General features: G+C 63.0%; 50 protein-coding genes and 3 pseudogenes (1 of these 53 only partly in view). 23 read left to right on the top strand and 30 right to left on the bottom strand.

Going from position 1 to position 56408, the window contains the following annotated elements:
• Positions 1-458 precede the first annotated feature (458 nt).
• The 3 genes and pseudogenes from C7G61_RS44415 to C7G61_RS01985 form a co-directional block, all read right to left on the bottom strand.
• Positions 459-626 (bottom strand): hypothetical protein, encoded by a 168-nt coding sequence (locus C7G61_RS44415; RefSeq protein ID WP_190241623.1) that lies wholly within the window; start codon positions 624-626, stop codon positions 459-461.
• Positions 627-740: 114 nt separating this feature from the next.
• Positions 741-818, bottom strand: a pseudogene (locus C7G61_RS47805) (RadC family protein); the annotation flags it as partial.
• Positions 819-870: 52 nt separating this feature from the next.
• Positions 871-1872 carry a Bug family tripartite tricarboxylate transporter substrate binding protein gene (locus C7G61_RS01985; RefSeq protein ID WP_108512374.1) on the bottom strand — a complete coding sequence of 334 codons (1002 nt, stop codon included), beginning with the start codon at positions 1870-1872 and terminating at the stop codon, positions 871-873.
• A 183-nt stretch (positions 1873-2055) separates the two neighbouring features.
• Between C7G61_RS01985 and C7G61_RS01980 the strand changes: the two genes are divergently transcribed.
• Positions 2056-2895 carry a helix-turn-helix domain-containing protein gene (locus C7G61_RS01980; RefSeq protein ID WP_108512373.1) on the top strand — a complete coding sequence of 280 codons (840 nt, stop codon included), beginning with the start codon at positions 2056-2058 and terminating at the stop codon, positions 2893-2895.
• An 81-nt stretch (positions 2896-2976) separates the two neighbouring features.
• Here the strand turns inward: C7G61_RS01980 and C7G61_RS01975 are convergent.
• The 6 genes and pseudogenes from C7G61_RS01975 to C7G61_RS01950 form a co-directional block, all read right to left on the bottom strand.
• Positions 2977-3360, bottom strand: a pseudogene (locus C7G61_RS01975) (IS5 family transposase); the annotation flags it as partial.
• Between the two features lie 10 nt (positions 3361-3370).
• On the bottom strand, positions 3371-4117 hold the full coding sequence (locus C7G61_RS01970) for an SDR family NAD(P)-dependent oxidoreductase (RefSeq protein ID WP_108512372.1): 747 nt from the start codon (positions 4115-4117) through the stop codon (positions 3371-3373).
• A gap of 146 nt (positions 4118-4263) precedes the next feature.
• Positions 4264-5181, bottom strand: coding sequence for an MBL fold metallo-hydrolase (locus tag C7G61_RS01965; protein ID WP_057900729.1), 918 nt, complete (start codon positions 5179-5181; stop codon positions 4264-4266).
• 109 nt (positions 5182-5290) lie between these two features.
• Positions 5291-6496, bottom strand: coding sequence for an NAD(P)/FAD-dependent oxidoreductase (locus tag C7G61_RS01960; RefSeq protein WP_108512370.1), 1206 nt, complete (start codon positions 6494-6496; stop codon positions 5291-5293).
• 106 nt (positions 6497-6602) lie between these two features.
• Entirely contained in the window at positions 6603-6887 is a 285-nt protein-coding gene (locus C7G61_RS01955) for a hypothetical protein (RefSeq protein WP_108512369.1), read from the bottom strand.
• 32 nt (positions 6888-6919) lie between these two features.
• Entirely contained in the window at positions 6920-7750 is an 831-nt protein-coding gene (locus C7G61_RS01950) for an alpha/beta fold hydrolase (protein ID WP_108512368.1), read from the bottom strand.
• A 344-nt stretch (positions 7751-8094) separates the two neighbouring features.
• Here C7G61_RS01950 and C7G61_RS01945 point away from each other — a divergent pair, with 344 nt between their 5' ends.
• Positions 8095-9045, top strand: coding sequence for a helix-turn-helix transcriptional regulator (locus C7G61_RS01945; RefSeq protein WP_108512367.1), 951 nt, complete (start codon positions 8095-8097; stop codon positions 9043-9045).
• Between the two features lie 88 nt (positions 9046-9133).
• Here the strand turns inward: C7G61_RS01945 and radC are convergent, their stop codons facing one another.
• The 3 genes from radC to C7G61_RS01930 all read right to left on the bottom strand — a co-directional run bounded on the left by radC (position 9134) and on the right by C7G61_RS01930 (position 12202).
• A complete protein-coding gene (gene radC / locus C7G61_RS01940; protein ID WP_108512366.1) occupies positions 9134-9847 on the bottom strand; it encodes a RadC family protein in 714 nt (237 codons plus the stop codon).
• A 195-nt stretch (positions 9848-10042) separates the two neighbouring features.
• Entirely contained in the window at positions 10043-11002 is a 960-nt protein-coding gene (locus C7G61_RS01935; RefSeq protein WP_108512365.1) for an MBL fold metallo-hydrolase, read from the bottom strand.
• A 225-nt stretch (positions 11003-11227) separates the two neighbouring features.
• Positions 11228-12202 (bottom strand): SMP-30/gluconolactonase/LRE family protein, encoded by a 975-nt coding sequence (locus C7G61_RS01930; protein ID WP_338026031.1) that lies wholly within the window; start codon positions 12200-12202, stop codon positions 11228-11230.
• A gap of 88 nt (positions 12203-12290) precedes the next feature.
• Here C7G61_RS01930 and C7G61_RS01925 point away from each other — a divergent pair, with 88 nt between their 5' ends.
• Positions 12291-13409 (top strand): DUF6910 family protein, encoded by a 1119-nt coding sequence (locus C7G61_RS01925; RefSeq protein WP_244608095.1) that lies wholly within the window; start codon positions 12291-12293, stop codon positions 13407-13409.
• A 98-nt stretch (positions 13410-13507) separates the two neighbouring features.
• Here C7G61_RS01925 and map read toward each other — a convergent pair whose 3' ends face one another.
• The gene (map, locus tag C7G61_RS01920; RefSeq protein WP_108512364.1) at positions 13508-14332 is read right to left on the bottom strand and encodes a type I methionyl aminopeptidase; all 825 of its coding nucleotides are present in this window, start codon (positions 14330-14332) and stop codon (positions 13508-13510) included.
• A gap of 132 nt (positions 14333-14464) precedes the next feature.
• On the bottom strand, positions 14465-15778 hold the full coding sequence (locus tag C7G61_RS01915; RefSeq protein WP_108512363.1) for a mechanosensitive ion channel family protein: 1314 nt from the start codon (positions 15776-15778) through the stop codon (positions 14465-14467).
• A gap of 237 nt (positions 15779-16015) precedes the next feature.
• Between C7G61_RS01915 and C7G61_RS01910 the strand changes: the two genes are divergently transcribed.
• On the top strand, positions 16016-17809 hold the full coding sequence (locus tag C7G61_RS01910; protein WP_108512362.1) for a potassium/proton antiporter: 1794 nt from the start codon (positions 16016-16018) through the stop codon (positions 17807-17809).
• A gap of 56 nt (positions 17810-17865) precedes the next feature.
• Here the strand turns inward: C7G61_RS01910 and C7G61_RS01905 are convergent, their stop codons facing one another.
• Complete coding sequence (locus C7G61_RS01905) at positions 17866-18159, bottom strand: sulfur globule protein precursor (protein WP_108512361.1); 294 nt, start codon at positions 18157-18159, stop codon at positions 17866-17868.
• 652 nt (positions 18160-18811) lie between these two features.
• Here C7G61_RS01905 and C7G61_RS01900 point away from each other — a divergent pair.
• The 9 genes from C7G61_RS01900 (at position 18812) to C7G61_RS01860 (ending at position 28062) form a co-directional block, all read left to right on the top strand.
• The gene (locus tag C7G61_RS01900) at positions 18812-19405 is read left to right on the top strand and encodes a hypothetical protein (protein WP_338026030.1); all 594 of its coding nucleotides are present in this window, start codon (positions 18812-18814) and stop codon (positions 19403-19405) included.
• Between the two features lie 586 nt (positions 19406-19991).
• A complete protein-coding gene (locus C7G61_RS01895; RefSeq protein ID WP_108512801.1) occupies positions 19992-20357 on the top strand; it encodes an ArsR/SmtB family transcription factor in 366 nt (121 codons plus the stop codon).
• Positions 20332-20835 (top strand): SRPBCC family protein, encoded by a 504-nt coding sequence (locus tag C7G61_RS01890; protein WP_108512359.1) that lies wholly within the window; start codon positions 20332-20334, stop codon positions 20833-20835. The genes C7G61_RS01895 and C7G61_RS01890 overlap by 26 nt, the downstream gene beginning before the upstream one ends.
• A 478-nt stretch (positions 20836-21313) precedes the next feature.
• Complete coding sequence (locus tag C7G61_RS01885) at positions 21314-22243, top strand: glycine reductase (protein ID WP_108512358.1); 930 nt, start codon at positions 21314-21316, stop codon at positions 22241-22243.
• A 187-nt stretch (positions 22244-22430) separates the two neighbouring features.
• Positions 22431-23624, top strand: coding sequence for a CaiB/BaiF CoA transferase family protein (locus C7G61_RS01880; protein WP_108512357.1), 1194 nt, complete (start codon positions 22431-22433; stop codon positions 23622-23624).
• A gap of 135 nt (positions 23625-23759) precedes the next feature.
• On the top strand, positions 23760-25604 hold the full coding sequence (ilvD, locus tag C7G61_RS01875; protein ID WP_108512356.1) for a dihydroxy-acid dehydratase: 1845 nt from the start codon (positions 23760-23762) through the stop codon (positions 25602-25604).
• A 241-nt stretch (positions 25605-25845) separates the two neighbouring features.
• Positions 25846-26628, top strand: a complete 783-nt coding sequence (gene modA, locus C7G61_RS01870) for a molybdate ABC transporter substrate-binding protein (RefSeq protein WP_108512355.1) — start codon at positions 25846-25848, stop codon at positions 26626-26628.
• Between the two features lie 2 nt (positions 26629-26630).
• Entirely contained in the window at positions 26631-27299 is a 669-nt protein-coding gene (gene modB, locus C7G61_RS01865; RefSeq protein WP_108512354.1) for a molybdate ABC transporter permease subunit, read from the top strand.
• Complete coding sequence (locus tag C7G61_RS01860; protein WP_108512353.1) at positions 27292-28062, top strand: ABC transporter ATP-binding protein; 771 nt, start codon at positions 27292-27294, stop codon at positions 28060-28062. Before modB ends, C7G61_RS01860 begins: the two co-directional genes overlap by 8 nt.
• A 37-nt stretch (positions 28063-28099) precedes the next feature.
• Here the strand turns inward: C7G61_RS01860 and C7G61_RS01855 are convergent, their stop codons facing one another.
• The 4 genes from C7G61_RS01855 to C7G61_RS01840 all read right to left on the bottom strand — a co-directional run bounded on the left by C7G61_RS01855 (position 28100) and on the right by C7G61_RS01840 (position 31913).
• Positions 28100-28621, bottom strand: coding sequence for a Spy/CpxP family protein refolding chaperone (locus C7G61_RS01855; RefSeq protein ID WP_244608094.1), 522 nt, complete (start codon positions 28619-28621; stop codon positions 28100-28102).
• Positions 28622-28650: 29 nt separating this feature from the next.
• Positions 28651-29598 (bottom strand): penicillin-insensitive murein endopeptidase, encoded by a 948-nt coding sequence (gene mepA / locus C7G61_RS01850; protein ID WP_108512351.1) that lies wholly within the window; start codon positions 29596-29598, stop codon positions 28651-28653.
• 277 nt (positions 29599-29875) lie between these two features.
• Positions 29876-30682 (bottom strand): phytanoyl-CoA dioxygenase family protein, encoded by an 807-nt coding sequence (locus C7G61_RS01845; RefSeq protein WP_108512350.1) that lies wholly within the window; start codon positions 30680-30682, stop codon positions 29876-29878.
• 229 nt (positions 30683-30911) lie between these two features.
• Positions 30912-31913, bottom strand: a complete 1002-nt coding sequence (locus C7G61_RS01840) for a Bug family tripartite tricarboxylate transporter substrate binding protein (RefSeq protein WP_108512349.1) — start codon at positions 31911-31913, stop codon at positions 30912-30914.
• Positions 31914-32032: 119 nt separating this feature from the next.
• On the opposite strand from C7G61_RS01840, the gene C7G61_RS01835 reads away from it, so the two are divergent.
• Positions 32033-33217: an FAD-dependent monooxygenase gene (locus C7G61_RS01835; RefSeq protein WP_108512348.1), complete on the top strand. Its 1185-nt coding sequence runs from the start codon at positions 32033-32035 to the stop codon at positions 33215-33217.
• A 317-nt stretch (positions 33218-33534) separates the two neighbouring features.
• Positions 33535-35745, top strand: coding sequence for a putative bifunctional diguanylate cyclase/phosphodiesterase (locus C7G61_RS01830; RefSeq protein ID WP_108512800.1), 2211 nt, complete (start codon positions 33535-33537; stop codon positions 35743-35745).
• Positions 35746-35870: 125 nt separating this feature from the next.
• On the opposite strand, the gene C7G61_RS01825 is transcribed toward C7G61_RS01830, so the two are convergent.
• The 3 genes from C7G61_RS01825 to C7G61_RS01815 all read right to left on the bottom strand — a co-directional run bounded on the left by C7G61_RS01825 (position 35871) and on the right by C7G61_RS01815 (position 38828).
• The gene (locus C7G61_RS01825; RefSeq protein WP_108512347.1) at positions 35871-36323 is read right to left on the bottom strand and encodes a DUF1801 domain-containing protein; all 453 of its coding nucleotides are present in this window, start codon (positions 36321-36323) and stop codon (positions 35871-35873) included.
• On the bottom strand, positions 36320-37492 hold the full coding sequence (locus C7G61_RS01820) for an acyl-CoA dehydrogenase family protein (protein WP_108512799.1): 1173 nt from the start codon (positions 37490-37492) through the stop codon (positions 36320-36322). Before C7G61_RS01820 ends, C7G61_RS01825 begins: the two co-directional genes overlap by 4 nt.
• Positions 37493-37592: 100 nt before the next feature.
• Complete coding sequence (locus tag C7G61_RS01815; protein WP_108512346.1) at positions 37593-38828, bottom strand: MFS transporter; 1236 nt, start codon at positions 38826-38828, stop codon at positions 37593-37595.
• A 170-nt stretch (positions 38829-38998) separates the two neighbouring features.
• On the opposite strand from C7G61_RS01815, the gene C7G61_RS01810 reads away from it, so the two are divergent.
• Entirely contained in the window at positions 38999-40108 is a 1110-nt protein-coding gene (locus tag C7G61_RS01810; RefSeq protein WP_108512345.1) for a DUF2652 domain-containing protein, read from the top strand.
• Positions 40109-40129: 21 nt separating this feature from the next.
• Here C7G61_RS01810 and C7G61_RS01805 read toward each other — a convergent pair.
• Both C7G61_RS01805 and lepA read right to left on the bottom strand, forming a co-directional pair.
• Positions 40130-40252, bottom strand: a pseudogene (locus C7G61_RS01805) (hypothetical protein); the annotation flags it as partial.
• Positions 40253-40481: 229 nt separating this feature from the next.
• Positions 40482-42293 carry a translation elongation factor 4 gene (gene lepA, locus C7G61_RS01800; protein WP_108512343.1) on the bottom strand — a complete coding sequence of 604 codons (1812 nt, stop codon included), beginning with the start codon at positions 42291-42293 and terminating at the stop codon, positions 40482-40484.
• 115 nt (positions 42294-42408) lie between these two features.
• On the opposite strand from lepA, the gene C7G61_RS01795 reads away from it, so the two are divergent.
• The gene (locus C7G61_RS01795) at positions 42409-44007 is read left to right on the top strand and encodes a glycosyltransferase family 39 protein (RefSeq protein WP_108512342.1); all 1599 of its coding nucleotides are present in this window, start codon (positions 42409-42411) and stop codon (positions 44005-44007) included.
• A 34-nt stretch (positions 44008-44041) separates the two neighbouring features.
• Positions 44042-44839 carry an SDR family NAD(P)-dependent oxidoreductase gene (locus C7G61_RS01790; protein ID WP_108512341.1) on the top strand — a complete coding sequence of 266 codons (798 nt, stop codon included), beginning with the start codon at positions 44042-44044 and terminating at the stop codon, positions 44837-44839.
• A 70-nt stretch (positions 44840-44909) separates the two neighbouring features.
• Here C7G61_RS01790 and C7G61_RS01785 read toward each other — a convergent pair whose 3' ends face one another.
• The 5 genes from C7G61_RS01785 to C7G61_RS01765 form a co-directional block, all read right to left on the bottom strand.
• Positions 44910-45236 (bottom strand): HPr family phosphocarrier protein, encoded by a 327-nt coding sequence (locus C7G61_RS01785; protein ID WP_108512340.1) that lies wholly within the window; start codon positions 45234-45236, stop codon positions 44910-44912.
• Positions 45233-45634 carry a PTS sugar transporter subunit IIA gene (locus C7G61_RS01780; RefSeq protein WP_024339151.1) on the bottom strand — a complete coding sequence of 134 codons (402 nt, stop codon included), beginning with the start codon at positions 45632-45634 and terminating at the stop codon, positions 45233-45235. Before C7G61_RS01780 ends, C7G61_RS01785 begins: the two co-directional genes overlap by 4 nt.
• Before the next feature lie 132 nt (positions 45635-45766).
• A complete protein-coding gene (locus C7G61_RS01775; RefSeq protein WP_190241620.1) occupies positions 45767-46291 on the bottom strand; it encodes an HPr kinase/phosphorylase in 525 nt (174 codons plus the stop codon).
• Positions 46288-48105, bottom strand: coding sequence for a sensor histidine kinase (locus C7G61_RS01770; RefSeq protein ID WP_190241619.1), 1818 nt, complete (start codon positions 48103-48105; stop codon positions 46288-46290). Before C7G61_RS01770 ends, C7G61_RS01775 begins: the two co-directional genes overlap by 4 nt.
• 100 nt (positions 48106-48205) lie before the next feature.
• Positions 48206-48907, bottom strand: a complete 702-nt coding sequence (locus C7G61_RS01765; RefSeq protein ID WP_027541437.1) for a response regulator transcription factor — start codon at positions 48905-48907, stop codon at positions 48206-48208.
• A 218-nt stretch (positions 48908-49125) separates the two neighbouring features.
• Between C7G61_RS01765 and C7G61_RS01760 the strand changes: the two genes are divergently transcribed.
• From C7G61_RS01760 to C7G61_RS01750, 3 genes are all read left to right on the top strand, one after another.
• A complete protein-coding gene (locus C7G61_RS01760) occupies positions 49126-49860 on the top strand; it encodes a HugZ family pyridoxamine 5'-phosphate oxidase (protein ID WP_108512339.1) in 735 nt (244 codons plus the stop codon).
• 101 nt (positions 49861-49961) lie between these two features.
• Positions 49962-52562: a CHAT domain-containing tetratricopeptide repeat protein gene (locus tag C7G61_RS01755; RefSeq protein WP_108512338.1), complete on the top strand. Its 2601-nt coding sequence runs from the start codon at positions 49962-49964 to the stop codon at positions 52560-52562.
• 286 nt (positions 52563-52848) lie between these two features.
• The gene (locus tag C7G61_RS01750; RefSeq protein WP_108512337.1) at positions 52849-54465 is read left to right on the top strand and encodes a phosphoenolpyruvate carboxykinase; all 1617 of its coding nucleotides are present in this window, start codon (positions 52849-52851) and stop codon (positions 54463-54465) included.
• Positions 54466-54546: 81 nt separating this feature from the next.
• On the opposite strand, the gene C7G61_RS01745 is transcribed toward C7G61_RS01750, so the two are convergent.
• Positions 54547-55155, bottom strand: coding sequence for an RNA polymerase sigma factor (locus C7G61_RS01745; RefSeq protein WP_190241618.1), 609 nt, complete (start codon positions 55153-55155; stop codon positions 54547-54549).
• A 282-nt stretch (positions 55156-55437) separates the two neighbouring features.
• On the opposite strand from C7G61_RS01745, the gene C7G61_RS01740 reads away from it, so the two are divergent.
• Together C7G61_RS01740 and C7G61_RS01735 are read left to right on the top strand one after the other, a co-directional pair.
• Positions 55438-55953, top strand: a complete 516-nt coding sequence (locus C7G61_RS01740; protein WP_244608121.1) for a sigma-70 family RNA polymerase sigma factor — start codon at positions 55438-55440, stop codon at positions 55951-55953.
• Positions 55938-56408 carry the 5' portion of a cupin domain-containing protein gene (locus tag C7G61_RS01735; protein ID WP_108512334.1) on the top strand. The gene runs 84 nt beyond the window's last position, so the window shows 471 of its 555 coding nt (coding positions 1-471); it begins with the start codon at positions 55938-55940; its stop codon lies off the right edge, out of view. Before C7G61_RS01740 ends, C7G61_RS01735 begins: the two co-directional genes overlap by 16 nt.

Genomic DNA, 56408 nt, shown 5'->3' with positions numbered 1-56408 from the left:
TGCGAAAACCTGCCCGACGTTTGTCGGTTCCTCGACGCGACGACACGCGGCGCGGGATGTTCGACACGTGGATACTAGCGCAACTTCGCGTTGCGATCACCTGATTTTAGTATCGTCGGTCGCGGTTTCGTCGTGCGAGGTCTTACAGCGGCACGATGTTGATCGCCTCGCTGGGATAGGCGATCATTGAGCCCTAGCAGTACGCTGGATCAGCCGTATAGCAATTTGCCTATTTGGGCAAACATCCACTCCATTTGGCCCCGGTGCTGACTTGTTTCAACGGCTTCATGCCATCGCACCCGGCCAATAAAAGCACGATGGCGGTTCGACCGTGCCATCGCGCTTTAGAGCATGATCCGGAAAAGTGGCCCCCGGTTTTCCGAAAAGATCATGCTCAAATCAAAGAGATAGAGCGGGATGACGATTCGAAGAAAAGTCATCCCGCTCTAGTCGTCGAATCAATCGAACAGCACCTTGGTTCGCGCCTCGTTGCGGGCCAAACTGTTGATTTCAGCAAGCGCCATTGCGCTCCTCAGTTCCTCGAGCCAGTCCAGAAATTTGTCGACCAGATACTCCGGGCTCATCGAAAGAGCCGCGACCCTCATCCGCTCTGCTAGCTGATTCATCATCGATCCCCTCTCATTCGAATGAGCTACCCCCTCTCATCCGATGAACCACTCTCTCACGCGTTCGCCAAAGCGCGAAGCGGATAGTTAATAGATGGTAAATGTAGGCGATAGCTAGATCAGCTTCATCCCCTTCAAGCTCGCATGACCGTTCTTGCCGACGATGATGTGGTCATGCACGGAAATGCCGACTCCGCGGCTTTGCATCTGAGCATGGGTTTGGCCCTCGCCACCTGTTCGACAGTCACTCGGGGATCATCTTGACCCCCGCGTCCTTCACGACCTTGCTCCAGTGCGCGATCTGCGACTTGATGTGCGCGCCGAACTCGCCGGGCGTGCCGCCGGCGGGCTCCGCCGCGATCTTCGCGAACGCCTCGCGCACGCTCGCCTTCGCCAAGGCCTTGTTGATTGCCTCGTTCAGCAGGTTGATGATGGGGTCTGGTGTGCCGCTCTTCACCACGAAACCGACCCAGTCCTCGATAACGAGCTCCGGGAATCCCTCCTCGACGACGGTGGGAACGTTCTCGAGGGCTGCCATGCGCGTTGGCGCCGTGACGGCGAGCGCTCGGAGCTTGCCGGAGGCAATCAGGTCGAGAACAGGCAGCGGCGTGATGAACTGATAGTGGTTGGTGCCGTTGATGAGATCCCCGATCGCCTGCGGCAGGGCCCGGTAGGGGACGTGGGTCACGCGCACCCCGGTCTGAAGCCTGAACTGTTCGCCTGCGAGATGGGCTGGCGTGCCCATCCCGCCTGATGAGAATGTGAGTTTGTCGGGCTGGCTTTTCAGCAAGGCGACAAGCTCCGCCATCGACTTGGCGGATACCGACGGATTGGCAACCAGAACGTGATGCGCAGTCATGATCTTGATCACCGGCGCAAAATCGGTGTCGTGCCGAAAGGTTATGTTCGGCAGGAGTGCGGGAGATGCCGAGGCGCCTAGTGTGAAGGCCAGGATCGAATATCCATCCGCCGGCTGCTTGAGGACCTCGCCGGCTGCAAGCGTCGCCATGGGCCCTGGCTTGTTTTCGACGACAATCCGCCAGCCTTCGCTCCGCCCAAGCTCGTTCGCGACGATGCGCGTGATGATGTCCGGCGGCGAGCCCGCGCCGCTTCCGACGACGATGCGGATCATGCCGGACGGGTAGGATTGCGCGACCGCCGGTTGGGCCATCGCTCCCAGGCTCACCGCCAGCAGGAGGCGCCCCCACCAACGGATTCCACGAAATGTTTGCTGTGCCTGTGCCATTCTCACCCTCCTCGTGGATCCGCAGCATCGTGCTGCCTCGGATGTCCCGCTCGCGAAGGATCGGGCTCTGAAGGATCGGGCTCCGTTGTGTAAGAAACCATAGAAATCGGAGTCGATTCCGTCAGGCGGAACGCTGAATTCCGGGTTGCGGAAGGCTGGACTCCGCGGAGCGGAACGGGAAGAATGGCCGAGCTCGGCGAGCGAGGGGCATCGGCAATGCCGACGGTCGAAACAATCAGAGGATTGGAGCGAGGACTGCAAGTCCTTAGGTTCCTCCACTCGGAGCCGATTTCGTCCCTGCACGAGATCCACGCCGCAACGGCGATATCCAAGCCCAGTCTGCTGCGCATTCTGAACACGCTGGAGCGGGCAGGCATGGTCGCGCGGCGTCTGGCCGACGGTCGCTACCGGCTCAGCGTTTTCACGGACGTGGTGCGAAAGCAAGACAGGTACGATCGCGTTGCCGAGGCTGCGGCGCCCGTTCTGGCCCGCCTGTGTCGCAAGGTGAAGTGGCCGTCCGATCTGTTCGTGCCGGCTGGCGGCTGCATGGAAAGACGCGAGACGAATCTGCCGCACGCTCCGTTCGCGCTCCTGGGACTGCACAGCCAGGTTGGTGGAAGGGTGGGCTGGCTGATGACGGGCGTCGGGCGCGCTTATCTCGCGTGGTGTCCGGAGAAGGAACGGGAGGCAACTTTGCGCGCACTCCGGAAATCCAACAACCCGGAGGATTGGCTCGCGCGCGACCCGAGGAGGCTCGAGCGAGTTCTCAGTGAGGTGCGGCATCGGGGTTACGCCACACGTGACCCAAGCTATGTGGCGGGTCCACACGGAGGAACCCCGGTTGATGACGGGGCAGCCGCAATTGCCGTGGCGCTGTTCGATGGCAGGCGTGTTCATGGCTCGATCAATTTTCGCTGGATCAGGACAGCGTTCACGGTAGAGGACTTCGCCGGGCGTCACCTTGCCGATCTGCACAACGCCGCGCGCGAGATCGTGGGCTCTCTGCAGAGGCCGGCAAGGTAGCTAATCCCCAACGTCTATGGTTGACGGCGAGTCGGCTTGGGATTTAAGGGCGCCGTTCCCGACGCTTCCGGTGGACTCATTAGCCCGCAGCCAAATTCGGATTGATGCGAGTTTGACGAACGCCAGATAGTTGGCTGCGAGTTTGTCGTATCGGGCGGCAATACGCCGACATTGCTTGATCCTGTTGAAGAACCGTTCGATCAGGTTGCGCGCTCGATACAGATGCGGGCTGAAGCAGATCGGGTCTTTGCGATTTCGTTTCGGCGGAATGTTCGCCCATGCGCCCTGCCGGCGGGCAAGCTCCCTGGTCCAGTCGGCATCGTACCCGCGATCCGCGGGCAACATCGTTTGGGAAGCAAGCCGCTGAGGAGAACCGAACACAGCCGGTTGTCATGCGCCTCGCCCCCGCGTGAGGGCGAGATGCACCGGCAGGCCATTGGTGTCCACCACCGGGTGAATCTTGGCAGCGTGGAAACTAAGCCAGCCCCAAGCCGCCATCGACGGCGAGAACCTGGCCCGTCAGCCATTGCGAGGCGGGGCCCGCAAGCTGGACAATCCATTCCGCGACGTCGTCGGGAACGCCGCGCCGACCGAGTGGAATCCGTGCGCGCTCGTCTTCCTTGACGGCTTCTGCCTGTTCCGCAGATAGCCCCATCATCCCGGTCAAGGCGCCGGATTCCGTGGGCCCGGCCGCGACCGCATTCACCCTTATTCCGAGCGGCGCGAGTTCGAGCGCCCAGCAGCGGGTCAGGTGTTCCAGCGCCGCCTTGCTGGCGGCGTAGTGGGATAGTCCCGCCGCCGGCCGGTGACCGAAGGTCGAGGAGATGTTGATGATGGTGCCCTGCGTCGCCTTCAGGTGAGGAAGGGCGGCGCGGGCCAGCAGGCTCGGACCGAGCACATTGACGGAAAAGATGTCTGTGATCCGATCGGCTGTCGCATCCGATAACGGAAGGATGGCGCCCGCGCCGGCGTTGTTGACGAGCGCATCCACTCGGCCCCACTTGTCGACCGCCGTGGCGATGGTCCGCCTGGCGTCTTCAGCAGAGGCGGTATTCGCAACGATGCCCGCGATATTCTTATGCTCCGCCACCGTTTGCTCGAGGGGGCCGGCGCGGCGGCCGGTGATGAGCACCTTGTCGCCCTGGTTGGCAAAACGGAGCGCTGCCGCCCGACCGATGCCAGAGCTGCCGCCCGTTATGATCATGACCTTTTCGTTCTGCATGTTCGTTCGACTCATCTGTAAAGTTGGAAGTTGGTCAAAGCAGGCATTAAGCGACCGCTTCGGTTTCAGCGGCTCAGTGGTTGCGAGGTATTGAACCAGGGCGCGAACTCATACGCGCCCTGGTTCGGCCTTAACCCAACGAGCGGTCAGTAGTCCCAGAAGACCGGTACGAAACGGAAGGCGTCGCCGTCGGCCGCCACCCGTCCGATGGACGGGAACGGCAGGTGAGTGGCCACCAGCATCTCGCCGCTCTTAGCCAGCTCCCGCAAAAGACGGACCCGAACGCGCGCCGCCTCTTCGGGGTCGTGTTCGAAACCGTTGTGCCAGTCGGGCTGCTCGAACCCGACGGTAAACACGGCGTCGCCGGCGAACGTCAGCCCGTCGCCGCCGGACGCCACGCGGACCACGCTGTGCCCGGGGGTGTGACCGCCGGTGCGACGGGCGACCACGCCCGGCGCAATCTCGTGCTCCTCATCGAACGTCCGCAGGTTGCTCCCGTACTCGCTCACGAACCGCTTGGCGGCCGACCGAAGCGCATCCGGGAAACCCTGCGGCATGGAGGTGTGGGAGAAATCGGGCGACTCCCAGAACTTGACCTCGGCGGCCGCCACGTGGATCCGCAGGTCTTTACGCAGTCGCTCCTTCACCCCCTCGACGAGCAGCCCGCCAATGTGGTCCATGTGCATGTGGGTCAGCACAAGATCGGTCACGGACCCAAGATCGATGCCGGCGGCCTCCAGTCGCTTGATCAACTGGCCGGCCCGCGGCAAGTTCAAGTCCGGATCGGACCCCAGTCCAGCGTCAATGAGGATGGTCTTGCCGCCGCTACGCACCACGACCACGTTCAGCGCCCAGTCGAACGCGTCCTGCGGCAAGAACATGTCTTTCAGCCAGGCCGCGCGGTCGGCCGGGTCGGCGTTGTGTCCCAACATTTGGGTTGGGAGCGGCAGCACCCCATCGCTAACTACCAGCACGTCAATGTCGCCGACCTTCAGCGCGTAGCGCGACGGAACGAGCTCTTCGGGTCCTGATGTAACGGGGTATGAGGTATTGTGCAGGTTCATGTTCGTCTCCTGTTTCATGGTAAAGGCGCCTGGTTGGTCTTGGTTCTGGCTGGTCTTGGTTGAGCAGGCCGCGCAGCCAGGGGAGCGCTGCCGCCATCGCTTGGGGTGTCTAGAGGTTGGTCACGCGCTCCGGATCGGCCGACGCGAGCGCCGCGGCGCGCTCGGCGCGGGGCGGGTAGATCCAGACAGTATTGATCTCCTGCTTGGTCTTCTTGGCGACGTCGCCGACCATCTCGACCTTGCGCTCCCAGCCGCGCGTGAACAGAGCGCCGGCTTCGCCGAGGTCGAGGCAGGTGACGTAGGCCTTCTGGTGATACGGCCTGGTCGAAACGCCCAGGAGTTCGGCGGCGGCATTGTTGCCGGCAAAGGCGCCCATCCGCGTGGCGTGCTGGCACGACATCAGCGCGTAGTTGCCTTCGTCGTCGCATGCGGCCCGCGCAGCATCGCCGGTTGCGAAGACGCCGGCAACACCCGGCACGCGCAGATCGCGATCCACCAGCAGCCGGCCGAAATTGTCGCGCTCGGTGGGAATCTGCGCCGTCAACGGCGCGGCGCGAATGCCGGCCGCCCAGACCACTGTCTCGGCTTCGATGTGTTCGCCGGTCGACAGGGTGACGCCGGATTTGTCGAGCGAGGCGATGCCGGCCCCGAGTCGGGTCTCTACGCCGAGCTTGCGCAATGCTTCCTCGATTATTGGGCGAGGGCCTTCGCCCATGTCGGGAGCGATCGCACTGTTGCGGTCGACGATGATCACGCGCGTCTTGGCGTCCTTGCCAAGGATTTCGCGCAAGCGCGCAGGCAGCTCGGTTGCTGCCTCGATGCCGGTGAAGCCGCCGCCGGCGACGACGACCGTATCGCGTCCATTGATGGCCGGCCGGTCGGCCAGGCTGTGTAGATGCTTGTCGAGCGCGATTGCGTCATCGAGCGAGTCAACACTGAAGCCGTGATCGGCAAGGCCCGGAATGTTGGGGCGGAACAGGCGGCTGCCGGTGGCCACCACGAGACGGTCGTAGGACAGAGTCTTTCGCGGGCCCTTTGGAGTCGTGATCTGCACCGTTCGAGCATCGGTGTTGATCGTCTCGGCGCTGCCCTGAATGTAGTCGACATCGATCGCCTTGAGGACGTCAAGCAGCGGCGCGGTCAGGGTTTCCGGCCTCGGCTCATAGAGCCGCGGGCGGACCACCAGCGTCGGCTCCGGTGCGATCAGTACGATTTCGAGATCGTCAGGCGAAACGCCGTGAATGTCGCGCAGGCGAGCGGAGGAAAGGGCGGCGTACATGCCGGCGAAGCCGGCGCCGATAATGGCTAGTCGCATGGGTTTGCTCCTTGGTTTGCACTTGTCGAAAGTCTGTGCGCTACCGCCGCTGCTCCGTTGAGGGCAGCGTTCGACGGCGCTACGAGAGGTGAAGTGAATGCTGGTCTTAAGGCGCGATGCAGTGTGACAGCGAACTCAGCGGCCAGCCGTATCGAGAAGCAGCCGGCGCAGACGCCTTCGGACTCCAATCCTGGTAGGGAAGGCCGGAGCCAGCCCTGGTCATCATCGAAACCAGCGGGTGCGGCGTTTGCATGAAGTGCGGCGCGACTTCCACCTCCTCGCCCGCCGCGGAAGTGAAGCGAACGGCCAGAGAGAGGCCGTAGAAGACGGCAGGGGCAACGACCCTGCGTCGCGATTTGATTGCAAGGCTGGCGAGGCTCTTCCAGGTCATATTTGTCTCCCGCTGTTCCTGATCGGCGCCGACTAGGCCGAGATGAAGGAAAGAATGTCGGCGTTGATGACGTCGGCATGTGTCGTGCACAGGCCGTGCGGCAGAAGATCGTAGATTTTTAGTGTGCTGTGCTTCAGTAGCTTTGCCGACAGGGGCGCGGAGTCGTCGACGGGTACGATCTGATCGTCACCGCCATGCAGGACGAGCGTGGGCTGGGTGATGCATTTCAGGTCCTCGCTGAAGTCCGTTTCCGAGAAAGCCTTGATGCCATCATAGTGGGCCTTGGCGCTGCCCATCATGCTTTGGCGCCACCAATTCCAGATGACGGCCTGCGATGCTTCTGCGCCCGGGCGGTTATAGCCATAGAATGGACCGCTCGCGAAGTCGCTGTAGAACTGCGCCCTGTTGGCAGCGAGCTGCTGGCGTAGGCCGTCGAACACTTCGATGGGCAAGCCACCTGGATTGGCCTCCGTCTTCAACATCAGCGGCGGCACCGCACCGATCAGGACCAGCTTCGCCACGCGATTTCTGCCATGGCGTGCAACGTAGCGCGTGGCCTCGCCGCCGCCCGTGGAATGACCGATGTGAATGGCATTCCGAAGATCAAGGTGCTCTACGACGGCCGCGACATCGGCTGCGTAGTGATCCATATCGTGGCCGTCACTCACCTGCATCGAACGGCCATGACCCCGGCGATCATGGGCGATCACACGGTAACCCTTGCTGACGAAGAAGAGCATCTGGTTATCCCAGTCGTCGGCGGTCAGTGGCCAGCCGTGGTGAAAAACGATCGGCTGGGCGGATTTCGGCCCCCAGTCCTTATAGAAAATCTGGACGCCATCGTTGGTGGTGACGGAGGTCATAGGATCGGTCCCTTGAGTTCGTGTGTCGCCCTCTCAGCGTGGGCACGACGATCTCTAGCGAACCTGGCGTGCCGCTGCCCCAGAGCGATTGCCGTCGCTATAGAGCGATTGCTGCTAACGCCTGCGCCTCCGCCAATCGCTCGGGGTTCGCAAATTCTGCGGATAGCTCGGCCAATTATGTGTTCTTCCGCTACACCGTGGCGGATGGATCACACTTCCGTCAGATGGTTTACGTGAGGAGTTTGCTGAGGTAGATTCCGCCATCAGATCAGCGACCGCCCCACCTACTTGCTCGCGCCTTCGCGGCGAGGGCTCCATCGCCACCGCAGCTTTGGTTTTGGATCATGAGTAAGCCGATCCTGCGCGATCCGTTGCAGGAGCACCCGTCAGCCGCATCTGAGGCCCGTCAGAGCGGCGTGTCCGTTGCCGAGGGGCGTCCCGATGCGGAGATGGCACGCGTGCTCGGGACCACACCATCTCACATAGCTTTGGATTCCTCCGGTGGCGGCATCGCCCACTGGAAACATGACCCATTGCACGACGTCGTCGCGCCAATGGCCCATCACGTCATCATGGCTTACAACGGTATGATGCAGCGCATGGAGCGGCGGTCAGGAAGATCGGTTGCGATTGGAACGTTTCGTCGCGGGGCTGTGATAATCATTCCGGAAGGATCAAGCTCCCGATGGGATATTCCGAAACCTGTTGATGTCGTTCAGCTCTATCTTCCGCACACAACGCTTGAGCGCGTTGCCCGCGAGGCCGATACGGCCACACCAATCGATCTCCTGGAGCGAACGGCGCATCCCGATCCCATTACATCCCGATTGCTCCTGAGCGCGGCCGATGTCCTGGAGGGCAATGGGGCCCTGGATACGCTGTTCAGGCAGCAGCTGACAGACCTCCTAGCCACGCGCCTCCTGGCTGCGCACACTGGCTTACCAACGGTGTCCCAGCCGACCATGGGTGGGCTGTCGCCGAAGGTCCTGGTCCGCGCCATCGAACGCCTACGTTCGAACAGCGAAGCGGACGTCTCGCTCGCGGCTCTCGCTTCAGAGGCCGGCCTGTCGCGCTTCCACTTCTGTCGCGCCTTCAAGGAGAGCACCGGGCTTTCGCCGCATGCCTGGCTGCGCCAGCACCGCCTCGAGCAGGCCATGAACATGCTGCGCGACACCGACGAGTCGGTCGTCTCGGTCGCCGCGGCGCTTGGCTATGCCTCCCAGACGGCCTTCGCCGCGGCGTTCAGGAAGCTCACCGGTGAAACGCCGAGCTATTGGCGACGGCGCATGCGTTAACAGCAATGCTCCGCGCAGGACGTCATGGGCTATCGGGGCACGGCGGACCTCACAAGCCGCCCGTCCGGCAGATTTATGGGTTCACGGCCTAGATCAGCTTCAGCCCCTTCAAACTCGAATGACCGTTCTTGCCGACGATGATGTGGTCGTGCACGGAAATGCCGAGCGGGGTGGCGATCTGGACGATCGCCTTGGTCATATGGATATCGGCCTGCGAGGGCGTCGGATCGCCGGAGGGGTGGTTGTGGACCAGGATCAGCGCGGTCGCCGACAGTTCGAGCGCGCGCTTGATCACCTCGCGCGGATAGACCGGGGTGTGGTCGACGGTGCCGGTCTGCTGAATTTCATCCGCGATCAACTGGTTGCGTTTGTCGAGGAACAGCAGGCGAAACTGCTCCTTGTCGGCGAACGCCATGCCGGTCCGGCAGTATTCGATCACGTCGTTCCAGGACGATAGCGCGATCTTGCGCTTGATCTCGCCCTTTGCCACCCGGCTCGCCGCCGCGGCGAGCAGCTTGATCTGGTGGATCGAGGCCTCGCCGATGCCATCGATCTCGCGCAGGCGGGCGACCGGCGCATGAATGACTTCGGCGAACGAGCCGAATTTTTTCAACAGCGCTTTCGCCAGCGGCTTGGTGTCGCGCCGGGGCAAAGCGGGAAACAGCGCCATCTCCAGCAATTCATAGTCGCTCAGCGCCTCCGGCCCGGCACTGTAAAACCGCTCGCGCAGCCGTTCACGGTGGCCGTGATAATGCGGCGTCTCGGTGGGTTGATCTGGTGTATCACTGGTCTTGGCGGGCATCGGCACTAACAATTGCCGTGCTGGTCAGCTTTTGCAACTCTGAAGTGTCAGGCCAGAGCATGATCCGGAAAAGTGGACACCGGTTTTTCCGAAAAGATCATGCTCAAACAAAAAGATAGAGCGTTCGATTTCGGATAGAGGAAAAGGCGCCGCGCGAAGCACGGCGCCTTCGGTAGTTTCAAACCGGCCGCGCTATCAGGCCTTCACGGCTGCGAACGCATAGCCGTTGCCGTCCTTCGACAGCGTGCCGACGTTCGGGAAACCGAAATGATAGCCGGCGATCATGCCCTTTTCGGCAATGACGCGATCGAAGAACGCGCGCCGCGTGGCTTCCGCCTTCGGGCCATCCGTGTCGAACATCGAGAACCAGCCGGGATTCTTGACGAACAACTGATGGATACCGGTGACGTCGCTCTGGATGAACAGCTGCTGCCCACCCGATGCTACCAGGAAGGACATGTGGCCGACGGTGTGGCCGGGCGTGGCAATGGCGCGCACGCCGGGGACCAGTTCGGCGCCGTCGGCATATTGCTTGATGTTCTTCCAGGTCGGGAAGGTGGACTGAATGCGCCGCACATTGCCGCGGGCAGCCTCCGGGAGCTTCTCCACCAGCGCCGGGTCGTTCCAGAACTTGTATTCCACCTCGGGCATCAGGATTTCCGCATTCGGAAACACCTGCGCATTGGTCTCTTTCACCCACAGGCCCGAGATGTGATCGGGGTGGAAATGCGAGATCACCACCGTGGAGACGGCCGCCGGGTCGAGGCCGGCCGCCTTCATGTTGTCGGCGAGCTTGCCGACCGTCGGCGGGCCGTTGCCGCCGAAGCCGGTGTCGAACAGCACGACCTTGCCGCCGGTCCGGATCGCGGTGACCGTGAACGGGTTATCGAACTTGTCCGGGCCGATCCCGCTGGCGGTCAAAGCCTTCTTGACGTCGTCGAGCGAGGCGTTCTTGACGAAGCCGTCAGCCAGAACCCGCTCGATGCTGCCGTCATGCAGGCTGAAGACCTCGATGTCGCCGACCTTGTATTTGAGGCTGTCCGCGGCGCGCTGCGCATGCGCCGCGCCGATGAATGAAACCGGTCCCTTGAGGCCGAAAACGAGCGCTGCCCCCGTGCTCCCGAGGACCAGATCGCGACGTGAAATCTCGAACATTGCCCTTGCTCCCTTTTGTTGATCCTTAAGCCCGCCTGGCCCTTCTGTTCCGAAGGGCTCACGCTACATGCTACCCCGCACAACCCAGGATATTCCGGTGCGATTCCGGCTCAATGACAGGCGGGCGGCGGGAGTTTCGTAGCCCGGATGGAGCGAAGCGCAATCCGGGGCCGGCCTGTCCACGTGTTGGATCCCCGGGTTACGCTGCGCTCCACCCGGGCTACGCTAGCGGCGGCTGTCCGCGTCTCGGCACCTACCGGGCACTTGCAGGCATGGCTCGCGGCCAGGGCGGTCGACGCGGAACGCCTCGATGAAGCGGCCTTCCTTCTGGGTCACGAATACGGTTTTGCCGTCAGGACCGCCAAAGGTGAGGTTGGTCGGCTGTTTTCCGTTCAGGGGCACCTCGCGCTGGAGCGATCCATCGGCGCCGATGATGGCGATTTTACCGGCCGAAAGCCGCGCGAGATAAATCCGGCCGTCGACGTCGGTACGCAGGCCGTCGACCTCGAAATCCGCAAAACCCCTGACCAGCCGCGGGTCGAGCAATTTGTTGCCGTCGAGGCGATAGGCCCATACCTGCCGCGAATTCGACTCGCTGACGTAAAGCGTCGCGCCGTCCGGGCTCAGATCGATCCCGTTGGTCACGCCGAGGCGCCTTGTGCTGGACATCACTTCGCCGCGACCCTTGCCGTCCGCGCCGCGGGTAATGCGCCAGATCTGGCCGCCCGCGGGCGATGCAAATTGCGGGTCGCTGGCATAGAGCGTACCGTCCGCCGCGATCGCCAGGTCGTTTGGCTGATTGAACCGATCGGAATGAAAATAGACCTGCGGCGTGGTTTCGCCGCGTTCAATGACCCAGACATTGTGCTTCTTGAAATCAGCGACGTACATCCGCCCGCCGCGATCGAAACGAATGCCGTTACCGATGCTGCCCACAGGAAGCAATGCGAAGAGCTGGGATTGCGAGGCGCCCGCCGCGACCTTGCCGATACTGCCGCTCTGTTGAAAATTGACAACGTAGAGGTTGCCGGATGCGTCGACCGCGGGACCTTCGATGCCGGGAGTATACTCGCCCTGCGGCGTGATCCTCTTGCTTACGAACAGGGGGTCCTCGGCCGCGTTGCCTTGGCCTGCGAAGAAAGCGGCGCATGCGATGAGGTAGGTCGCAACAAGTTTCGCTCCCCGTTCTATCGTCGTCACCGTCAGCTCCCTGTTGCAACGAATTGTGACGGATGCAATGATGGGTTGCAGTGCATTTTATCGGCACGCTTGTCTTGAGGAAAGAGAAATGCGTTCGGTACGTTTCGCCCTCGTCACCATGGGCTTGCTGGGCTGCATTGGTGGCAGCTCTGAGGCGCAACAGACCTCGTCCATCCCTCTCAAGCGAATAACGATCCGGGGTGACTTTGCGGTCAGTGAAGGCGCGGCCGCGACCGACATCAGCGGGATGGCTTGCCTGCCGGAAGGCACGCCGCGAAAGTGCCTGCTGGTCAACGACGAGAACAAGAACGCGCAGTTCGCCACGATCCAGGACGATCGCATGGTCGTCGGAGACCCTGTGCCGTTGATCGGCAGCGCGCCGGACTCACGGACGTTCGGACGCCCACCGGATGAGACCTGCGAGAAAGCGGATGATTTTAGGGATCTGGACGGTGAAGGGGTCGCTTATGCCGAGCCCTATTTTTACGTCGTCGGTTCGCACGGATGCGGACGCTCCAGAGGCAAGTTCCGGCTGTCTTCCTTTATCCTCGCGCGGGTGCGGGTCGATCGGCAGGGACAACCGGTCGATCGCGCCGGCAGGCCGCTGGCGCGCGAAAACTTCGCGCAAGCGGTTGAGACCACCTATCGCGTCTCGGATCTGTTGCAACGCGCCGGCAAGGCGGCGGCATTTTTCGGCAAGGATCTGGAATCCGCTGACGGATTGAACATCGAAGGCGTCGCGGTGCAGGGCGACACGATCTGGTTCGGCTTGCGGGGACCTGTGCGCAAGAACAAAACCGCTTATCTGGTATCCGGCGATATCGCCGACCTGTTCAAGGCCGGAAATAAACGAAGCAAAGCCAAGCCCGAAGTCGTTCCGATCGATCTTGATGGGCTGGGAATCCGCGACCTCGCGCCATTGCCCGACAAGCGTCTGCTCGTCGTCGCCGGCGCGGCCCATGGGCCGGAAGTCCCGTTCAAGCTCTTTGTCGTCGATCCGGCCAAAGACAAGGTGACGCGGATCGGGCCGCTCGCGGCGGTGACAGGGCAAGTCGACGGCGAGATGAAAACAGGCAAGGCCGAGGGCGTGACGGTTCTCGATATGACGGGGGACAAGGCGCAGATTGTGATCTTGTTCGACAGCCTTCCGAACGGCGCGCCGCACCTGGCCAATGTTTCGATTCCCGCGCGCAACAAGCCGCGATGAGTTTGCTCGCGCGGCCCTGCCTGCGAACCCGTGCGGTTACCAATAACTGAATCGTCCGGGGTGGAGCCAGGCTCCGGTCCAATTATGCCGGAGCCCAACTATGCCGGAGTCAGCGGCTTCTCGCCGTTGCGTTGCGACAGCGTGAAGATTTCGACGCCGGTCGCGGTCACGCCGACCGAATGCTCGAACTGTGCCGACAGCGAACGGTCGCGCGTCACCGCGGTCCAGCCGTCGGACAGGATTTTTACATGCGGCTTGCCGAGATTGATCATCGGCTCGATGGTGAAGAACATGCCGGGCTTCAGCATCACGCCCTCGCCGGGCCGGCCGATATGGATGATGTTCGGCTCGTCATGGAACATGCGTCCCAGCCCATGGCCGCAGAAATCGCGCACCACGCTCATGCCCTGCGGCTCGACGAAACTCTGGATGGCGTGGCCGATGTCGCCGGTGGTGGCGCCGGGCTTCACCGCGGCGATGCCGCGCATCATGGCCTCATAGGTGACCTCGATCAGCCGCTCGGCCTTGCGGGCGATCGGGCCGATCACATACATGCGGCTGGAATCGCCGTACCAGCCTTCGACGATGAAGGTGACGTCGACATTGACGATGTCGCCTTCCTTCAGCGCGCGGTCGCCGGGCATGCCGTGGCAGACCACGTGATTGATCGAGGTGCAGGTCGAATAGCGGTAGCCGCGGTACATCAGTGTCGCCGGATAGGCGCCATGGTTGAAGGCGAAGTCGCGGACGAATTCGTCGATCCGGGAGGTCGGGACGCCCGCCTTGACGATGTCGGTGAGTTCGTCGAGGCATTTTGCGACCAGCGCGCCCGCCTTGCGCATGCCGGCGAATCCGCTCGCGCCATGCAGTTTGATCTGGCCGGTTTTTCGCAAGGAGGTGTCAGACGCTTCAATATAGCTCATGGGGCGGTCATGCTTCGGAGGAACGGGAACGATTGGTTTAATGGGCTAATTTAGTGATCGGAGCGGTCTGCGGCAAGTCGAGGTTAAGGTGCCGGAGACTCTAAAAAGACTTGCATCAAAAAAGACTTGCATCTAGCCGGAAACTTCCACCACCTGCTCGACCGGCAGCGCACCGCGGACGCGGATTTCGCGGACCGGATAGGGAACACGGATCCCCTCGCGCTTGAAGGCGTCCCACAGCGCCAGCATCACCTCGCTCTTTACGTTGTCCATGCCATCAGGGTCGGCGATCCAGAAGGTCAGCGAAAACTTCATGCCGGCCTCGGCGAATTCGGTCAGGATGCAATTCGGCGGCTTGTTCTTGATGGCGCGCGGGGCGGCCGCCGCGATCTCGATCGCCAGCTTGCAGACGAGGCGGGGATCGGCGTCGTAATTGGTGCTGAACAGCACCTTCACCAGCGTGTTCTTGTCGGTATAGGTCCAGTTCACGACCTTCTGCGTCACCAGATCCTCGTTCGGGATCAGGAACTCGCGGCCGTCGCCGGCGGCGACCGAGATGTAGCGTGTCTTCATCGCGCTGATCCGGCCCGAGCTGTCGCCGATGGTGACGAGATCGCCGGGTTTCACCGATTTGTCCGCCAGCAGGATGATCCCTGAGATGAAATTGGCGACGATCTTCTGCAGGCCGATACCGATACCGACGCCGACCGCGCCGGAAAACACCGCCAGCGCCGAAAGGTTGATGCCGACGGCGCCGAGCGCGACGATGACGGCGACCGTCAGCAGTCCCATCCGGATCATCTTGACCAGCAGCACCTGGATGGACGGGGTGAGGTCGGCGGAGCGGTTGATCCGGCTTTCAATGAAATTGCTGGCGATGTTGGTCAGCCATAGCGCCAGGATCAGGAGCGCGCCGAGCTTGATCAGCACCAGCGGCGTCAGCCGCAAGCCGCCGAGAACGATCGAGACGGAATCCGAATCCAGCAACTGCAGCGTCGGCTCGAGCTGGCCGATGACACTGAGAGCTGCCACCAGCCAGGCCGACAGCGACACCAGCCTGACGATGAACTCGTTGCGAATGACCGACGTCACCAGCCGGATCACGAGCCAGGCCACCGCAAGCTTGGCGGAAACCGCCAGCAAATAGCTGCGGCTCGGCCAGGTCGAGTGGACCATCACGAAGCGCTCCACGATCACCAGGATGGCGAACACGACGGTGGAGGTGCTGCCGACCAGAACGTGGGCGAACCGGCGCAGCGCTACCGGCCAACGCATCACAAGCGAGGTCATGTCGACGCGGGCGCGAATGGATGCCTCGCTAGCCCAGGCAATGCCGCCGGCGGTGAGGATCAGGCCAAATTGCAGATAGAACCAGGGCGAGGTGACCTCGGCGCCGAGCGAGCGCGCGCTGGCGTGCAAGAACTCGATGATCTCTTTCAGGTCCATCGGCCAAATCTCGTTTGGGCTGTCCGGCCCGCCGGACAAAGTTGATTCGCGAATAGCAGGCAGATTCTCACAAGCGCCGAGCGGATGCCATCGGCACAGCAGGCGCGGGGGCAGGTCAGGCCCCTAAAATCGGGCACATTGCCGCTAGCGCAGAAATGGGTTGGCGTTCAACTGTGGCAACGATAAGGATGCAATTGCAAGTATTTGCCAGGATTGTTGAGGTTACTGCGGAGGTTCATGGCTTCTCTCGACTCGGTCAGCATCGCCATCTTTCTGGGCGCCGTTCTGGTGATGGCGGGCATCCTGTCGAGCCTGCTCGCGCTGCGCTTCGGGGCGCCGCTGCTGCTGGTGTTCCTCCTGATCGGCATGCTGGCCGGCGATTCCGGGCCGGGCCAGCTCTCCTTCGATGACGTCCGCACCACCTACCTGGTGGGATCGGTGGCGCTGGCGCTGATCCTGTTCGACGGCGGCCTGCGAACCAGGTTTCAAAGCATCCGTACTGTGCTGGCGCCATCGATGGTGCTGGCAACCGTCGGCGTACTGGTCACCGCGCTGGTTGCCGCGCCGGCCGCCAAATACGCGCTCGATCTGAACTGGACCGAGGCGCTGCTGGTCGGCGCCGTGGTGGCGTCCACCGATGCCGCGGCGGTGTTCCTGCTCGTTCACACCCAGGGCCTGCGCCTGCGCCCCCGTGTCGGCGCAACCCTGGAAGCCGAATCCGGTACCAACGACCCGTTCGCGATCTTTCTCACCCTGATGCTGGTCGAATTCATTTCGCTCGGTGAAAGCTCGCCTGCGCATGTTGTGCTGGAGCTTGTGCGCGAAGGCGTGCTCGGCGCCATCGTCGGCGTGATCGGTGGCCGTCTGGTGGTGGTGGCGCTCAATCGCATGGCGCTGCCGCAAGGCCTGCACGCGCCCTTTGTCACGACTGCTGCGCTTGTGATCTTCGGCGTGGCGCAGATCTCGCACGCCTCCGGATTTCTCGCGGTCTATCTCGCCGGCATCATCATCGGCAACCGGCCGACGCGCGCGCATAATTCGGTGGTGACGTTTCTCGACGCCGCGACCTGGCTGGCGCAGATCGTGATGTTCGTTCTGCTGGGCCTGCTGGCGTCGCCGCAGCGCCTTCTCGACAGCGTGGGCCCCTCCGTGATCGTGGCGCTGGTGCTGATGCTGGTGGCGCGGCCGCTCGCGGTGCTGCTGTGCCTCATGCCATTCCGGTTCAACTGGCGCGAAAAGGTCTTCATCGCATGGACCGGCCTGCGCGGGGCGGTCGCGATCTTTCTCGCCTCGATCCCGATGCTGGTCGGGCTGTCGAAAGCCTATCTCTATTTCGACGTCGCCTTTGTCGTAGTCGTCATCTCGCTGCTGCTGCAGGGCTGGACGCTGGCGCCGGCGGCGCGGTGGCTGCACGTGGCGCTGCCGCGCGTCGACCGCGGTCCGCGGCGCGTCGAGCTCGATCTGCCGGGCCAGCTCGAACAGCAACTGGTCGGCTATCCGGTACGGCCGAAGAGTCTCTACTTCCGGCGTGGCCTGCTGCCATCCTGGTCGAAGCCGACACTGGTGATCCGCGACGAGCGGATTCTCTCGCCTGTCGAGGCCGATCCGGTCGCGGCCGGCGACTACCTCTATCTGCTGGCGCCGCCGGAAAAAGCCGAAGCGCTGGATCGCTTCTTCGTCGACATGGCGCCGAGCTCGGCGCCCGACCCGCATCTGCTCGGCGACTTCATGGTATCGGGCGAACACACGCTCGGCGAACTGGCCGAGATCTACGGCGTCGCCGTCGGGGAAGAACAGGCGAAACTGACGCTATCGGATTACTTCGACATTCATCTCGACCATGCGCCGAAGGAAGGCGCTGAGCTGGTGCTGGATCCCATTGTGCTGGTCGCACGCAGCATCGGTGGCGGGCGGGTCAACGTGGTCGGCCTGCGGCTGCCCGAGGATGAGGAAAAGGCCGTGCCGCTGACGCGCCGGCAGGCGTTCAGGCGCAAGCTGGCGGAGATATGGGCGTCGGTAGCGGGGGTTTGAATGAGGAAAGGCCCCAGCCGTCGGCCGAGGCCTTTCCATTCATGTGCTATGCGCCATCAATAGATGTCGGGAGCGCAGACGTTCACAGTGCGCGGACCATACTTGGTGAAGATAGTCTTGTAGCAGCTTCCGCCGACATAGAATGACGGCCCGAAGTGGCGATGGCCCCAGTGACCGTGATGGCCATGATGACCATGGCCGTGATGCATACCGTGACCGTGGCCACCATGCCCACCATGACCACCGTGTCCGCCATGACCACCGTGCCCGCCGCCGGCCGACGCCGGCGCAACCGCAGCCGTGGTCAGAGCGAGAGCCGCGACAGCAGCGAGGGAAATCTTGCGAAACATTCGTGTTCTCCATTCCAGGCGTGATTGCCTGACATGCCTGTAAGACGCGCCCGATAAGGAGAAAGTTCGAGGGATTTTTATGAACCGGCGTTCACGTGTGACCTACAGCACGTAGCAAGCGTTCGAGGTTTGCGGACGCCGGCCCCGTGCGCGCTGCCCCACCGTCATGGGGCCGGCATCCGAAAACCTTCACAATAAGCGACATACCGGCAAGGAAACGTTTTGAGTGGATGTAAACTAGTTCACATACCGCAAAGCGCCACCGCAGTATCCTTTGATCCGATGTCGCGTCGGTTCCGCATCCGTTTTGAAAACGGCGCGCTGTTCTCAACCTGGTCGTTCGAGAACTCAGATTGCAGTGAGACCCAAACGCTTATTCTTGAATAACAGGCTTGCCCTGCCGCGAACCAGCGGGCGGATCATACTGAAGCAACTGTCGGATTGCATTGGCACGCGCTATAACATGCGCAAGTAGGTCGCTATGGACCGAACTGCTGGCAAGGAAAGCGGTTACCACGCCATACCGCATTGTTCTATACGAGGACAAAGTGGCGGTATTCTCCTTGTTGCGATGCTCTGCACCGCGTGCATCGTCCTCTTCGCGAGCGAAGCCAGTGCTCAATGCACGGCGCGAGACGTCCTGCAGAACCACTTGACGCTCAGGAAAGCTCCCTCAGCCAATACTCCGCCGATTCTAGTCAAATCCGCCTTCGCTGTTCCGGTGTGGAGAACGATTACAGTAGGGACGTTTGCAAATTCGTTTGCTCTCCTTAACGCGCTGGATGCAGCAGGCTGCAGCATCGGAGGCTTGGCCGAGGAAATTCTCGCTCGACCGGCTTTTACCGTCGGCACTGCGAAAGCAAGCGTGGAGCTTTTTGCGGTGTCGGCGGCCGAACTCGGCTTTCAGACCGGTACTGCGCGGCTGGCGGACATTTATGCGCGGGCTCAACAATTGGGTTTCGGACTTGCGGCAGCAGAGGTCGCTCCGCAACTCAGGCTCCAATTTTTTGACCAGCCGATGGGCGAATTTCTCATCGCAATGGAGCCGATCAAAACGTGGAAGGGCGAGCCTGTCATTCTAACCTTGGCTAATGGCGGAGCGGGATTAGTCCTCATCGGCCGAGATGGCAGCGCCGACGCAGGAATACCCGTGACGTCCCGCTTCTTGTTCGTGCGGTCCAATGAAGCGGCATTGGCGAAGGTGGTCGGCGGGGTCGATGAGGCCGCAGCGCTCGGTCATCGCTGAGTTTCCGAAACAGAACGCGTCCGGGCGAGCAGTTCCCAGCATAAGTCGCCAAATACCAAAGCGTGCAACCGAGCGTCCACCGACGGCGGAAAAGGAGCAGCGATGATGGAATCAATTCCGCGCAAGCCACTCCGAGCGGCTTATCATTGCAGCTTGGCGCTGTTGGGTCTGACGTGTTTGCTTGGCACGGCCGATGCTCGTCCGATGCGGTTGCCATCGGAGCGATTTCCCGGTCCCTGGCTGGAGGTTACGCAAGAGATCAGGGACGTCCTCACTCTAAACAAAGTCTCTGCCTGCAGTCAGGCCGCGGGACGCGAATCGTCGCGCAACCCCGGCGAATACCTCTTGTACTGCACATCGGACGAGAAGCTTTGGACAAGCTGGCGCGTACAGCCCGCGGCGCGCACCGTTCGAGGCCCGGGCAGGCTCTTTCTAGATATCGCACCGCCGGACGGATATTAGGCTTTATCAGGCGGCCGCTGTGTCGAGCGCGGTCTGCACCTGCTCGCTGTGCTCACTATCCATTAGTTAGCCGTATGGCTAACTTTTATTGACACACGTTTGTGTCTCCACTATAGTTAGCTTTATGGCTAACAAATCAATGCAACTCGACCACGTTTTCGGGGCCCTGTCCGACGCGACCCGTCGTGCGATCGTCATGCGACTATGTGATGGCGAGGCATCCGTCGGAGAGCTGGCGAAGCCGTTCGAAATGGCGCTGCCGAGCCTGATGAAACACATCCGCATTCTAGAGAGCAGCGGCCTCGTTGCGTCCGAGAAGACCGGTCGCGTCAGGATGTGCTCATTGCAGACGAAAGCTCTCGCAACCGTCGAGGTTTGGTTGGCGGCCCAAAGGGAGATCTGGGAGCAACGACTGGATCGACTGGAAATGTACGTTGAGAAACTGAAGAAAGAGGAAAACTCTAATGCCCGCAAACGCAAGTCAAAATGAAACGCCCCTGTCCACTTGGGCGCTCGATCGAGAGATCGTCCTCTCGCGCGTGATCAACGCGCCACGAGAGTTGGTTTTCTCCGCCTGGGTTGATCCGCGCCATCTCCCCCAATGGTTTGGTCCGGCTGGTTTTAGGGTCGAGACAAAGTCAATGGATATTCGCGTCAACGGCGAATGGCGGTTCGATATGATCGCTCCCGACGGCAAGCGATATACGAATCGGATGCAATTCCGGCGCATCGAGAGGCCGCACCTGATCGAGATCGATCATGGCGCCGACAAAGACAACGATCCTGGCATATTCCGCACCACCATCACGTTCGATGAGCAGAGCGATGGCAAGACCGTCATCACTTTGCGGCAGTTGCATCCGACGAAGGCTCAGCGCGACGCGGGGATCGGATTCGGCGCGGTCGAATTCGGTTATCAGACCCTTGAGAAACTGGCGCAGCACGTCGAACGCAGTAACGCTGCTTAACGAATACGAACAAATCTGGTACGCGTTGTCCGCTTCCGGTGGGCCGGACGACAGTCGCTATGGGATTTGCGGTGAACAATGCACTTAACTCGCAGCAAGTTTGGTGCACTGTCATTCCAGCAGCGTCGGGAATTTCAGTCCGGTCACCCTAGACCGAGTTAGCTTCGTTCTTCAGCTTTCTTCACCTCGCCCCGCTTGCGGGGAGAGGTCGAAATTTGCGCGAAGCGCGAATTTCGGGTGAGGGGGTACAGGTCTATCGATTGGCGTCGTGCGTGTGGAGAGACCCCTCACCCCAACCCTCTAAGAGCGAGCTTCGCTCGTCTCGACCCCGCGAAGAGCGGGGCGAGGGAGAAGAGACCACAGCGCTGGTCGCAGGTTCTGAGCGACTATTTCGACGGTTGAGCAATCAGCGGACTATCTCTAGTCTGGTCGCAGGCCGACCAGCGGCCGCCCGGTGGAAACGCAAGGAGACACAACAATGTCCAGCCCCCTCGACGACCAGCTCGGCTTCGCGCCCGACTACGATGCCGCGATTCCCTATATGCAGCGGACCCGCGATTATTATGCGGCGATCGGCTACACCACGCCCTATCGCTGGGCGCACTATATCGATGCGCCGTTCCAGCCGCTGAAAAAGCCGCTCGCGCAATCGCGCGTGACCATCATCACCACTGCCGCGAAGTATGATCCCACCAAGGGCGATCAGGGGCCCGGCGCGGCCTACAACGGCAGCGCCAAGTTCTACCAGGTCTATGACGGCGACACCGCCAAGCAGCACGATTTGCGGATCTCGCACATCGGCTACGACCGCAAGCACACCACGGCCACCGACAGCGGCACCTGGTTTCCGCTGCCGCAACTCCTGAAGGCGGCGGCCGCCGGGCGGATCGGTGAGGTCACGCCGCGCTTCTTCGGTGCGCCGACCAATCGCAGCCACCGCGTCACCATCGATGTCGACGCGCCGGATATTCTCGCCCGCTGCCAGGCCGACAAGGTCGATGTCGCTGTCATCGTCCCGAACTGTCCGGTCTGCCACCAGACGTCAGCCCTGGTGGCGCGTCATCTTGAGGCCAATGGCATTGCCACCGTCGTCATGGGCTGCGCCAAGGACATCGTCGAATACGCGGCTGCGCCGCGCTTCCTGTTCTCGGATTTTCCGCTCGGCAACTCCGCCGGCAAGCCGCAGGATGTGGAGTCTCAAGCGCTAACGCTCGAACTGGCGCTGCGCCTCCTGGAGTCCGCGGCAGGCTCCCGCACCACAATGCAGTCGCCGCTGCGCTGGAGCGAGGATGCCTCCTGGAAACTCGACTACAACAACATCGCGCAGATGAGCCCGGAAGAGCTGGCGCGGCGCCGCGCCGAGTTCGACAAGCAGAAAGAGATCGCGCGCGGCAACCGGGCGGCTTGAGGCGGGCTGGCACTACTTCCCTTCTCCCCTTGTGGGAGAAGGTGGCGCGGACGCAGTCCGCGTCGGATGAGGGGTATCTCACAGCGCACTCGGCACTCGCGGAGAGAAACCCCTCACCCGTCTTCGCTTCGCGAAGCCACCCTCTCCCACAAGGGGAGAGGGAAGAAAGAAGCAGGAGGGCGTCCATTTGACTCGACCGTTCGAAGGCGTGAAGATTCTCGACTTCACGCAGGTGCTGGCTGGCCCTTATGCGAGCTACCAGCTCGCGCTGCTCGGCGCCGACGTCATCAAGGTGGAGCGGCGCGAAGGCGAGGACATGCGCCGCACGCCGCTGAGCCGCGAATGGGCCGAGCGCGGGCTAGCGCCGGGCTGGCAGGCGATCAACGGCAACAAGCGCAGCCTCACCTTGGATTTGCAGAAGCCGGAGGCGATCGCCATCGTCAAGCAGCTCGTAACCCAAGCCGACGTGGTGATGGAGAACTTTCGCCCCGGCGTGATGGACAAGCTCGGCATCGGCTACGCCGCGCTTTCGGCGATCAATCCGCGGCTGATCTATTGCGCCATCTCGGGCTTCGGCCAGACCGGCCCGGAACGGCTGGGCGCCGGCTATGACGGCAAGATCCAGGCTCTCTCAGGCATCATGTCCATCACCGGCCACGTCGAGACCGGGCCGACGCGCGCGGGCTTTGCGATCTGCGACGTCCTGTCAGGCTCCACCGCTGCCTTCGGCGTATCGAGCGCGCTGTTCCAGCGCACCCATACCGGTAAGGGGCAAATGGTCGATGTCTCCATGCTGGAGGCGACGCTGGCGTTCCTGTCCGGGCAGGTCGCAGACTACTCGGTTGCCGGCCATCGCCAGCAGCTCTCCGGCAACCAGGCGGTGAGCCGCCGGCCCACCGCCAACCTGTTCAAGGCCGGCGACGGCTATCTGCTGTTGGCCGTCAACAGCGAAAAGCAATACATCGCATTGATGACTGCGCTTGGCCGTGCCGATGCGCTGGAAGATCCCCGCTTCGTCGACTGGTTCGCCCGCCAGGAGAACGAGAAGGCGTTGCGCGCCGTCATCGAGGAGGCGCTCTCGAAAAAGGACCCGCGCGAGTGGGAAAAGATCCTGGAGGCCGCGGGCGCGCCCTGTGCCAGCATCTGGAAGGTCGAGGAAGTCATCGATCACCCGCAGATCGCCGCGCGCGGCGCCATTCAGGAGATCGATACGCCCTATGGACGCCTGCGCTTTGCCGGCAGCGGGTTCCAGCTCGCCCATGGCGGCGGCCGCCTCGACCGCATGGCGCCCGCGCTCAGCGCCCACACCGAGGAGGTGCTGGCCTCGCTCGGCTATGACGCGGAGGCGATCGCGGAACTGCGCGCACGCGAGGTCGTCTAGCGGTGGCGGGGCAGGGGCATCTGCACCCTGTCCCGTTTTGGGTGGGCTCGCGCATGGCGACCTTGCGCCAAGGCGCTTTTATCGAGAGAGCTCACCGTCTAAAAGACGCCTTTCCCGCTTCCCAAAGGACAGATCATGCCCGCCTACCGCTCCCGAACCACGACCCACGGCCGCAACATGGCGGGCGCCCGCGGCCTCTGGCGCGCCACCGGCATGAAGAACGAGGACTTTGGCAAGCCGATCATTGCCGTGGTCAATTCCTTCACCCAGTTCGTGCCCGGCCACGTGCACCTGAAGGATCTCGGCCAGCTCGTCGCGCGCGAAATCGAAACGGCCGGCGGCGTCGCCAAGGAATTCAACACCATCGCGGTCGATGACGGCATCGCCATGGGCCATGACGGCATGCTCTACAGCCTGCCGTCGCGCGAGATCATCGCCGACAGCGTCGAGTACATGGTCAACGCGCATTGCGCCGACGCCATGGTATGCATCTCGAACTGCGACAAGATCACGCCCGGCATGCTGATGGCCGCATTGCGGATCAACATCCCGACCGTGTTCGTCTCGGGCGGCCCGATGGAGTCGGGCAAGGTCAACATCAAGGGCAAGCTCCGCGCGGTCGACCTGATCGACGCCATGGTCGCCGCCGCCGACAGCAATGTCAGCGACGCCGATGTGGAAGTGATCGAGCGCTCGGCCTGTCCGACCTGCGGCTCGTGCTCGGGCATGTTCACGGCCAATTCAATGAACTGCCTCACCGAGGCGCTGGGCCTCGCGCTGCCGGGCAATGGCTCGGTGCTGGCGACGCATGCCGACCGCAAGGGCTTGTTCGTCGAGGCCGGGCATCTGATCGTCGATCTGGCGCGGCGCTACTACGAGCAGGACGACGAGACTGCGCTGCCGCGCAACATCGCAAACTTCAAGGCATTCGAGAACGCGATGACGCTCGACATCGCCATGGGCGGCTCGACCAACACCGTGCTGCATCTGCTGGCGGCAGCCTATGAAGGGCAGGTGCCGTTCACGATGCAGGATATCGACCGCCTGTCGCGGCGGGTGCCGGTGCTATGCAAGGTGGCGCCGTCGGTGCCGGACGTGCACATGGAGGACGTTCACCGCGCCGGCGGCATCATGGCCATCCTCGGCGAGCTCGACCGCGCCGGCCTGCTCAACCGCGGCCTGCCGATGGTTCACAGCAAGTCGCTGGAAGATGCGCTGAGCCGCTGGGATATCAAGCAGACCAGGAGTGAGAGCGTCCGCAAATTCTTCATGGCCGCGCCCGGCAATGTGCCCACGCAGGTGGCGTTCAGCCAGGAGCGCCGGTTCGAAGAGCTCGATACCGACCGCGCCACAGGCTGCGTCCGCGACGCCGAGCATGCCTATTCGAAAGACGGCGGCCTCGCAGTGCTGTCAGGCAATCTCGCGCTCGATGGCTGCATCGTGAAGACCGCGGGCGTCGATGAGAGCATTTTGAAGTTCGAGGGACCGGCACGGGTGTTCGAAAGTCAGGACGCCGCAGTCGAAGGAATTCTCGGCAACAAGATCAAGGCCGGCGATGTCGTCGTGGTCCGCTATGAAGGCCCGCGCGGTGGCCCCGGCATGCAGGAGATGCTCTATCCGACCAGCTACCTCAAATCGAAGGGCCTTGGAAAAGTCTGTGCACTGGTCACCGATGGCCGCTTCTCCGGCGGCTCGTCAGGCCTGTCGATCGGGCATCTCTCGCCGGAAGCCGCCGAAGGCGGGTTGATCGGCCTGGTGGAAGAGGGCGACCTTATCAAGATCGACATCCCCGCGCGTTCGATCAGCCTCGTGGTCGATGACGGCACGCTGGCAAAGCGCCGCGAAGCCATGCTGGCCCGCGGCGCGGAGGCGTGGAAGCCCGCCAAGAAGCGCAGCCGCAAGGTGACGATGGCGCTCAAGGCCTACGCGGCGCTGACCACCAGTGCGGCCCGCGGCGCGGTGCGCGTCGTTCCAGAATGAGCATGGCTGTGCTCGCTGCGTGTTGGCCCGCTGGGCCAGCACCTTGACGCCAATCATGAGGTCGCGGAGCGAGCGGTACTCAAACCGATCAACTTGTCTCTCGCACTTCCGTTTTTATGTGCTAGGATTGCCGCATCCGCACGGTGAGCCGTAAGCCGCCGTGCTGCCTCGTTACGATGGCAACGAGCGCGCTCAATCCCCGTCGAGTGACTTGCTACGCGCTCTTGCGCAGGGAGCCATCATGCCTCACTTCCTTTCACGCCTTCTGATGATCCTGTTTGGGACGATTGCCGTCAGCGGAGTTCACGCGCAAGAGACCCCAACAATCGCTGCCGCGTCGGACCTCAAGTTTGCACTTGAGGAGGTCGCCGCCAAATTCAAAGCCGAGACTCACCAGGAGGTGCGACTCAACTTTGGTTCATCGGGCAACTTCACGCGACAGTTGCAACAGGGTGCGCCATTCGAAATGTTTATGTCGGCTGACGAAGGTTTTGTTTTTCAGCTCGCCGACGCAGGCAAGACAATGGATCGTGGCACCCTCTACGCAGAGGGCCGCATTGTGCTCTTCGTTCCGAGGGGCTCTCCCGTCAGGGCAGACGGCCAGCTCGATGACGTTCGCGCAGCAATCGTAGACGGTCGCATGCAGAAATTTGCAATTGCTAATCCCGAGCACGCTCCCTACGGCCGCGCCGCCGAACAGGCGTTGAGAAACCGAGGTCTGTGGGATGTGATCAAGCCAAAGCTCGTGTTGGGCGAGAACGTTTCACAAGCCGCACAGTTCGCGACGTCGGGGGCATCGCAAGGCGGCATCTTCGCCTATTCGCTCGCACTTGCGCCGGCTGTCAGCTCGCTCGGCTCATTTGTTCTAATTCCTGCCGAATGGCATCAGCCGTTGCGACAGCGGATGGTCTTGATGAACAACGCGACCCCTGTAGCCAAGGAATTTTATCGCTACGTCCAGATGCCAGCAGCCCGTGTAATATTCCGCAAGTTTGGGTTCATCCTGCCCGGTGAAGCGTCCTAGATATGGATTGGTCGGCCCTTGCTGTATCGCTCAAACTGGGAGCTTTGACGGTGCTCGTCCTTCTGCCGTTGGGGATCGTCTGCGGCCGGGCACTCGCCTTCAATCGATTCCAGGGCAAGGGTTTTGTTGAGGCATTGTTGGCGTTGCCGCTGGTCTTGCCGCCGACCGTTCTTGGCTACTATCTGTTGGTGGCCTTTGGCGGTAATTCTCCCTTGGGACAGCTCTGGCAAGGCATCAGCGGTCATCCGCTCGCATTCAGCTTCGAAGGCCTGTTACTTGCTTCGTTGATCGCAAACATTCCCTTCGTCGTGCAGCCTATGCAACGAGGGTTCGAGGCTATTGCGGTCGAGATACGAGAAGCCGCCGCCTGTTCGGGGCTTTCGCCATGGCGAGTATTTCTCACGATCGATCTTCCGCTGGCTTGGCCGGGAATCGTGACCGGTATGGTGCTCGCATTCGCCCATACGCTCGGGGAGTTCGGAGTAGTGCTCATGGTCGGGGGCAATATCACGGGCGAGACCAGAACTGTTGCGGTTGCCATCTACGATCGAGTTCAGGCATTCGATAACAACTCAGCGGGTATCATGTCGGTGTTGCTGCTTGCGCTCTCGTTACTTGCGCTTTCGCTCACTTACTTTCTATCTGCTCGGATCGGACGTCGCTATGCGTGACAGCGGATTGCAAGTTCGGTTGCGTCAGGAGGGGCCGATCCCCCTTGATGTAGAGTTCTCTTGTGCGCCAAATCAGCTACTCGCCTTGGTGGGGCCGTCGGGGGCCGGCAAGACCACAGTTCTTCGTTCAATCGCCGGTCTCTACAAGCCTCGCGAGGGACGTGTTAGTTGCCAAGGCAATGTTTGGTTTGATGCTGCGAACGGCGTGCATGTCCAGCCGCACGAGCGTCCGGTTGGTTTGGTGTTTCAGGGCTACGCCCTGTTCCCGCATATGACCGTGCTTCGAAATGTGGCTACCGCGCTGGGACGGAGCCCGAAGGCGGAGCGAGACGCGAGAGCGCAAGACCTGCTGTCTCTTGTGCACCTTAAAGGATTCGATGAGCGATATCCCGCTTCGTTGTCTGGAGGAGAACAGCAGCGCGTGGCCGTTGCTCGCGCACTGGCACGTAGTCCTGCAGTGTTGCTTATGGACGAGCCCTTCTCCGCTGTTGATCGTCGCACCCGACGCAAGCTTCGCGACGAACTCGCGGAGCTACGAAAGGTCATGCAAATCCCGATCGTTATGGTCACACATGACCTGGATGAAGCGGCAGCCTTGGCGGATCGAATGTGCGTCATCGACAAGGGCGAAACCCTGCAAGTCGGGACGCCCGCAGAACTGATGAAAGCCCCCGCGAACCAACGAGTAGTTGAGGCGCTAGACCTTTCAGATCAGGCGGTGGAGCGAATCATTACTCGCTCGACTGGATCGCAGTCGAGGTAAAGGTGGCTCAGGCACAGGTTTTGAAGCCGCTGGCCTGTCAATGGTGATGCTGACGCTTGTGACCCCCGCCGTAACCGCGCAATTCCGCATACTTCGTCATCTGCGCCGGCGTCAAAATGCTTCCGGTCGACAAATGATACTTCAAATGGGTCTCGCGCAGTATCCCCTGCGTCGCCGCAACGGCCGCCGTGGACGCCTTCAGGCTTTCCGGCGTGACGGTTCGGCTTGCAAACTGCCTGTCCAGCTCGGCCTCCTGTTCGATCAGCTTCGAGCCCAGCGGCATCGCCTCGTCCTTCATCGCATCGAACAGGCGTTGCATGCTGGCGCGTTGATCGGCCGTAAGGTTGAGCTTGTCGGCAAGTTCAAGGACGTGTGACGGACCCGGATAGCCGTTCAGCTCGGCGGCGAGCGCCAGACCCATGCCGCGGCCGGCGTTGAGGTCTGCGATCTGCTGATCGGAAAGCGCCTTGATCGAACGGCCTTGCATCCCGGCATATGGAGTTTGTGCGTGTACGCTGGTGACGAAGGCAATCGAAGCAATCAGGGGCCAAATCTTCATCATCATTCTCCTGCAGAGTTGATTTGTGGTCAGGGCTTTGCGTCCGGCGCGTGCAATACGGTTTTGCAGACCGGCGGCAGCTCAGCCATCGTCATCGGCGGCTTCGGCTTCGGCGGCACCTTGGGCGGCTTCGGATGCAGCACCGCATCGCTGAACCAGTAGGCGAGATCGCCGGTGCTGCAGCCTTCGCCGTCGTTCGGTTCCGGCTGGCTTTCGCATTCGCCGGCGCCGGGCGGGCATCTCATGCGGATGTGGAAGTGATAGTCATGGCCGTACATCGGCCGCACCTTGTGCAGCCAGTATCGATCGCCTTTGGCCTCGCGGCACAGCGCCTTCTTGATCGCGGCATTGACGAAGATGCGTTGCACACTGGGCTCCAGCGCGGCGGCGCGGATCACCGCAAGATGCGTCGGCGTCCAGGCGTGCGGATCGATGTCGAGCCGGTCGGCGCGCACCATCATCACGGCCGACATCTCCTCGCGCTCGTTGCGCGACAATTGTCGGCCCGGCATCGGCGTCAGCCAGATGTCGGCGTCGAGCCCGACCTGATGGCTGGCGTGTCCGGTAAACATCGGCCCGCCGCGCGGCTGCGACATGTCGCCGACCAGTATGCCCGGCCAGCCGGCATCCTTGCGCGCTCTTGCGGCGAGCCGCTTGACCAGCGCGACCAGGTCGGGATGGCCCCAGTAGCGATTGCGCGATAGCCGCATCACCTGCCAATTGTCGCCGTTGATCGGCAACCCTTCCGCGCCCGCGATGCAGCCATGGGCATAGAACCCGTGCACCCGCGTCGGCATCGCCGCCGGCAGCATCTTGCGGCCGAACAGCTCCTTGGCGGCGATGTTGGGATCGTTCGGGTTGGCCAGCGGCGGCAGCGGTTTTGGATGGACCGTGCCCTTGTCCTGCGCCCATGCGCTCGCGACGCTAGCGGCGATCATCAAGGTCAGAAGGGGGATCAGAATCAGGCGAGGTGTCATCGGATCACTCTATTCACGAAAAACGTAGCATGAAATTGGCAATGGGAGACAGGCGCTGCAACCGCTATTGCGGCGTTGTTTGCCCTGTTCCGGCGCACCGGTTCGCGCAACACGCGCATCGGGATCAACTAGAGCATGATCCGGAAAAGTGGGTACCGGTTTTCCCTCGCGACAAACGCGGAACGCGTTTGCGCGGAGATCATGCGCAAATCAAAGAGATAGAGTGGGGACACCCCCTCGTTGGTGACCCCGCTCCAGCTTCCATTTCCGGCTCTTGTTATCCGCGCGCTCGCAAGGCTAGCCGGATGGCCCGCTCAACCGGCGAATAATCGCCGTCCGCTCGATCGAGCCTGAACGGCTGAGACGGGTGCAGCGGCGGCTGCGCCATGAAACGCGGCGCGGATCCCCGGTGCATTTGCGCGGCGTGAACGAGGAACGGGTGGCACAGATAGACCGTGCCGGCATCGCCGGTCGCCTGCATCTCGGGCCGGCCGCTTCCCATTTCGTCCAGCCTGAAATGCGACATGCCGGCCTCGCCCGCCGGTTCGAGAAAGCGCGCCATGTCCAGATGCGAGCCCGGCCTTATTCGGGTGGGCGCGTCGGCTTCCCCCACATCGGAGAACAGGAACAGCATCAGCAGCGCACGTCCGCGCGACGTCACATTGACCCGCCATGCGGAGTAATCATTGCTGTCGATGGGTTTGTCTTCGCCGGGGAAGCTCAGATCGACATGCCAGCCGGCGTCGCCGGGATCGTGCGGACTCGGAAATCGCACGGGGAAGGTGCCGAGGTCGGCTCGCGGCCACCAGCGTCCCTTTCCGACGAACTGGTCGAAGGCCGTATGAAGCAGCGGGCTGTTGACGGCTTTCCTGAAGGGGTCGTCGCTGTAATAGCCGAGGTGGACCACCGGCCGCGTCCAGGTTGCGGGGTCGTCGGGGTCGCAGGGCAGATCGCGCCACAGGGTGGCGCGACCCTGCTCGGCAAGCTCGCGCGGAAAGGCGCGATCGATCCGGACGAAGCCGTCTTGAATGAATTGCTCGATCTGCGCGTCGCTGAGCGCGCGCGCTGGTTTGCTGGTAGGCATGAGAATCCTCTTAATCGCTGGGCAAACGACCGTGGCCTGCGCGAAGCAGGAGCGGCCGGGCTATTTCTGTCGGAAACTTCCGCCCGCCTGAGCGGGCAACGCGGTCAGCGCGCGGGAAAGAAGACAGAAGCGATATGGGAGGTACGGATCATCATGGCATGCATAATCTAGCACGTGCACGGCGGCGTTCAACCGGCACGCGGCGGATCGAGATCAACTAAGGCCGCGACTACTGCAGCTCGATATTGGCCGACTTGATCACCGCCGCCCATCGGTCGACTTCCTCGCGCATGTATTTGGACGATTTGTCGACCGAGCCGCCAAAAATGACGGCGGACAGCTTCTTGAGTTGTTCCTGCACCGCGGGCTGGCGTAACGCCTCGTTCACATCGGCATTGATCTTGTCGACGATGTTTTTCGGAGTCTTGGGCGGCGCCACGATGCCGTACCAGGCGACCGCTTCAAAACCCGGAAGCGTTTCGGCCATCGTCGGCACATTCGGTAGCGCCGGCAGACGATCGGATGAGGCCACCGCGAGCAGTTTCAGCTTGCCGGCCTGAACCAGCGCCAGTGAGACGCCGAGATTGTCGAACATGACGTCGACGTCGCCGGCGACGAGACCCTGCAGCGCCGGCGCCGAACCGCGATACGGAATGTGCCGCAACGTCACCTTTGCCATCAGCTGAAACAGCTCCGAGCTCAGATGCGAGGTCGTGCCGTTGCCTTGCGTGGCGCAGATGGTCTTGTCGGAATTGCCCTTCAGGTATTCGATCAACTCGGGCACGCTCGATGCCTTGATGCTGTCCGGATTGACGATCAGCGCATTTGGCACCTGGGCCATGACGATGACAGGCTCGAACTTCGTCGGATCGTAGCCGAGCTTGGGATACAAATTGTGATTGATCACGAGCGGCGGCGGCGCTGACGAGAGCAGGGTGTAGCCGTCGGGCGCCGAATGGTAGACCTGTTCGGCGCCGATGTTTCCGGCGGCGCCGGTGCGGTTCTCGATGACCACGGGCTGGCTCCATTTGCGTGACAGCCAGTCGGCGACGATCCGTGGAATCGCGTCGGCCGTTCCTCCGGCCGGAAACGGAACGACGATTTTTACGGGACGGTCCGGGTAATCACCAGCCAGCGCCGGTGTGTGACCAGGTGCGGAGAAGGCCAGAAGCAGCGTCAGTATCGTCAATTTACGGCGGACGGGAAGCAAAGCTGGTGTAAGGCCGCGCATTCCAAACTCCTCCCGCTGCCGTTTTGCTCCGTCCAGCCTGAGCCGTCGGCGCTTGGTGTTTGCAGCAAGGAAGGATAGCTTGAACGAGCAAGCTTCCGAAGCATTTTTTGCGTGGGACGATGACGCAGCCGCGGCTCACTGTTGTGATCATTGGAGGCGGAATTGGCGGGCTCTTCGCCGCGAACGCGCTGATCGCCCGCGGCTTCGATGTTTCCGTCTATGAGCAGGCACCCGCGCTCGGCGAGGTCGGAGCAGGGGTCTTTCTGACGCCGAATAGCGTGCGGCAATTGCAGCGCGTGGGTCTTGGACCTCAGGTGGAACGACGGGGCGCCAGGGTCGGCCACGGTTCTCACTATTTTCGCCACGACGGCGCGCCGATAGCCCCGGTCCAGGTGACGGATTCTGCCGGCTGGAACGCCACCTTCGGCATGCATCGCGCCGACCTCGTCGAGATGCTGTCGGGCGCATTGCCATCAGGCGTGGTGCGCACCGGACATCGCGGCACGGGCTTTGAGCAGGCCGGCGAGGTCGCGCGTGTGTCATTCGCCAACGGTGCGGTGGCCGAAGGCGATGTCGTCATCGCGGCCGATGGCATTCACTCCGAACTCCGGCCCTATGCCGCCCCGCCGTCGCGGCCGGTCTTCCACGGGTCCGTCGCCTATCGCGGCGTGCTGCCGCATGCGCGCATTCCGCACTGGCCGACCGATTGCTGGCAGATGTGGCTCGGCAAGGGAAAACATTTCCTCAGCTTTCCGGTGCGATCGGGCGAACTCATCAACTATGTCGGCTTCGTGCCGGCCGATGCGGAAATGAAGGAATCCTGGTCGGCGCCCGGAGATCCCGATGTGCTGCGCCGCGAGTTTTGGGGATGGGACCCGCGCATCGCAACCCTGCTGAGCCAGGTTGAAACGACATTCCGATGGGCGCTGTACGACCGCGAGCCGCTGCCGAGTTGGACGCGTGGCCGCTTGACGCTGCTCGGCGACGCCGCGCACCCGATGCTGCCGCATCTCGGCCAGGGCGCCAACCAGTCGATCGAGGACGGCATGGCGCTGGCGACAATTCTGGCGCTGACCTCGCGCGCCGGCGTACCGGCGGCGCTGCTTGCGTATGAGCGGCTGCGACGCGAGCGCGTGGCGGCGGTTCAGCGCGGTGCGCGCGAGAACGGCATGCGCTACGACTCCTCCTATGCCGATCTTGGCGTTCGCGATGCCGAGATATCGGCGCATGCGGCGTTTCGCAGGCGGCTTTACGATCACGACGTCGTGCCCGAAGCGCAAGCCGCGGCGGCTGCTTTGGGTTGAACGGGCGTTATGCCGCCACCGCTCTTAACCGCGCGATAACCCTGTCGATCGTTGACATATACTCATGCGCACGCACGGCGTTTCGCGCATTCCTTGTGCATCGGGGATGGCGTCGCACGCATGCCGCGCGAGCGCGACGATTTTGCCCTGTTAACTTGCGATTTTCGTCAAAAGCGATACACGCAGAGCGTGCGTCCGCCTTTCCGGCGGGCAATGAATGCGGGCGCGCATAAGCCCTTTATGCGGCAAGAGATACCTTTTTTTCAGACACTTTTCTGCAAACATCACCCGCAGTAATGCGCGGGGTAGACCTGGCGATGTCGACGAAGAAGCGAAGAACTCTAGGGAAGCCCAAGCAGGCGGCGATTGTCCGCTTTCGCGGTCGTCCGGCAAAACCCGTGCCCAAGCCATCAGCCAAACGCGAGCGTCGCCCGTCCGCCGCGACCGGCGGGATCGCGCGCAAGCGCGCCGAGGTCGACGCAGCGCTTGCCGAGGCGCGCAAATCGCACGAGCGCTTGTGCGAGGCGATCGACATCCTGCCGCAGGGCGTCGTGTTTCTCGATGCCGAAGGCCGCTATATTCTCTGGAACAAGAAATATGCGGAGATGTACCGCCGCAGTTCGGACCTGTTCAAGCCGGGCGCGCGGCTGGAGGATACGATCCGCCTCGGCGTCGCGCGCGGCGACTACCCGGAAGCGATCGGCCGCGAGGAAGAATGGATCGCCGCGCGGCTCAAGAAGATGTACCAGCCGGGCGCGCGGCATGAGCAGACGCTGGCCGATGGCCGCGTCATCCTGATCGAAGAGCGCCTGACCGAGGATGGCGGCATCATCGGCCTGCGCGTCGATATCACCGAATTGAAGCAGCGCGAGGCTTCGTTCCGGCTGCTGTTCGACAGCAATCCGGTTCCGATGATCGTCTGCGCGCTGGGTGACGAACGCATTCTCGCCGTCAACGACGCTGCGATCCAGCACTACGGTTACAGCCGCGGCGAATTCGAGAAGCTGACGATCCGCAGCCTGCAGGCCTTCGACGCCGAACTGCCATGGACCGGCGACGCGCGCGCGGCGCGAACCTGGAAGCACGTCAGGGCCGACGGTGCGCTGATCGATCTGGCGATCTATTCGCGCCAGCTCGTTTACGGCGATCGGCCTGCGGCCCTGCTGGCGCTGATGGACACCACCGAACGCAAGCGCGCCGAGGCGCGGCTGACTTTCATGGCCCAGCACGACGGCCTGACGGGACTGCCGAACCGCAATTTGCTGCGTCAGCAGATGGACGACATCCTGCTGCGCACACGCCGCAACGCCGAGCAGGTGGCGGTGCTCGTGCTCGGCCTCGACCATTTCAAGGCGGTCAACGATACGCTCGGCCACGGCATCGGCGACAAGCTCCTGCGCGGCGTCGGCAAACGATTGCGATCGATGCTGCGCGACGACGATGCGCTGGCCCGGCTCAACTCCGACGAATTCGCAATCGTCCAGAGCGGGGTGACGCGGCCTGAAGATGCGGCGTTCCTGGCGAGGCGCCTGCTGGACGCCATCGGCGATCCCTATCTTCTGGACGGGCATTCGGTCGTGGTCGGCGCCAGCGTCGGCATTGCGATGTCGCCCGGCGACGGCGATGAATCCGAGAAGCTTTTGAAGAACGCCGACCTCGCATTGTCGCGCGCCAAGAACGATTCGCGCGGCACATTCTCGTTCTTTGAGGCCGGAATGGACGCGCGCGCACAGTCCCGCCGCAAGATCGAAACCGAGCTGCGCGAGGCCGTCCAGGGCGATACGCTGCGGCCCTATTACCAGCCGCTGGTCGATCTTGCGAGTGGGCGCATCACCGGCTTCGAGGCGCTGGTGCGTTGGCCGCATCCCGAGCGCGGCATGATCTCGCCGGCCGAATTCATCCCCGTTGCGGAGGAAACCGGACTGATCAACGCCGTCGGCGGTTTGATGCTGCGCCGCGCCTGCACGGATGCGGCGCAATGGCCCGACGATGTCCATGTCGCGGTCAACCTGTCGCCGCTGCAGTTCCGTCTCGGCAATCTCTTGTCACTGGTAACGGATACGCTGAAGCAGTCCGGCCTGCCGGCGAGGCGCCTGGAGCTCGAGATCACGGAGACGCTGCTCCTGGAAAAGAGCAGCGAGGTGCTGGCGACGCTGCATGCGCTGCGCGCGCTCGGCGTTCGGATCTCGATGGACGATTTCGGCACCGGCTATTCAAGCCTGAGCTATCTGCGCAGCTTTCCGTTCGACAAGATCAAGATCGACCAATCCTTCGTGCGCGACCTCGCTGCCAACCCCGACGCGCAGGCGATCGTGCGTTCGATCATCAGCCTCGGCAAGGGCCTGGGCGTCACCATCACGGCGGAAGGCGTCGAGACCGAAGCCGAAGTAAACTGCCTGCGCAACGAGGGATGCCACGAGGGGCAGGGCTTTCTGTTCAGCCGCGCGCGGCCGAATGCGGAGATCGTGAGCATGTTGAAGACGCAAGGCAACTGGAGTTCGCCGGCAGGTGCGGCGCTGGTTGCGTGAAGCTGGCGCGACTCTGCGCGACCGTCATGACGAAGCGTAGCCCGGATGGAGCGAAGCGAAATCCGGGGCCGTCACGCACCGGACGGACTGTCCCGGATTGCGCTTCGCTCCATCCGGGCTACGGGCTACGCGTGTCTATTGGCCGCCTTCCGCTTCCTCGCGTGATACGTCAGCGCCAGCGCGACGCAGTGGCGCAGCGCCGCCTCGGGCAGCTTCTCGCCGGCGTCGAGCAGAATGCTGCGGTTGCCGCCATAGCGCAGTTCCGGATAGAGCTCGCGGAAGGTCTCGACCAGATCGGTCTGGCAGTGGAAATAGACCGCGTATTGGCCCGCTTCCGCCTTTACCTGGTCGATCCGGATCGTGCTGCCGCTCTTGCTCTCGGCCGTGAGATAGCTCGGCTGCCCCCATTTCAGCGCTTCCTGGAGGGGGCCGACGCCCTTGGTCGCCTTTGCGGTGTCGAAGATCAGCCGGCGCAGCGCCAGCAATTTGGATTTCACCGGTTGGGGATAGGCCTCGAAGACGGCTTCGATCGTGGGACTCGGGCCGCCCCCGGGCTTCTTTGCGACGCTCTTCTTCATCGCATGGTCGGCGGCGTATCGAGATGGCCTGACAGGATCGCCTTGCCGGCGTCCTCGTAATGCACGTCGCGGCCCTGGATCTGCTGCGCGATTGCATGCATGTCGCGAAAGCGGCGCTCGAACTTGTTGGCGTTGAATACGGCGGTGGCGCCGGCCATGTGATAGGCGGTGTCGACCACGGCGGCCGATTGATGGATGGTCCAGGTGGTGGCGATGCGAAGGGCTATGCGATGCGCTTCGGTGGTGGCCTCACCGCGCGAAAGGTCCCGCCAGACTTCGGCCGCGGTCGCGTAGAGATAGGCCCGCGCCGCGCGCAAGGCCGCCTCGGTGCGGCCGATCAATCCCTGCACGGCATTGTTGTCGCGCATCGCCTGCTGCGCCTGCGGGGTCTTGGCGCGGGCAAGGTCGATCGCCGCGTCGAGCGTGGCGCGGGCGACGCCGAGCGAGGTTGCCGCAAAGCCCATGCCGAACACCATGTTGGTGGAGAGCTTGTACAGCGGCCCGTCTTCCCGCCGGGCCTGCGGTTCGTCGCGAAGTGCGGCGAATTTTTCGGGTATGAAGAGATTGTCGACCGAATAGGAATCGGTGCCGGTGCCGCGCAGCCCGATCACGTCCCAGACGTCGTACATCGTGGCGCTGGTCACCGGAAAAAGGATGGTGCGGATCTCCGGCGAACCATCCGGCTTGCGCCGCGGCGTGCCATCGGCCTCGACGACGCGGACATGGGCGCCCAGCCAGCTTGCCTGCCGCGATCCGGAGGCAAAATCCCAACGCGCGCTCGCCTTGTAGCCGCCCGGAACCGCCTGCACTTCATGGTTGATCGCGCCCCAGGCGAGAATGCCGGGCGCGACATTGAAGATCTCGTTGGCCGCATCGGGATCGAGATAGGCGGCAGTCATGGCGCAGACGCTGCACTGGCCAAGGCACCACGCGGTTGAGGCATCGGCCTTGGCGATCTCCTCCTGCATCTGCATGAACGCTTCCAGCGAAGCCTCGATGCCGCCAAAACTCTTCGGCAGCAGCGCGCGGTAAAGCCCGTTCTCGGTCAGCGCCTGTGTCACCGCTGATGTCAGCCGCCGCGTCCGCTCGATTTCGTCGGCGTCGCGAGCGATCAGCGGCGCGAGTGCCCGCGCGCGTTCGACCAGGTCGATGCCGGGAGGCTTGTTCATGCTTCCTCGCGTTTTCTTGTTCTTCGGAGCAACAGTGATGGTGGCCCATCCGCCGCCGCCGATCAAGGCGGCGTGGACTGGGAGTCTACCGGCTTCCTCCTCACGCCGCTGCGCGGCCGAGATCCAGCGACGGCTGCGATGGCCGCTTTGTCGACGGGAAGCTGAGCGCCACCGCGGCCGCCGCTATTCCGATCGCAAAAGAGCCGACATAAAGCCAGTTATAGGCGTGGAAGGTGTCGAACACCCATCCGCCGGCCAACGGCCCCAGCGCCATGCCAAGGCTCGCAAAGGCGGAGACGGCGCCGAACACTGTGCCCATGATCCGCGCGCCGAAATATTCGCGCACCAGAACCGCGTAGAGCGGCATCACGCCGCCATAGGCGAGGCCGAACACCACCGACAGCGCATAGAATTCGCCGAGCTGGCCGACGGCGAGATAGCTCGCGACCGACAAGGCCTGCACGAACAGGCCGCCGACCAATACGTGCTTGGCGCCGATGCGATCGGCCAGCGCGCCGAGCAGCAGACGTCCGCCAAGACCGGAGAACCCGGCAAGACTATAGACGGTGACGGCGGTTAGCGGCGCGATGCCGCAGACCATGGCGTAGCTCACCATGTGGAAGATCGGCCCGGAATGTGCCGCGCAGCAGGCGAAATGCGCGAGCGCGAGCGTGATGAATTGCGGGGTTTTGAATGCCTGGGCGGCCGTCCACGGCACGTCGGGCGCGCCGTCCACGCCTGCTGTTGCAGACGCCGCGGCCTGCGGCGCCGGGCGCACCAGCAGCGAAGCCGGAATCAGCAGCGCCAGTGCCACGATGCCGATCACCAGCATCGCCGTGCGCCAGTCGTAGGTGGTGATCAGCCAGCTCGCGAACGGCGCAACCGTCAGCGGCGCCACGCCCATGCCGGCCGACACCAGCGCAACCGCGAGGCTGCGGTGATCCTCGATCCAGGCGCTCGCGGCTGCCATCATCGGCGCGTAGAAACTGCCGGCGGCAATCCCGATCAGGACGCCGAACGCCAACTGAAATTGCCAGAGCGTGGTGGCCTGGCTCGCCGCGATCAAGCCGGCTCCCAGCAACAGCGTGCCTGATAGCACGACGGTGCGGGTACCAAACCGGTCGGACAAGGCGCCCCAGAAGAACGCCGCCACCCCCATGCAAAGGAAATCGATCGTCGCCGCCGCCGAGACGCCGCTGCGCGACCAGCCCATGGCTTCCGAAATCGGCTGCAGGAACACCGCCAGCGACAGCATCGACCCGAACGCGACGCATGTCATCAGCGCGCCCACAGCGACGACGACCCAGCCGTAGGAAAATCCGGAGGACTTGCTCATGCGTTTCCTTCGCTCTTTTTGTAGTTATGATCTGAGCAGGAGGATGGTGGCTTATCGAGCCTCGCGGAGCAAGGCGGGGGCGGGAATACCTCTCATTCTCCGGCGCGCGGACTGCAACTTTCTGCTAAGCTGCCCGTATTTCGCGTCGTAATCCTCCGGGAGTACACGCCATGGCGCAACAGGGCTTTCTGCTCATTGCCGATATTACCGGCTACACCATGTTCCTCACGCGCTCGGAGCTTGAGCACGCGCAGGGTATTCTCGATGCGCTGTTCAAGAGCATTTTTGCCGAGATCAAGCCGCCGGTCATGCTATCCAACCTGCAGGGCGACGCGGCACTGACCTATCTGCCCGACGCCAATCTGCCGCAGCGCCAATTTCCGCTCGATGCGATCGAGCGCATCTATTGCAGTTTTGCCAATACGCTCGGCGCCATGCGCCTGAATACGACGTGCACCTGCAACGCGTGCCGCAACATGAACCTGCTCGACCTGAAGTTCTTCCTGCATCATGGCACGTATGCAACGCAGGAGATGGCTGGACGCACCGAATTGCAGGGAGCGGAGGTGATCCGGCTGCACCGGCTGATGAAGAATTCAGTGACGGCGGCGACCGGTATCAAGGCCTACGCGCTGGTGACGGAGCAGGCGGCAGACGCAATCGGCCTGCCGGATTTCTTCGCAGGCTCGATCCGTCACGTCGAGAACCTTGGCGAGTTCGGCGAGACGGTTTGTTACGTTTACAATCTGGCCCCAATCTTTGAGCTATGGCGCGCGACGCGCCGCGTTGTGGTGCAGCACGACGAGCCCTTGGCTTTCGAATCGATGGAATGCGACCTGCCGGTGCCGCCGGCGATTGCGTGGGCCTATGTCACCGACATCGAGAAGAAGATCCGCTGGCAACACGGCATCGACGGCATGACGATGACCGGACTTGCCCAAGGGCGGATCGGGCTGGGAGCGACGCAGCATTGCGCCCATGGTAAGGATTCGACGGTGCACGATATCGTCGACTGGCGGCCGTTCGACTATGTGACCTGGCATATCCGGCTCCCGATGGGCGCCATCGTGAGGCAGATGGCGGAACTCACGCCGCTGGAAAACGGTGGCACGCATCTGTCGCTACGCTGCGCGAAGCCCGAAGGGCCCAACCCGGTGGCGACCGCGCTGGTGCGGACGATCACCCGGCTCGCCATGGCCAAGAAGCTGGTCAGCGATCAGCGCGCCTCGAAGGTCGCGCTGGAGCGATTGGTAGATGAGGAGACCGCAGCGTTCACTTAGCGCCCGCCCGTTCAATCCGCCTCAGCTATCCACCTTCAGCGCCGCGATGAAGGCTTCCTGCGGGATGTCGACCTTGCCGAACTGCCGCATCTTCTTCTTGCCGTCCTTCTGCTTCTCCAGAAGCTTGCGTTTGCGCGTGATGTCGGATTGCGCTGGCTTCGATGGGTTTGGCAAGCACGCCACCGATCACACACGCTGCGATGATGGCGTCGTGCCGCTGATTTGCCCGACGTGTCAAATGGTTTCGCAAGATGCGCAGCACGCCGGCAGTCGTCGGCTACTTTGCATGGGGTTGTTTTCGATATTTTTGTTGTCCGGTCACGGAAGCCTCAGACCGGACCTGCTCTCATGCTCCGGCGGTTGAGCATTCGCCTCAGCTGTCCACCTTCAACGCCGCAATGAACGCTTCCTGCGGAATGTCGACCTTGCCGAACTGCCGCATCTTCTTCTTGCCTTCCTTCTGCTTCTCCAGAAGTTTTCGTTTGCGGGTGATGTCGCCGCCGTAGCATTTGGCGGTGACGTCCTTGCGCAGCGCGCGGACGGTTTCGCGGGCGATCACCTTGCCGCCGATCGCGGCCTGGATCGGGATCTGGAACATGTGCGGCGGGATCAGTTCCTTCATCTTCTCGACCATGGCGCGGCCGCGGCCTTCCGCGCGGGTCCGGTGCACCAGCATCGACAGCGCATCCACCGGTTCGTTGTTGACGAGGATCTGCATCTTGACGAGATCGGCCACCTTGTAGTCGGTCAGATGATAGTCGAACGAGGCGTAGCCCTTGGAGACCGATTTCAGGCGATCGTAGAAATCGAACACGACTTCGTTGAGTGGCAAATCGTATTTCACCATCGCGCGGGAGCCGACATAGGTCAGTTCCTTCTGCGCGCCGCGGCGGTCCTGGCACAGCTTTAATACGCTGCCGAGATATTCGTCCGGCGTGAGGATCGTGGCCTCGATCCAGGGCTCCTCGATGTCGGCGATCTTGACCACGTCAGGCATGTCGACGGGATTGTGGATCTCGATTTCCTGGCCGTCGGTCAGGTGCATCTTGTAGATCACGCTCGGCGCCGTCGCGATCAGGTTGAGGTCGAATTCGCGCGACAGCCGTTCCTGGATGATTTCCAGATGCAATAGCCCGAGGAAGCCGCAGCGGAAGCCGAAACCCAGTGCCGCCGAGGTCTCCATCTCGTAGGAGAAGCTGGCGTCGTTGAGCCGCAGCTTGCCCATCGCCGCGCGCAGCGTCTCGAAATCGTTGGCGTCGACCGGAAACAGGCCGCAGAACACCACCGGGATCGCTGGCTTGAAGCCCGGCAGCATCTCGGTGACCGGCTTCTTGTCGTCGGTAATGGTGTCGCCCACTCTCGTGTCGGCCACTTCCTTGATCGCCGCGGTGATGAATCCGATCTCGCCGGGACCAAGCTCGTCGACCTGCTCCATCTTCGGCGTGAAGAAGCCGACGCGCTCGACGTCATAGGCCGCGTTGGTGCCCATCATGCGGATGCGGCTGCCCTTCTTCATCGTGCCATCGACCACGCGAATGAGCACGACCACGCCGAGATAGACGTCGTACCAGCTATCGACCAGCAGCGCCTTCAGCGTCGCCTCGCGGTCGCCCTTCGGCGGCGGCAGGCGGGTGACGATCGCTTCCAGCACATCGGGCACACCGAGGCCGGTCTTGGCCGAGATCATCACGGCATCCGACGCATCGATGCCGATCACGTCCTCGATCTGCTGCCTTATCTTCTCGGGCTCGGCCGCGGGCAGGTCGACCTTGTTGAGGACCGGCACGATCTCGTGATTGTTGTCGAGCGCCTGATAGACGTTGGCGAGCGTCTGCGCTTCGACGCCCTGGCTGGCGTCGACCACCAGCAGCGAGCCCTCGCAGGCCGCCAGCGACCGCGAGACTTCGTAGGCGAAGTCGACATGGCCGGGCGTGTCCATCAGGTTGAAGATGTAATCCTTGCCGTCCTTGGCGCGGTAGTTCAGCCGCACCGTCTGCGCCTTGATGGTGATACCGCGCTCGCGCTCGATATCCATGGAATCGAGCACCTGTTCCTTGCCCGCCATTTCGCGATCGGTCAGGCCCCCGGTCATCTGGATCAGGCGGTCGGCCAGCGTCGATTTGCCATGGTCGATATGGGCGACGATGGAGAAGTTGCGGATGTTGGAAATGGGGACGGTTGTCATGGGGCGCGGGATAGCATTCACATCCCCGTGCGGCAACCATATTGCTGTATTCTAAGGGGGATTCTTCACGCCAAGCTGATTCCACTCAAGCCCAAAACGCGCTACGCACGGGGCCATGTCGAGTACCTCTGTTTCGTCAGCAGCTGCGCGCCCAAAACGCATTCCCTCCCTCCGGCGGCTGGCGGCGTGGCTGGCCTCGCTCGCCAGCGATCCCAAAACCGGCCTGTGGCTGGTCACCGGCTTTGCGGCGGTTCACGCCGTGCTGTGGACGCTGATTCTGGTCAATCTGAAGGCCGGGCAGGACGTTCATATGGACGTCGCGGAAGCCTACGCCTGGGGGCAGAAGTTCCTGCTTGGCTATGGCAAGCACCCGCCGCTGTCGGGATGGGTCGCCGGCGTCTGGTTCATGCTGTTCCCGGTCACCGACTGGGCGACCTATGCGCTGGCGATGGCGACGCTCGGCTGTGGCCTCCTGATCTGCTGGCTGTTGGCGCTGCGCGTAGTTGATCGCCGCCGCGCGTTCTTCGTCGTGGTGATGCTGGCGCTCTATCCGATCTTCAACTTCAAGGGTTTCAAGTACAATCCGGACCTGCTGCAGCTCGTCACGCTGCCGCTCATGGTGCTGGCCTATCTGGACGCGTTCGAGAAGCGCAGCATCAAGTCCGGCGTGTGGCTCGGGCTCGCCGGTGCGCTGGCGCTGATGACCAAATACTGGGTGCTGACCATGATCGGCGCCGTCGGCCTTGCCGCGCTGATCCATCCCGCGCGTCTGCAATTCCTGCGCTCGCCGGCGCCGTGGGTCGCGATTGCCACGCTAGTGGTGGTGATGCTGCCGCACTTGATGTGGCTGAAGCAGGTGAATTTCGTCCCGCTCACCTATGCCGGCGATACGTATTCGCTCACCGACCGCGCGATGATCGACGATCTCGCGCTCGGCTATGTCTTGCATAATCTGGCGCTGCTGGCGTTGCCGGTGCTGCTCGGCGCGATCGCGCTTGGCTGGCGGCCGCTGCGTTTGACGCCGTTTCCGGCCCTGGCGCGCGGCACCAATTCCGGCGTGAACCTGTCGCAGGCGTTCAATGTCTGGATCGTCCAGGCGGTGGTGGCGATCGGGCCGCCGCTCGGCGCCCTGCTGTTCCACATCTACATCAAGACCGACTGGGGCATCTCGCTGTTCTTCCTGATGCCGCTCGCGCTGATCGCGATCCCCGCGGTGCGGGTCCGGAAAATCGCGCTGTTGAACCTGACGGCGACCTGGCTGGTGATTTCGCTCGTTGTGCTGGCGGTCTCGCCAAGGATCGTCGCCTATGAAATGAATGTAAAGCGCACCGCAGGCGCGACCTACCGGGCGCGTTCCGAACTCGCCCGCGAACTGACGGAAGCCTGGCACACGCGGTTTTATTCGCGCTGGCCGGTGGTCGCGGCCTATACCGATACCGGCCAGCCCGTCACCTTCTACAGCCCCGATCATCCGGCGCCACTGACGCCGGACGAGCCGTGGTCGTCGGGCCTGACCTCGCTCGACGAAGCGAAACGATCGGGCTTCATCGGCATCTGCGAGGTCGGCGACTGGAAGCTGGAAAAATGCGAGGCGTGGATGAAAGCCCATGCCGCCAATGCCGAGCGCATGGTGATGACCACGCGGCGGTACTTTCTGGGGATGCCCGGCCCCGCGACGGCCTGGAATATCTTCATCGTGCCGCCGGCCAAATAGAAGCGGCCATAAGAAAATCAAAAGAGGGTAACGCATGGATCTCGACCTGACGGACAAGACGGCGCTCGTCACCGGCTCGACGCGCGGCATCGGGCTCGCGACCGCAAGCGGGCTTGCGCAAATGGGTGCGGAAGTGATCGTCAACGGGCGCGACAAGGCGGCGGTCGGCGAGGCCGTGGCAAAAGTCCAAGGGGCCGCGCCGTTAGCCAAGGTGCATGCCGCTGTGTTCGATCTCGGCAATGCGGCAGGCTGTGCCGCGCTGGTGAAGCAATTCCCTGACGTCGACATCCTCGTCAACAATCTGGGCATCTATGAGCCGAAGGGCTTCTTCGACATCGAGGATTCCGATTGGACCAAAATGTTCGAAGTCAACGTGATGAGCGGGGTTCGGCTGACGCGGCATTATTTGAAGCGGATGCTGGATAACAAGGACTGGGGCCGCGTCGTGTTCGTCTCCAGCGAATCCGGCGTCTTCATCCCGAAGGAGATGGTGCATTACGGTTTCTCGAAGTCGGCGCAGCTCGTCATCGCGCGCGGCGCGGCCGAGACCACCAAGGGCACCAACGTCACAGTCAATTCGGTGATGCCCGGCCCCACTTGGGTCGAGATGGCGCCGGTCCGTCTGGCCGCACGCGCCGAGGCCGCCGGAACCACCGTCGACGATCTCGTCCAGCGCACCTTCACCGAACGCCGCCCGGCGTCGCTGCTGCAGCGCTACGCCAAGCCGGAAGAGATCGCCAACCTGATCTGCTACGTCTGCTCCAAAGCCTCCAGCGCCACCAACGGCGCCGCGCTCCGCGTCGACGGCGGGATTGTCACGAATCCGTTCTAGCGCGGGTTTTCTTCTCCCTCGCCCCGCTCTTGCGGGGAGAGGTTAGGGAGAAGCCATCACGCTCCCGAACTCACACGCCTTCTTCGTTGAACTTGTCGGCGACCAGCGCGGCGATCGCATCGACCGCGGCCTGTGCTTCGGGGCCGATCGCGGAGACAGTAACCGAGGTTCCCGGTCCTGCCGCCAGCATCATCAGACCCATGATCGAGGTGCCGCCGACGGTCTCGCTGCCGCGCGTCACCCAGACCTCGGCGTTGAACTTTTCGACCATCTGCACGAACTTGGCCGAGGCCCGCGCGTGCAGGCCCCGCTTGTTGATGATTTGAAGTTCCCGCGAAATAGCGCCCGCAGGCACGGTCGGCCCGAGTTCCTTTTCGGGCGCGGCCTCGTCGCTCATTTGCCGGCGAGTACGCGGCTGGCGATGGTGACGTATTTGCGGCCGGCTTCCTGGGCCATGGCGATGGCATCGGGAAGCGAGCGCTCTTCACGCACCTTGGCAAGCTTGACCAGCATGGGAAGATTGATGCCTGCGAGCACCTCCACCTTGGGACGGCTCATGCAGGATATTGCGAGGTTTGAAGGTGTGCCGCCGAACATGTCGGTGAGGATAGCGACACCATCGCCACTGTCGACGCGATTCACCGCTTCGATGATATCGCTTCGACACAAATCGGAGTCGTCCTCGGCTCCAATCGTGATGGCTTCAATTTGTTTTTGCGGACCCATGACATGTTCGAGCGCCGCCTTGAACTCGTCGGCAAGGCGCCCATGGGTCACAAGCACTAGACCAATCATCGGAAACTCCTCGCGGGTGCTTTTTGGTGCACCGCACGAACGCGCCACTTTGACCATCCAGAGGCCCCGCGCAAGAGGGCATCTTGGCTATTGTTCCAGTACTTGGCGGTAAACAGTGAGGCCTGTGCCGGTTTAATCGGTGGCGATATTGGGGCTTATATGGTTACCAATTCCCTTCGAACAATTATCCGAAGGTTGGATGGAACCAAAACCGTCGGTTGTTGTCAGCGCGCCAGCTACCAGTGGGAGGGGGTCATAACCCGTTCCAACGGGGATTCGCGGTAACAAAACACCATTTAGGTCGATAGAGAGTGCTTCTGGCGGCGGCAGCCGCTCTGCATCGCCGGCCGCCAGATCGACCACAAGCCCAACGATGGCCTCAATGACGACGTCGCAGCGACGGATTCCGAGGCCCCGAATCTCGATCAGGCCGGCCAGTTCCCGCGCCGGCCGGACCCACAATTGTCCGTCCACTGTGTCGAGATGGACACGGTCATCGCCGACCAAAACGGCCGGTGGAAGCTGCCCGGCGCGTCCGGCGAGAATCAGATCGAAGGCCAGCCGGGACTTGCCGGCGCCTGACGGGCCCCGGATCAGCACGGCGCGATCGCCCACCAGCACGGCGGAGGCGTGCACGCTCGCGCCCTGCGTCATCATGGCGCTGGCAGCCGAACCACGAAGCGCGCGCCGACCACCGTCGGCCTGCCGTCGGCATCAGCCGGGCCGTGGCGATTTTCCGCCCAGACCCGCCCGTTATGCGCTTCGATGATCTGCTTGGAGATCGACAGGCCCAGGCCCGAGTTCTGGCCAAAGCCCTGATGCGGCCGGTCGGTGTAGAAGCGCTCGAAGATGCGCTCCAGCGCATCCTCGCCGATGCCTGGCCCGTCGTCATCGACGACGATTTCGATTTCCGAGCGCACGCGGCGGCAAGTGACGCGCACCTTGCCGCCGGGGTTGGAGAAGGATTGCGCGTTGGACAGCAGGTTGGAGATCACCTGCCCAAGCCGCGAATCATGGCCCGGCACCGAGAACGTGTCGGTTGCGCCGCGGCCTTCGAAGCGCGCCTCGACTGCGACGTCATGACCCAGCCGGGTCTCGTTGGCGACCGAGGCCAGCGTCGTCAGCAGCCGCCGCACATTGACCGGCGCCATGTCCTGGCGTTGCAATTCGGCATCGAGGCGGCTGGCGTCGGAAATATCCGAGATCAGCCGGTCGAGCCGCTTGACGTCGTGCTCGATCACCTCGAGCAGGCGCGCGCGGCTGGTGTCGTTGCGCGCCAGCGGCAGCGTTTCCACCGCCGATCGCAGCGAGGTCAGCGGGTTCTTCAATTCATGGGCGACGTCGGCGGCGAACATCTCGATCGCCTCGATGCGGCTATACAGCGCATTCGTCATGTCGCGCAGCGCGCCCGAGAGATGGCCGATCTCGTCGCGGCGGCGGGTGAAATCGGGAATCTCGACGCGAGTCTGGATGCGCCGGCGGACGCGCTCGGCGCCGTCGGCCAGCCGCCGCACCGGACCCGCGATCGTGCTCGCCAGCAAGAGCGACAGCACGATCATGACGGCGGAGGCGACGCCGCCGACCTTGAGGATCGCCAGCCGCTCGGCGGTCACCATCTGGTCGATGTCGTCGCCCTGCGTCGAGAGCATCAAGGCGCCATGCACGGCGCGGAAGCGCTGCACCGGGACCGCGACCGAGACGATCACCTCGCCACGGTCGTTGACCCGCACCATGCTGCTCTTGACGCCGTCGAGCGCCTGCACGATTTCCTGGTAACCCTTGCCGTTTTCCGGACCCAACTCGCGATACAGCGGCAGGTCGCCGCGATTGAGCCAGGTGCGGATCGAGATCGTGGCGCGCTCGACAAAGCCCGGCTTCTCCGTCGAAGGCGGCGGCAATTCGAAACGCAACACGTCGCCCTTGCCGTAGAGACTGCGGCTGTCGAGGATCATGCCGCCGTCGCCGCCATAGATGCGCGCACGGGTCTTGGTCGGCGAGATCAGCCGCCGCAGCACCGGCGCGACGCGCTCCGGATTGATCGGAAAATCGAGCCCCGAGGATTCGTCCGGCGCGCCGTAGCTTTCGCCGGGCTTGAGGTCGAGCAGGCGGTCCGGATCGATAGTGATGGTGTTGGTTTCGACGGTGGCGGAGGCGGCAATCGCGCCGGCGATGATTTCGGCCTGCACCAGAAGGCTCTGCGCCCGCGCGTCGATCAGGCCGGCGCGGAACTGCGAGAGATAGAGAATGCTCGCCACCAGGGCGACGAGGCCCGCCAGATTGAGCGAAACGATGCGGCGCGTGAGGCTGGAGAACGACAGCGCGAAGAAGAATTGCCCGGCCCGGCGCAACCAGCCGAGCGGCCGCCGCCAGCCCTTTTCGCCCGGGCTATCGTCGGCAACGCTACGCTGCTCGAGGAGCTCGGAAGCATCCTCGTGGTTCAGGCTGGAATCGGGCTGCGTTCGATCTAGCAATGGTCGAGCTGCCGGTTGTGATGCGCCGCTTTTGTAATTCTACGCTTCTACGCCGAACGGGCGGATGTGTCAGTCGGCACTTCCGCCCGGAAAACGCAGATCAGGCTTCCTTGAAGCGATAGCCGACGCCGTACAGCGTCTCGATCATCTCGAAATCGTCGTCGACCACCTTGAACTTCTTGCGCAGCCGCTTGATGTGGCTGTCGATGGTGCGGTCGTCGACATAGACCTGATCGTCATAGGCCGCGTCCATCAGCGCGTTGCGGCTTTTCACCACGCCCGGCCGTGTCGCCAGCGCCTGCAGGATCAGGAATTCGGTCACCGTCAGCGTCACCGGCTCGTTCTTCCAGGTGCAGGTGTGACGCTCCGGATCCATCCGCAGCAGGCCGCGGTCCAGCGCGCGCGCATCCGGCTCCTTCGGCACGGCGGTTGGATCCTTGGGCTGGCCGCGGCGGAGCACGGCCTTGACGCGCTCGACCAGCAGGCGCTGCGAGAACGGCTTGCGGATGAAATCGTCGGCGCCCATCTTGAGGCCGAACAATTCGTCGATCTCTTCATCCTTGGAGGTCAGGAAGATCACCGGCAGATCGGACTTCTGCCGCAGCCGGCGTAGCGTTTCCATGCCGTCCATGCGCGGCATCTTGATGTCGAGGATCGCGAGGTCCGGCGGCGAAGTGCGGAAGCCGTCGAGCGCCGAGGCACCATCCGTGTAGGTCATGATGCGATAGCCTTCGGCTTCGAGCGCGATCGACACGGAAGTGAGAATGTTGCGGTCATCATCGACCAGGGCGATTGTGGGCATGAGCCTGCTTTCGAATAAGAGAGTGGCTTAAACGGCGGGCAATCCAGCCAGACGCCGCATAAATGGGCTTCGTGTACACGGTCAACGAGCAATGCAAGCTGGGCTGAAGTGTGACCGAGTTCCGCAAAACGTTCCCGCGGGGATACGCCGTCCCCCATATAGCACCCTGTCGGGCCGAGAAAAGGCCCTTTTTGCAATAAGATGGCCGGAAAAGAACCATGCAGCCCACCGCAGATTTTGATGCTTCTAAACTCGCCCGTTCGCTGCTGCGGCGCAGCCGGCAGGGCGCGCTCGCCACCCTTATGCCTGAAAGCGGCGATCCCTACTGTTCGTTGGTTAACGTTGCCAGCCATGCCGATGCCTCGCCGATCCTGCTGATTTCGCGGCTGGCGCTGCATACGAAGAACATCCTCGGCGACGGCAGGGTCTCGCTGATGCTGGACGAGCGCGCCGCCGGCGATCCCCTGGAGGGCGCGCGGATCATGCTGGCGGGCCGGGCCGAGGAGGCCAGTGGCGAGGCTGCAAAAATCCTGCGCCGGCGCTACCTCAACGCCCATCCATCCGCGGAAGCTTTTGTGGATTTCAAGGATTTCTCGTTCTTTCGGATCGCCCCGTCAGGCCTGCATCTGGTCGCCGGTTTTGGCCGCATCATCGACCTCAAGCCCGAGCAATTTCTGACCGGGATCGGCGATGCCGAAGAACTGCTGGAAGCCGAGCAGGGCGCGGTGGAGCATATGAACGAGGATCACCGCGAGGCGATGAACCTCTATGCGACCAGGCTGCTGGGGGCCGAATCCGCCGATTGGCGCTGCACCGGCTGCGACCCCGACGGCATGGACATGCAGGCCGGCAGCGCGACGCTGCGGCTGGATTTTCCGGAACGGGTCACCGGCGCCATGGCATTGCGCAAGATGCTGGTGCGGCTGGCGGGCGAGGCACGGGGCAAGGACTAACAAGGGTTAACGCTTGCCGTCATCGATCGCGGATTTGAACGGGCGCGGACCTTTGCGCGACCTAAGGCAAGCCCGCGCAAAGGTGACCAGCGAAAGCCCGCATGAGATCCCGCAATCGATTGATATTTTCAGTGTGTCTCGCGCTGTTGTCGGGCACCTGCCTCTCCGCGCCGTCTTTGGCGCAAAAAGGCGATGTCGCCGCGCTCAGCGCCAAAATCAACGAGCTTGGCCGTGCCGGCAAATACACCGAAGCCGTCGCGCTGGCGCAGGCACAGGTGGAAAGCCTCGAAAAAAGATTCGGTCCCGCGCACCGCGACGTCGGCGCTGCGCTGAACAATCTGGCGCAGGCCTACGGCGATCAGGGCAGGGATAGCGAAGCGGAGCCGCTGTTCAAGCGATCCATCGCGATTCTGGAGAAGACAGTGGGACCCGACTCGCCGGAGGTCGCGGCCGCGTTGAACAATCTGGCCGCGCTGTATCAGCGGCAGCAACGCTTTGCCGACGCCGAGCCGCTGTTCAAACGCGCGCTGGCGGTCCGCGAAAAAGCCCTGGGAAGCGGTCATCCGGACCTCGGGCAATCCCTGAACAATCTGGCGACGCATTACGAGAAGCTCGGCCGCCATGGCGATTCCGAGCCGTTGTTCAAACGCGCGCTGGCGATCTACGAAAAGGCCGCCGGCCCGGAGCATCCCGCGGTGGCGACGCTCTTGAATAATCTCGGCCAGGTCGGGAAGGTTCAGGGTCGCTATGCCGAGGCCGAGCCGCTGATCAGGCGGTCGCTGGTGATCCGCGAAAAGGTGCTGGGCCGCGAGCATCCCGATGTGGCGCGCTCGCTGAACAATCTGGCGGACCTCTATGAACGGCAGGGCCGCTACGCCGAGGCGCTGCCGCTTTACCAGCGGGCGGCGACGATCCGCGAAGAGGCGCTGGGTGCGAACCATCCGGACAGCGGGATCTCGCTGAACAATCTGGCCTCGCTGCTCCAGACGCTGGGCCGGACCACGGACGCCTTGCCGTTGACCGAAAAGACGCTTGCCAATGGCCGCGCGCAATTGCGGGTAGCGCTTCCGGTGTTGCTGGCCGCGCAACAGCAACAACTGCTGCCGGCGGGGCAGGCGCTGGACGATGCGCTGAATGCGGTTCAGCGCGGCACCCAATCATCCGCCGCATCGGCCGTAAACAAGCTTGCGGTCCGGCTGGCGGCCGGCACCGACCGGCTCGCCCAACTGGTGCGGCGGGATCAGGATCTCGCTGATGAGGCCGAGAAACTGGACAAGGCCATCGTGGCAGCCGTCTCGAAAGACCGTGCCAGGCGCGATGTTGCCGCCGAGCAGCGGAGCAGGGACCGGCTGGCGGCGATTTCCATCGAGCGCGCGAATTTGCAGAAAACCTTCGCCGGTGAATTTCCCGATTACGCCGCGCTTTCGAATCCGCTGCCGCTGAAGGCCGCGGAGATGCAGGCGTTGTTGTCCGACAACGAAGCAATGGTGCAGTTCGCAGTTACCGAGAAGGCAAGCTATGTTTTCGCGATGACGCGCGAGCGTGTCGAGTGGCGTTCGATCCCGCTCGGCGCGGATGCCTTGTCGCAGAAGATTGCCGCGTTCCGCCGCGGGCTGGACATCGGCAAGGCGAGCGATGCATCCGGCAAGTCCGGGCTGTTCGACCTCGCACTCGCCCATGAACTGTATGGAACGCTGCTGGCGCCGGTCGATGCGCTGATCAAGGACAAGCCCTCGCTTCTGGTCGTGGCGTCGGGCGCGCTGACGGCGCTGCCGTTCCATCTGCTGGTGACCGAAAAGCCGGCGGCCGCGATCCCGGATAAATTCGACGGCTATCGCGATGCGGCCTGGCTGCTGAAGCGCCAGGCGGTATCGGTATTGCCGTCGGCCGCGAGCCTGAAAGCGCTGCGGGTGTTTGCAGCGCGAAGTGAGCAAAGCACCAAGCCGATGACGGGTTTTGGCGATCCCATTTTCAATCCCGCGGTGAAGCCTGGCGACGGCAACCGTCCCACCAGGACCGCCGCGCGCAGCCTTGCGACCGGCGCCTACACGGATTTCTGGCAGGGCGCCGGCGTCGATCGCGCGCGGCTTTCGGACGCGCTCGCGCAATTGCCCGACACCGCCGACGAACTCAACGCGATAGCCAAAAACCTCGGCGTCGCGGCGGCCGATATTCACCTCGGCGAGGACGCCAGCGAAACTACGCTCAAGCGCACGCCGCTCGCCGATTACGGCATCGTCTATTTCGCCACCCATGGTCTTGTCGCCGGCGATGTGAAAGGGCTTGCCGAACCGTCGCTGGTGCTGAGCATTCCAAAACAGCCGTCGGAGTTCGATGATGGCCTGCTCACCGCGAGCGAAGTCGCGCAGTTGAAGCTCAATGCCGATTGGGTGGTGCTGTCCGCCTGCAATACGATCGCCGGCGACAAGCCCGGCGCCGAAGCGCTCTCGGGGCTCGCGCGATCGTTCTTCTACGCCGGTGCGCGGGCGCTGCTGGTGTCGCATTGGGCGGTCAACTCGGAGGCCGCCACGCGACTCTCGATTTCGACCTTCGACCGGCTGAAGGGCGATCCGAAGATCGGCCGCGCCGAAGCGCTGCGGCAGGCCATGCTGGCCTATCTCAACGACGCGTCCTCGCCGCGCAATGCCTATCCGGCGTTCTGGGCGCCGTTTGCGCTGATCGGCGAGGGCGCTGCGCACTGAAATGTTCTAATTGTGCGACGCAGCAATATTCGGCCGGCGATCCGGCGCCTGATGGTCGCGCAACCATGATAGGCAAACGGCTAAAAGCAGTGCAGCAAGCGATTGATGCAAATCAACGTTCCGCGCTGAATAAACCAAATCGCGTGGATCGGCTTGGCAAGCACGGCGTTCATCAATATAGGTCGCCGCACCGAAGCCGGAAGGCTATATTCAGGTTCACCGCGACAGAGCGCGTCAAGCGACATGCGCGCGATTCGAGTAACGCGGGTTCGAGGAGGATTTCTTCGTGCAAGAGACTGGTCTACGCAACGGTGCCTTCGGCGCCGACAAATTCGGCTTAAAAAATCTCAAGTCGGTGCACTGGAATCTCGGTGCGCCGCAGCTCTATCAATATTCGCTCTCCGCGGGTGAAGCCGTACTGTCGGCGGATGGCGCATTGTGTGCGGACACCGGTGAGTTCACCGGCCGCAGCCCGAAGGACAAGTTCACGGTTCGCGATGCGACCACCGACAAGAACATGTGGTGGGCCGGCAACCAGTCGATATCAGCGGACCAGTTCTCCGCGCTCTATGCCGACTTCCTCAAGCATGCCGAAGGCATGACGCTGTTCGCGCAGGATCTCTATGGCGGCGCCGATCCGAGCTTCCAGATCAAGACGCGCGTTTTCACCGAACTCGCCTGGCACTCGCTGTTCATCCGCACGCTGCTGATCCGTCCCGAGGCTTCGGCGATCAGGGATTTCGTGCCCGAGCTCACCATCATCGACCTGCCGAGCTTCCGCGCCGATCCTAAACGCCATGGCGTGCGCTCGGAGAACGTCGTCGCGATTGATTTCGCCCGCAAGATCGTCCTGATCGGCGGGTCTTATTATGCCGGCGAGATGAAGAAGTCGGTGTTCACCACGCTGAACTATTATCTGCCCGCCAAGGGCGTGCTGCCGATGCACTGCTCGGCCAATGTCGGGCCCAAGGGCGACACGGCGGTCTTCTTCGGCCTGTCCGGCACCGGCAAGACCACGCTGTCGGCCGATCCGAACCGGACCCTGATCGGCGACGATGAGCATGGCTGGGGCAATGACGGCGTCTTCAATTTCGAGGGCGGCTGCTACGCCAAGTGCATCAAGCTGTCGAAGGAAGCCGAGCCGCAGATCTTCGCCGCCAGCAGCCGCTTCGGCGCCGTGCTGGAAAACGTGGTGCTCGGCGAAGACAACCGCGTGCCTGACTTCGACGATGGATCGAAGACCGAGAACACGCGTTCGGCCTATCCGCTCGACTTCATCCCGAACGCCTCGCGCACCGGCCGCGCCGGCCAGCCGAAGAACGTCGTGATGCTGGCCGCCGACGCATTCGGCGTGCTGCCGCCGATTGCAAAGCTCTCGCCGGCGCAGGCGATGTATCACTTCCTGTCCGGCTACACCGCCAAGGTCGCCGGCACCGAGCGCGGTCTCGGCAACGAGCCGCAGCCGGAATTCTCCACCTGCTTCGGTTCGCCGTTCCTGCCGCTCGATCCTTCGGTCTATGGCAACATGCTGCGCGAGCTGATCGCCAAGCACAATGTCGATTGCTGGCTGGTCAACACCGGCTGGACCGGCGGCAAATACGGCACCGGCAGCCGGATGCCGATCAAGGTCACGCGCGCACTACTCACCGCGGCGCTCGACGGCAGCCTGCGCAACGTCGAATTCCGCACCGACAAGTACTTTGGCTTCGCGGTGCCGACGGCGCTGCCGGGCGTGCCGAGCGAGATCCTCAATCCCGTCAACACCTGGAAGGACAAGGCCGAGTTCGACAAGACCGCCCGTAGCCTGGTCGGCATGTTCCAGAAGAACTTTGCCAAGTTCGAAGCCCAGGTCGACGCCGAAGTCCGCGCCGCTGCGCCGGACCTCAAGCTCGCGGCGGAGTAACCGCCTCGGACAGGGGACAGACCATTCGAGAACGAGGAGGGCGGCCGCGGGGCCGCCCTTTTCGTTTTGCGCTGCTTCGTTTTACGCCGCGCTGTGCGTCTTCGCCTCGATGGATGCAAACATCGTGGCGCGCAGCTCCAGCAGCGCCCGCCGCAAGTGCGTCTTGACGGTGTTGGCGGGAACGCCGAGCCGGATCGACAGGTCGTGGCGGCTGCGGTCCCTGAGATAGGCCAGCATGATCAGGCGGCGCTTGTCTTCGGGCAGGGCCGCAAACGCCGCCAGCGCCTTCGGTCGTAGCCGCGCGAGATGCATCTCGTCGACCGGATCGGGATCGTTCGAGGGCAGCGCCGACATCGAGTCGTCGCTGGCGAACGCCTCGATCTGGCGCTTTCGTAACGCATCGATGGCGCCGTGCCTGACGATCGTGGCCATCCAGGTCATCGGCGAAGCGATCGCCGGATCGTAGCTGGCAGCGTGGCGCCAGACCTTCAGATAGCTCTCCTGCAGCACATCCTCGGCCAGCGCCCGGTCTCTCAGGATGCGCAGCGCGACGCCGAGCAGCTTGGCGTGGGTCAGGCCATAGAGCCTTGCGAAGGCGGATTTGTTGCCGTGCGCGACTTCCGCGAGCAGTTGCAGAAGGATCGTTCTGCCGTCCTGTTGTCCGGTCGTGCCCTGCGGCGTCGCGTTCACCATGGTTTCCTCAAGCTCGATTGTCGTCGGACCCGTCCACCCGGACATCCCGCGTTGGATGGGCCGTATGCCGCCAATACGGATTCCCGGCGCAAAAAGTTTCGGCGGTGGCGCATCGGCGATGATTTCTTGGTGGCCGGCGGATCGACCTCGTTTGAAACCCGGGCCCGTTGAACCGTAACTTCCCGAGCCCTATAGTCCGCGAGGAACTGCCACCCTTGATTGTGTATCCGGCCTATCCCGCTCAGAATGCGACAGTTTCCCGAGGACGATTTGGGGCAGGTGCTCAGGTCTGTCGCCGAAGGCGACCGGGCGGCCTTCCGTCGGCTGTACGAGCAGGCGGGACCGACCCTGTTCGGGATTTGCAGCCGCATCCTGCGGGACCGCAACGCCGCCGAGGACGCCTTTCAGGAGGCGATGCTGCGGGTCTGGCAAAAGTCCTATCTGTACGACCCCGCCAAAGGCGAGGCGATGAACTGGATGGTAACGGTCGTGCGCCGTGTCGCGCTCGACCGGCTGCCGGCGCGCCGGACCGGGCCGGTGTCGCTGACCGACGAGAGCGTCGCGGCCCTGGTCGAGGCGCTCTCAAATCAGGCGCCGCGCGATCCTGGCCTGGCGCCGGACCTGCGAAGGTGCCTCGGCCTTCTGGAACAAAATTACCGGCAAACCGTCCTTTTGGCCTATTATTACGGGCTGAGCTACGAGGAGCTGGCCGAGCATTCGGCTGTGCCGGTTGGAACGATCAAGACCTGGATTCACCGTGCTGTTGAGAAGTTGCAGCTATGTCTAAGCCAGTGAAGCCCGGGGCCGGCGAGGCGGCGGAGTATGTCCTCGGGCTGCTCGGCCAGGAGGACAGCCGCGCCTTTGCCCAGCGACTGAAATCGGACGAGGCGCTGCGGGCCAAGGTCGAGTACTGGGAGGGCATGTTTTCCGATCTGCCGGCGGAACAGGCCGAACCGCCGCCAACGGGCATGTTCGAAAAGATTCTCGACCGGATCGAGGGCGAAGGCGCCGACTTGCCGGGCACCGTGACCAAGCGTGCGGGGACGGCGAACTGGTTCGAAATCAGCCCCGGCATCAAGGGGCGCCTGCTGCATGTCGACCGCGCGCAGAACCGGCAATATCTGTTGATCCGGATGGCGCCCGGCGCATCCTATCATCCGCATTCGCACGATGCGGACGAGCAGTCGCTGGTGCTCGAGGGCGATCTCTCGTTCGGCGATCTCAACCTGAAGGCCGGCGACTTCCACGTT

Origin of the sequence: Bradyrhizobium algeriense, from assembly GCF_003062295.1 — a bacterium.
GTDB classification, from domain to species: domain Bacteria; phylum Pseudomonadota; class Alphaproteobacteria; order Rhizobiales; family Xanthobacteraceae; genus Bradyrhizobium; species Bradyrhizobium algeriense.
The sequence above is the reverse complement of the archived record's forward strand: the minus strand, read 5'-3'. Positions and strand labels throughout refer to the sequence as shown.

Excerpts from the sequence above, each read along its gene's own strand:
- C7G61_RS44415 (WP_190241623.1), bottom strand. The coding sequence starts at position 626 with ATGAATCAGCTAGCAGAGCGGATGAGGGTCGCGGCTCTTTCGATGAGC.
- C7G61_RS01985 (WP_108512374.1), bottom strand. The coding sequence starts at position 1,872 with ATGGCACAGGCACAGCAAACATTTCGTGGAATCCGTTGGTGGGGGCGC.
- C7G61_RS01980 (WP_108512373.1), top strand. The coding sequence starts at position 2,056 with ATGGCCGAGCTCGGCGAGCGAGGGGCATCGGCAATGCCGACGGTCGAA.
- C7G61_RS01970 (WP_108512372.1), bottom strand. The coding sequence starts at position 4,117 with ATGCAGAACGAAAAGGTCATGATCATAACGGGCGGCAGCTCTGGCATC.
- C7G61_RS01965 (WP_057900729.1), bottom strand. The coding sequence starts at position 5,181 with ATGAACCTGCACAATACCTCATACCCCGTTACATCAGGACCCGAAGAG.
- C7G61_RS01960 (WP_108512370.1), bottom strand. The coding sequence starts at position 6,496 with ATGCGACTAGCCATTATCGGCGCCGGCTTCGCCGGCATGTACGCCGCC.
- C7G61_RS01955 (WP_108512369.1), bottom strand. The coding sequence starts at position 6,887 with ATGACCTGGAAGAGCCTCGCCAGCCTTGCAATCAAATCGCGACGCAGG.
- C7G61_RS01950 (WP_108512368.1), bottom strand. The coding sequence starts at position 7,750 with ATGACCTCCGTCACCACCAACGATGGCGTCCAGATTTTCTATAAGGAC.
- C7G61_RS01945 (WP_108512367.1), top strand. The coding sequence starts at position 8,095 with ATGAGTAAGCCGATCCTGCGCGATCCGTTGCAGGAGCACCCGTCAGCC.
- radC (WP_108512366.1), bottom strand. The coding sequence starts at position 9,847 with ATGCCCGCCAAGACCAGTGATACACCAGATCAACCCACCGAGACGCCG.
- C7G61_RS01935 (WP_108512365.1), bottom strand. The coding sequence starts at position 11,002 with ATGTTCGAGATTTCACGTCGCGATCTGGTCCTCGGGAGCACGGGGGCA.
- C7G61_RS01925 (WP_244608095.1), top strand. The coding sequence starts at position 12,291 with ATGCGTTCGGTACGTTTCGCCCTCGTCACCATGGGCTTGCTGGGCTGC.
- map (WP_108512364.1), bottom strand. The coding sequence starts at position 14,332 with ATGAGCTATATTGAAGCGTCTGACACCTCCTTGCGAAAAACCGGCCAG.
- C7G61_RS01915 (WP_108512363.1), bottom strand. The coding sequence starts at position 15,778 with ATGGACCTGAAAGAGATCATCGAGTTCTTGCACGCCAGCGCGCGCTCG.
- C7G61_RS01910 (WP_108512362.1), top strand. The coding sequence starts at position 16,016 with ATGGCTTCTCTCGACTCGGTCAGCATCGCCATCTTTCTGGGCGCCGTT.
- C7G61_RS01905 (WP_108512361.1), bottom strand. The coding sequence starts at position 18,159 with ATGTTTCGCAAGATTTCCCTCGCTGCTGTCGCGGCTCTCGCTCTGACC.
- C7G61_RS01895 (WP_108512801.1), top strand. The coding sequence starts at position 19,992 with ATGGCTAACAAATCAATGCAACTCGACCACGTTTTCGGGGCCCTGTCC.
- C7G61_RS01890 (WP_108512359.1), top strand. The coding sequence starts at position 20,332 with ATGCCCGCAAACGCAAGTCAAAATGAAACGCCCCTGTCCACTTGGGCG.
- C7G61_RS01885 (WP_108512358.1), top strand. The coding sequence starts at position 21,314 with ATGTCCAGCCCCCTCGACGACCAGCTCGGCTTCGCGCCCGACTACGAT.
- ilvD (WP_108512356.1), top strand. The coding sequence starts at position 23,760 with ATGCCCGCCTACCGCTCCCGAACCACGACCCACGGCCGCAACATGGCG.
- modA (WP_108512355.1), top strand. The coding sequence starts at position 25,846 with ATGCCTCACTTCCTTTCACGCCTTCTGATGATCCTGTTTGGGACGATT.
- modB (WP_108512354.1), top strand. The coding sequence starts at position 26,631 with ATGGATTGGTCGGCCCTTGCTGTATCGCTCAAACTGGGAGCTTTGACG.
- C7G61_RS01860 (WP_108512353.1), top strand. The coding sequence starts at position 27,292 with ATGCGTGACAGCGGATTGCAAGTTCGGTTGCGTCAGGAGGGGCCGATC.
- C7G61_RS01855 (WP_244608094.1), bottom strand. The coding sequence starts at position 28,621 with ATGAAGATTTGGCCCCTGATTGCTTCGATTGCCTTCGTCACCAGCGTA.
- mepA (WP_108512351.1), bottom strand. The coding sequence starts at position 29,598 with ATGACACCTCGCCTGATTCTGATCCCCCTTCTGACCTTGATGATCGCC.
- C7G61_RS01845 (WP_108512350.1), bottom strand. The coding sequence starts at position 30,682 with ATGCCTACCAGCAAACCAGCGCGCGCGCTCAGCGACGCGCAGATCGAG.
- C7G61_RS01840 (WP_108512349.1), bottom strand. The coding sequence starts at position 31,913 with ATGCGCGGCCTTACACCAGCTTTGCTTCCCGTCCGCCGTAAATTGACG.
- C7G61_RS01835 (WP_108512348.1), top strand. The coding sequence starts at position 32,033 with ATGACGCAGCCGCGGCTCACTGTTGTGATCATTGGAGGCGGAATTGGC.
- C7G61_RS01830 (WP_108512800.1), top strand. The coding sequence starts at position 33,535 with ATGTCGACGAAGAAGCGAAGAACTCTAGGGAAGCCCAAGCAGGCGGCG.
- C7G61_RS01825 (WP_108512347.1), bottom strand. The coding sequence starts at position 36,323 with ATGAAGAAGAGCGTCGCAAAGAAGCCCGGGGGCGGCCCGAGTCCCACG.
- C7G61_RS01820 (WP_108512799.1), bottom strand. The coding sequence starts at position 37,492 with ATGAACAAGCCTCCCGGCATCGACCTGGTCGAACGCGCGCGGGCACTC.
- C7G61_RS01815 (WP_108512346.1), bottom strand. The coding sequence starts at position 38,828 with ATGAGCAAGTCCTCCGGATTTTCCTACGGCTGGGTCGTCGTCGCTGTG.
- C7G61_RS01810 (WP_108512345.1), top strand. The coding sequence starts at position 38,999 with ATGGCGCAACAGGGCTTTCTGCTCATTGCCGATATTACCGGCTACACC.
- lepA (WP_108512343.1), bottom strand. The coding sequence starts at position 42,293 with ATGACAACCGTCCCCATTTCCAACATCCGCAACTTCTCCATCGTCGCC.
- C7G61_RS01795 (WP_108512342.1), top strand. The coding sequence starts at position 42,409 with ATGTCGAGTACCTCTGTTTCGTCAGCAGCTGCGCGCCCAAAACGCATT.
- C7G61_RS01790 (WP_108512341.1), top strand. The coding sequence starts at position 44,042 with ATGGATCTCGACCTGACGGACAAGACGGCGCTCGTCACCGGCTCGACG.
- C7G61_RS01785 (WP_108512340.1), bottom strand. The coding sequence starts at position 45,236 with ATGAGCGACGAGGCCGCGCCCGAAAAGGAACTCGGGCCGACCGTGCCT.
- C7G61_RS01780 (WP_024339151.1), bottom strand. The coding sequence starts at position 45,634 with ATGATTGGTCTAGTGCTTGTGACCCATGGGCGCCTTGCCGACGAGTTC.
- C7G61_RS01775 (WP_190241620.1), bottom strand. The coding sequence starts at position 46,291 with ATGATGACGCAGGGCGCGAGCGTGCACGCCTCCGCCGTGCTGGTGGGC.
- C7G61_RS01765 (WP_027541437.1), bottom strand. The coding sequence starts at position 48,907 with ATGCCCACAATCGCCCTGGTCGATGATGACCGCAACATTCTCACTTCC.
- C7G61_RS01760 (WP_108512339.1), top strand. The coding sequence starts at position 49,126 with ATGCAGCCCACCGCAGATTTTGATGCTTCTAAACTCGCCCGTTCGCTG.
- C7G61_RS01755 (WP_108512338.1), top strand. The coding sequence starts at position 49,962 with ATGAGATCCCGCAATCGATTGATATTTTCAGTGTGTCTCGCGCTGTTG.